Origin of the sequence: Mesorhizobium alhagi CCNWXJ12-2, from assembly GCF_000236565.1 — a bacterium.
Taxonomy (GTDB): Bacteria; Pseudomonadota; Alphaproteobacteria; order Rhizobiales; family Rhizobiaceae; genus Allomesorhizobium; species Allomesorhizobium alhagi.
Genome location: NZ_AHAM01000204.1, coordinates 1 through 57,671, shown reverse-complemented (window position 1 = coordinate 57,671; position 57,671 = coordinate 1). Strand labels below are relative to the sequence as shown.

Below are 57,671 nucleotides of genomic sequence, written 5' to 3'. Positions count from 1 at the left end.
TATCGCGGCGAGCAAAGTCTGCGCGTCTTGCGCCGCGCAGATGGCGATCAGCTTGCCTTCGTTGGCAACATTCAGCGGGTCGAGGCCGAGCAGTTCGCACGCCGCCGCGACCTCCGGCTTCACCGGAACCGCCGCTTCCCGGATCACCATTCCGACGTTGGACTGCTGCGCGATTTCGTTCAGCGCCGCCGACAGTCCGCCGCGCGTGGGGTCACGCAGCACCCGGATACCGGGAATGGCTGCAAGCATGGCCGCCGCCAGATCGTGCAAAGGCTGGCTGTCGGAGGCGATTTCCGTTTCAAAACCAAGGTGTTCTCGCTTCGACAGGATAGCGACCCCGTGGTCGCCGATCGTGCCGGAGACAAGGATTGCATCGCCCGGCCGGGCATTGCCTCCGGAGACGTCAGTGCCGTCCGCCAGCACGCCAACACCGGTCGTGGAGATGAAAACGCCATCGCCCTTGCCCTTCTCCACCACCTTGGTGTCGCCCGTAACCACGGGCACGCCTGCGTCCCGGGCGGCAAGAGCCATTGAAACAACTATTCGTTCCAGTTCGGCCAACGGAAAACCTTCCTCCAGGATGAAGGAAGCCGACAGCCAGAGCGGCCGCGCGCCTATCATGGCGACGTCGTTGATCGTGCCGTGGACCGCCAGCGCGCCGATATCCCCGCCCGGGAAGAACAGTGGCGAGATGACATGCGCGTCCGTTGCCATCACCAGTCGTCCGGAGACGGTGCCGAGCAGGGCCGCGTCGTTGCCCTGGGCCAGGAACTCGTTGGCCAGATGTCTTTGAAAAACATCCCGAATCAGCTCGGCCATCGCGCGGCCGCCGGCGCCATGGGTCATGTCCACTGCGCCGCGGGCGGACGAGGCGGTGGCGGCTAGCCTGGGATCGTTCGCGCTCATTATTCCGCCGCCTCCAATGGCTTCGGCTGGCGGAAACGGCCGTAGGTCCAATAGGCCGCGCAGGCGCCTTCGGAGGAGACCATGCATGAGCCAATCGGGTTCTGCGGCGTGCATACGGTGCCGAAGAGCTTGCATTCGGTCGGCTTCTTCACCCCACGCAGGATCGACGGGCACTCGCAGGACTTCACCTCGCGCGAAGCCTTGACCGAGAGCTCGAAGCGCTTCTCGGCGTCGAAATCAGCATAGGCGTTGCGGATGCGCAGGGCGCTGTAGGGCACGCTGCCGAGGCCGCGCCAGTCAAAGGTCTTGCGCAGTTCGAAGACCTCGCTCACCAGTGCCTGCGCCTTGAGGTTGCCTTCCTCGGTCACGACGCGGGTATATTCGTTCTCGACCTCGTGCCGGCTTTCATTGACCTGCCGGATCAGCATCAGAACGGACTGCATGACGTCCAGCGGCTCGAAGCCGGCGATGACAACCGGCTTTTGGAATTCCTCGGCAAAGAATTCGTATGGCTGCGAGCCGATCACGGAGGAGACGTGCGAAGGTCCCAAGAACCCGTCGATCTTGACGATGCCCAGCTCCCGCACTTGCGGCGATTCAAGAATGTGAGAGATCGCGGCCGGCGTGAGCACATGGTTGCAGAACGCGCTGAAATTCTCGAGCCCCTCGGCTTGCGCCGTCTTGATGGCGACGGCCGTCGGCGGCGTCGTGGTTTCGAAGCCGATGGCGAAGAAGACGACTTGCCGCTCGGGGTTTTCACGCGCGATCTTCAAGCCATCGAGCGTTGAATAGACCACGCGGACATCCGCTCCGTACGCCTTGGCGCGGATCAGACTGCGTTGCTTGGTGCCCGGCACGCGCATCATGTCGCCATAGGTGCACAGGATGACCCCGTGGCGCTCGGCGAGTTCCACCGCATCGTCGAGCCGAGAGACGGGAAGCACGCAAACGGGGCATCCGGGTCCGTGCACGAAATGCACGTTCTGCGGCATCAGGTCCTGCACGCCGTAGCGGAAGATCGCATGCGTGTGCCCGCCGCAGAACTCCATGAAATGATAGCTCACTTCCGGATCAGCCTCGGTCGCGATGGCGCCGGCGATGGTCTTCGCGAGCTCCTGGTCGCGATATTCGTCGACGTATTTCATGCCGAAATCTCCTCCCGCTCCTCCTCCAGCACGCCCGCTTCGGCCATCAGCTGCAGCGTGCGCTCGGCCTCCTCGGGGCTCACCTTGTGGAGCGCATAGCCGACATGGACGAGCACGAAATCGCCAAGCGAAACGTCAGCCACCAAGGCCAATGAGATGCGCTTCCTGATCGTGTCGAACGCGACCACGGCCATGTCGTCATCGAGCAGTTCGACGACACGCGCGGGAATGGCCAGGCACATCAGGCTGCTCCCTTGAGCTCGGCCGCCAGCGGATGGCCGGCTAGCGCCATGGCGCGGGCCGCCCCGATCCAGGCCGTCCAGTCCGACATTCCCTCGCCCGTGCGCGCCGAAACCCTGAGCACCTTGATCCGCCGGTTCACCTTTCGGGCGCTGGCGATGCAGGCCTCCACGTCGAAGTCGAGATGCGGCAACAGGTCGGTCTTGTTGAGGATCATGAGATCGGCGGCGGCGAACATATCGGGATATTTCAATGGTTTGTCCTCGCCCTCGGTGACTGAGAGCACCACCACCTTGTGCGCCTCGCCGAGATCGAAGCCCGCCGGACAGACGAGGTTGCCCACGTTTTCGACGAGGAGCAGGCCTCCTTCGGGAAGGTCGAGGTGATCTGCGGCATGGCCGACCATATGCGCGTCGAGGTGGCAGCCCTTGCCGGTGTTGACCTGGATCGCGGGTGCGCCGGTGGCGCGGATGCGGTCGGCATCGTTGGAAGTCTGCTGGTCGCCCTCGATCACGGCGATCGGCAACTTGCCCTTCAGAGCCTCGATCGTGCGGCAAAGCAGCGTCGTTTTGCCCGAGCCGGGGCTGGAGACGAGGTTGAGCGCCAGCACGCCGCGCTCGGCGAACATTTTTCTGTTCGCATCGGCATACTCGTTGTTCTTGGAAAGGATATCCTTTTCCAGCTTGACCATCCGCGCCTGGCTCATGCCCGGCGCATGGGTGCCAGCCGGGCCCGACCCACAATCGTGCACATGATCGTCGTGATGATGATGGTGGTGGTGATCATGGCCTTCGTGGACGCGACGATGGTGATGGCCATGCGCCTTGCCCTCGAACCGGACCTCGCCCTCGCCGCATCCGCAAACGGTGCACATCAGCTCACCTCCAATTCCCTGATTTTCATTTCCTCGCCGCCGGTCACCTGCAGCTGATGGCTGCCGCAGTCGGGGCATGGATCGAAGCGCGCCGCGATCGGCACACTCCGGCTGCAAGGCATGCACCAGGCCCTGCCTTCCGTCTCGACGATTTCCAGCCTTGCGTCTTGCGCCAGCGAGCCAAGCATGGCGACATCGAAGCCGAACTTCAGCGCCTCGACCTCGACACCGGATAGCCGCCCGATTTCCAGGCAGACGCGGTCCACCTTCCGAAAATCCTGTCTGGCGGCCTCATCCTCAAGGATGCCGCGGATGCTTTCGCATATCGTCATCTCGTGCATCAGCGGACCCTCACATCGTAGCCGACGCAGGGGTCGATGGCCCGGACCAGAAGATCGGCCTGGACCGCCAGAACTTCACGCCTGGATGCAGCGAGCGCCGAAAGCGAGCGCGCGGCAATGCCCCGCTCGCCGAAATGGATGCTGGTCGGAGACGTGATGGCATAGTCGGCTATACGGTCGTCCTTGAAAACAATCCGATGTTCCAGCCGGCCGCGTGCTGCCTCGGCGGAGGCAGTAGCAAAGCGACCCCCGTTCTCGTCGCGAAAGACTTTGGACGTGGGCACATCGGACCCGTCCGCGACATCCCGCAAGGCCGCGAGCCCTCCGGCGATCTGCCCCGGCAGCTTCGATGCCTCGACCACGCGGGCGGCCAGCCGTGCGGCCAGCCCGGCTTCACCGTTTTCGGAAAGGAAAGCGCGAACGAGCGGCGCACCAGCCTGCCTGGCGAGGCAGCTCGTGTCGGCCGACGCTTGCTTCGGCAAATCCCTGTTTCCCCCAGTTGTCTTTTCGGGGCAGCCTATTAGGGCCCAGCCCCTTGCCAGGACCGGAGCGAGGAGGCGGGCCGCAACCGTACTGCCCTCCATAGCCCACTCGGTGAAGGCATCGCGATCCATCTCGCCAAGCGGCTTTTCGCCTGCGTAGACCACGCACTGCGTTAGGGAGCTCGCCTCAGTGGCCGTTTCGGCGGCTTCCGCGCCCGGCATCTCTGCCCATACGCCGGGAACGAACGCATTCCCGCCTCGAAAAAGCGCCTGCTTTAGGCGCAGCGGCAGGTTCATAACCCGGCGCAGGGTTTTACCGTCCGCAGGCTCGCCCGCGAGACTGGCAGTATCCAAGCCAATGCGCAGCAGATGCTCGCGCAGCGTCTCGGCAAGCACAAGAAGCCGCCGCGCTTGTTTCGTCCGCCGGTCCGCCCCGATCTCCAGGGCCGCCTCGACTGCCTCGACGCTCGCCGCCGACTGCGCGATACCACAGACACTGAACAGCAAGCCGATCATCGACACGGCCTGCGTCGCCGGTCGGCCTCGCAAGATCGGGCCAAGCGCAATCGGGCGCGGCGGAACAACGATGGCCTTCACAAGGCGACCGCCATCGCAGACGAGATCGATAGAGACGCGGCCATCGATGCTCATGCGGCGGCCTCCTCCTTGTCGCCCAAGCCGAACAGGGATCGGCGGGGCAATCCCGCCGGCTGAGAGCTCTCAGGTGTTCGGGCTGTCTCAACCCCGTCCAACGCGCTTGCCACTTCCTCAGCTAGCCGGCCTTCCCAGACACGGGCCATGTCGCCGTCCTCGTCTTCTTCCGCCTCACGATTGAACAGTTCCGCAAGCACCTGCCGCCCGGCCTCTTCCGCACTCTCCTGGTCGGCGAATTCGAACATCGGCGAGAACAGAGAGCACATGCGATAGCCGCCGAGCTCCTCGTCATAGGCCTGGATGAACTCGAACTGGCCAGCCGGGAACGAGACATGCTCCTTCGTGCCCGTAGGCATGCGCGGGCGCGCTTGCCCGTCGCCAGCAGGCAGGAGCACGAGGTCCATGAACCATGGCGTGACGAGAACCGCGAGCCATTCGCCCTGCCACTGCTGCACGCCCACCGCGCTGACGCAAAGCGCCGGATTGAGGATCGGAATTCCTGTCATGGCTGTCCGTTCGATCCGCTGAAACACGAACTCTAGACGGGCAGCGACGGTTTGCGAGTGATCCATGTCAATTGCCTACGACCATGAAGCCCTGCTTGGAGCCGTCGCAGGTGGGGCAGCGCCAGTGCGCCGGCAGTTCGGCGAAGGGCGTGCCGGGCGAGATCTGCCAGCAGTCGTCGCCTTCGGCCGGGTCGTAGACATGCCAGCAGATCTTGCATTCGAGCCGCGACATCGGGCCGATCTTGGCATTGTCGCCGCCATAGGAACCGGCAAAGAAGGTGTCGTTCACCGGTAGACCTCCAGGATTTCGAGGAGCCGCTGGCGGCTGTCGGCAATGTCCTCCGGCGCGGCGCGGACCACCTCCGGCAAGGCCGTGACCTCGATCGTGTTGAGGATGAGATCGTCGGTCGAAGTGAAGAAGCGCACCCACCAGACGCCGCGCGTCGCCGTCGTGGTCACGCGGCAATTGCCGTAGCCACGCGACAGCACGACCACGGGCCCGTGGCCGAGCAGGCCGTCGAGGAAGGTCAGGTCCTCTTCAGTGTGCGGCAGCAGCGACAGGTTTATGACGTGCGGCCCGACGCCGGGCCCTACGAGCGGGATGCGGTCATTGAGCTCCGATATCAGCGGCGGCGCGTTGAAGACGCCCATCGGATAGGTCGCGGGCGCAGCGAGCATATTGCGGCAGCCGGCGAAGGCCCTCTCCAGCACGGTCGAGGGAAAGGCGCCGACCTCGACGAAATCGCGCACGAGGGTGCCGTCGGGTCCAGTCTGGCGCACGCGCCAGACACCGGCGAGCACCGACTCCTGCGCCTGCAGGTCCTCGCCGCAGATGATCGAGACCTCGCCCTCGCCCAGCGTCTGGTCGATCAGCGCAAGATTGGCGCGGTCGAGGCCGGAAAGATCATGCACCGCGTTTTCGCAGCCCGGCGAGGACCGGCCGAGGCTTTCGGCCAGCGCGCAGAGCACCGCCAAAGCGGCTTCGAGCCCGGCGACATTTTCCTTCTCGGGCAATACGGGTGCCGCAAAGGTCGCCATGCCCTTCGGCATATACTGCAAATCGGCGCCGTCCTGTTCGCGCGGCTGTGAACCCGGCCCGATGCCGCCGCATAGTGATGCTGCCATGGCGCGCTCCCAGCTGCTTTCGCTCAATCGAACTGATCGTGGCCGTGATGATCGTGCGTTGCGCACGCATGGGGAAACTCGAAGGGCGGCGGTGCGCTCGGCGCGCTTGTCAGTATGCCGGCGATCTGGGTGAGATAGTCTTGCCAGTCGAGCACGCGCTTGATGACGCCGAGATATTCGCCGTTCCTCAGGAAGACAAGCGCCGGGAAGGCGTTGAAGCGATATCGGGTTTGCAGCTTGCGCTCGCTCTCCCGAGATACCACGGCCGGCTTGAACACGCCCTGGAAGGCCTGCACCAACTCCGGCAGGATCACCGCCACATCGTTGCTCTCGGCGAGCCGCAGCCAGTCACCGGGGAAAAACAGCGCGGTGAACTCGTGGGCCTTGGCGAATGCGCCGATGTTCGCCTCGTCAACCACCCGGATCCGGTGGCGCTCCATCATTGTGGCGAGAGCGGGTGAAAACATGGACTCAGGCGTCCTTTGTGCCTTGCGGTGAGAGGGCTTGCGCCGCCAGCAGATGCTCGGGCAGCTGCGGCTCGCGGCCGACCAGGTCGGCGAAGAGGTGGTCGAGGTCGGTGTCGCCGGCGAGCGCGCGCTCCGTCGCTTCGAGGGCGTCGGCGATCAGGCGCGCCGTCTCGGCCGTGACCGTCTCGCGCGCAGTGTCGAGGAAGGCGAGTATCCACGTACCCGCCGGCTGATTGCCCACCAGCGTCATGTCGACCCGCCGCGTGCCGCCGCGACCGGTGCACAGGGCAATGCCGCCGCTGCATTCAACCACCTGGAAGGGAACGCCGACACACATCAGCCCCGCCCTCCGGACGATTGCAAAAGCGCGTCGACCTCGCGCTGGAAATTCGTCGGGCCAGCGAAGGCGCTATTGGCGAGAAGCCGCGCGTCGCCGTGACGACAGGCCTCTTCCGGCCGGGGTCGACCGCTCTCGTAGATGCCGATGCGCATTTCGCGCGAGGCGAGCGTCTCTTCCTCGGCAAGCGGTTCGGTGCGCTTGGCGATCGTCGCTCCGTGCCGGGCGAGCCACTCGACAGCAAGCTCGATTGCTGGCTCGATCTGAGCCTTCACCGCGGGCCGGAGACTGCCGCCATAGTCGTCCAGCTCGACCGGTTGCACCCCGACGAGAAGGAGGTGGGCGGGATAGTCACCCATCATCTCGGCCATGGCGAGGACTTCCTGAAAGCCAGTCTGGTGGAGCGAAATCTTCTTCACGCCGAGGAAGGCCGGCACCTCGCCGCCTTCGACGAGCTTCAGCGTGCCGGGCGCCAGGCCGTAGTCGACCGCGTCGAACACGACGAGGATGTCGGCCTCGCGGATGTGTTGGACGAGGTAGATGCCCTGCGTGCCGCCATCCATGGCCCGCACGTTGTCCGCCGTTTCGCAGAGCCGGTGGAACTCCTCCACCACGCGGACGCCGAAGCCCTCATCGGCCCATAGCAAATTTCCGATGCCGAGCACGAGCACCCGTGGCGCGCCGTTCATTGGGAAAACCTCCTCTTGAGCTTTTTCCTTCCAGCCGCAAGAGGCGGGCCAATTGCCTGGGGGCAGGCAAAAGGTTGCGAAATAAGGGTTGATCCCTGGATAGAGAACGACGCGTGGAAAGCGCGATTACGATTTTACCCGCGCGGACGGAAAGTATCCTTCCATTGACGGGTGCGCCATCGCGGGGCAGTGAGAAGCGAAATTCCAGGCCGATGAAAAGCTTGCGTTCACTCGCCCACGCAACCCGCCTCGCTCCGCACTTTGCCCCTGACCACCGTTGCCGTTGGCACTTCCGCTCCCCGTCGAACGGAAAAGGTGTCGAGGCGAAGCCGAGGCGGAGTGTGGGTCGGTTTGAAGGCAACCCCGCTTGAAGAAAAAAGCCGGCGCGGGCAACCCCCCGCCGGCAGGTGAGGTCACGAAAGTCGTCCTAGCGGGAATCACGCGGGGCACCGTTGCCCCGAAAGGTCCGCCAGCCTGAGATCATCGAGGAAATGATCGACTGTCTCGACATGATGTCCTCGCGCACAGCGGCATAGATGTGGATGATGAGGAAGCAGATGATCACCCACATGCCGAGATGGTGCCACGTGTGGACGTCCTGGCTCTGACCGAACAGCGGGATCACACGGCTCGAGAACAGCGTGTGCTGCCAGGAACCCATTCCGGTCCCTTCGCCGTAGAGTGCGAGACCTGTCACGATCATGAAGATGGTGAACCAGACGAACAGGATGTGCATGGCGATCGTGGCGAGCGGGTTGTGCCCCGAATACTTAACCGGCTCCCTGACCAGCATGGCATACCAGAGCACCTCATGCCAGGCTTCCCGCCAGAAGCGGCCGCGCCAGACGGGCGGCAGGAATATCTGCCGGGCATGCTCGTTGCCGGCGAAGGTCCAGTAGACGCGGAAGGCGAAGCCAGCAATCAGGACATAGCCGGCCGCGAAATGCAGGTATCGTATCCAGCCGAAGGCGAAGCTGGCGCTGGCTTCGCCGCCGACCGATGGCGGCGGCGAACCGATGAGGTAGCCGGTTCCGGCCAGCGCAAGGATCGCGAAGGCGTTGACCCAGTGCCAGAGACGCAGCGGCGCCTCGTAGACATAGACCGCGTCTTCACTGTGAGATGTATGGCTCACGGTCATGGCCGCCTCCTATCCGCCGAAGACGAGCGCGGCACCCGAGCCGGCGACCAGCATGCCGATGCCGGTTCGCAGCCGGGACGATGACGCGATCTTGAGGCCGAGGCTGACGCCGAGGAGGTGGAGTGCTGCGGTCGCCAGCGTGACACCGCCGACATAGGCAAATGTTGCTCCCGCTGCCTCGCTGGCATGCGCATGGCCGTGGAACAGCGCGAACAGCCCGGCAAGGCCTATGCCGGCGATGCGCGGCAAACCTGCACCGAAAACGATCATCAGCCCGAGCGCCAGCACCGACAGCGCGATCATGCCTTCCACCGCTGGCAGGGCGACGCCGACAAAGGCGAGCGCGGCGCCGCCGACCATGGCCGCGACGAAGGCGGCCGGCGCGGTCCAGGCCCGCAACGGCATGGCGAGCGCCGACCAGACCCCGACCGACGTCATGGCGAGCAGGTGGTCGAGACCGAGCAGCGGATGCGCGAGGCCCGCGGCAAGGCCGTCCGCATGGCCTGCGCCGACATGGGCACAGGCAGGGCCGGCAAGGGCGGCAAGCGATGCTGCTGCGCCGAGTTTCACGACAGAGCGTCTCATTGAAAATCCCTTCCTACCGCACTTTGACATCGGCCAGTTCCCGGCCGTCCGGCCCCATCACGTGGGTCGAGCAGGCAAGGCACGGATCGAAGCTGTGTATGATCCGCAGGATTTCGACCGGCTCCTCGGGGCGCTCGACCTTGGTGTCCATCAACGAGGCCTCGAAGGCGCCGAGATTGCCGGCATGGTCGCGCGGAGAGCCGTTCCAGGTGGTCGGCACGACGCACTGGTAGTTCTCGATGCGGCCGTTCTTGATCCGTATCCAGTGACCCAGTGCGCCACGCGGCGCCTCGGTGAAGCCGACGCCCTTGATCTCGGCCGGCCAGGTCTTCGGGTCCCATTTCTTCGTGTTGGCCGTGGAGGAGTCGCCGGCTTTGATGTTGGCGATCAGCTTGTCCAGGAAGTAGGCCTGCTTGCGGGCCGCCCACTGCGCTTCTAGAGCGCGCGCAGCGGTGCGGCCGAGCGTGGAAAAGAGCGCGTTGAACGGCGCGCCGAGAGCGCGCAGCGTGGAATCGACTTGTTCCTTGATTTCCTCGTGGCCCTGGGCATAGCCGACGACATAGCGGGCGAGCGGGCCGACCTCCATGGCGTGGCCGCGCCATCGCGGTGCCTTGATCCAGGAATATTTTGCCGACTCGTCCAGCTCGATGATGTTGGTGCGTGTGCCCTTGGCATTGGGCCCCAATTCGTAATGCGGCTGGGTGACGCCGTCCCAGGGGTGCAGGCCCTTGGCCTCGTCCGGATATTTGTACCAGGAGTGCGGCACGAATTCCTGGATCTGCTCGGGATCGCGCAGGTCGACCGGCAGCACCTCCTTGAGATTGCCGTTGATGATCGCACCCTGCGGCATCATCAGGTTGGCGGCAGAATGGTCGTTGGCCTTGTCGGGGATATCGCCATAGGCGAGCACGCTCTTGCCCGACAGGCCGCCGCCGTAGAGCCAGGCCTTGTAGAGATTGCCGATCGCGATGATGTCGGGGACGTAGACGTTGTCGACGAAGGCGATGGTACGCTCGATGACGCTGCGGACGTAGTTCAGCCGCTCCATGTTGATCGGCGCGCCGGCCGCCATCTCACCGTCGATGTTGATCGCACAGGGTACGCCTCCCACCAGCCAGTTGGGATGGGTGTCCTTGCCGCCGAAGATCGTGCGCGTCGTCATGATCTCCTTCTGGAAGTCAAGCGCTTCCAGATAGTGCGTCACCGCCATCAGGTCGGCTTCCGGCGGCAGCAGATAGGCTGGGTTGGTCCAGTAACCGTTCTTGAACGGCCCGAGCTGGCCGCTCTCCACGAACTTGCGCAGCCGGTTCTGGATGTCGCGGAAATAGCCCGGCGAGGACATCGGGTGGCTCGGCGAAACCGCCTGCTGCAGCTCCGACGTCGCCTTCGGGTCGGCTCTCAATGCGTTGACCGGGTTGACCCAGTCCAGCGCGTGCAGGTGGTAGAAGTGGACCAGATGGTCGTGCACCTGCAGCGAGAGCTGCATGATGTTGCGGATCGAATTGGCGTTCTCCGGGATCATGATGCCCAGCGCGTCCTCGACCGCACGCACGGAGGTGAGCGCGTGCGTGCCGGTGCACACCCCGCAGATGCGCTGCGTGAAGGCCCAGGCGTCGCGCGGGTCGCGGCCCTTGAGGATGACCTCGAGCCCGCGCCACATGGTGCCGGTCGAGACCGCGTTGCGGATGATGCTGTTCTCGTCGATGTTCACCTCGCAGCGCATGTGGCCTTCGATCCGCGTGACCGGATCGACCACGACGCGCTGGCCGGAGGTGTCGAGATTGAAGCCGTTCGGCGTCTGGATGCCCATCAGGTGTTCCCTCCTTTTTCGCGCATCCGCTTGACCACGCTTGCCGCAGCATGCGCGGCCGCGGCGGCGCCGACCACGGTCGCGGCCATCGTTCCGATCCTGTCGGCATCGGCCTCGATGCCGAAGCCGTGGACGCGGGTCAGGCGGCTGTAGAAATCGCCCTTGTCCCAGAAGCCGTCCTCGGAGCAGCCGATGCAGGGATGGCCGGCCTGGATCGGGAAGGAGAGGCCGCCGTTCCAGCGCACCGTCGAGCAGGCGTTGTAGGTGGTCGGTCCCTTGCAGCCGACCTTATAGAGGCAATAGCCCTTGCGCGCGCCCTCGTCATCGAAGGACTCGACGAACTGGCCCGCGTCGAAATGCGGGCGCCGATAGCATTTGTCGTGGATGCGCTGACTGTAGAACATTTTAGGCCGGCCTTGCCGGTCGAGTTCGGGGAATTTCTCGAAGGTCAGGATATAAGTGATGACGGCCGTCATCACTTCTGCGATCGGCGGGCAACCGGGCACCTTGATGATCGGCTTGTCCGGCAGGCCGGGAACCTTATCGACGGGCGTGGCCCGCGTCGGGTTCGGCCGCGCGGCCTGCACGCAGCCCCAGGAGGCGCAGGAGCCCCAGGAGATGATCGCCTTGGCGCTTGAGGCGGCATGCCGGAGCTGGTCGATGAAGGGCCTACCGCCGATGATGCAGAACATGCCGTCCTCGTTGAGCGGCGGATTGCCTTCGACCGCGAGGATGTAGTTGCCTTTGTACTGTTCGACGACCTCGTCGACGATCGCCTCGGCCTGGTGGCCGGCGGCCGCCATGAGCGTGTCGTCATAATCGAGTGAAAGCATCGACAGCACGACGTCCTTGGCGAGCGGGTGCGCCGAGCGGATGAAGCTTTCGGAGCAGCAGGTGCATTCGAGCCCGTGCAGCCACAGTACCGGAATGCGCGGTTTGGACTCCATCGCGTAAGCTATTTTCGGCGCGAAGGCCGGTCCAAGGCCGAGGGAAGCCGCCGTCAGGCTGCAGAATTTGAGGAAACTTCGGCGGGTGATCCCCTGCCGGCGCATGACCTCGTAGAATGTTTCTTGCATAAGGCCGTCCTCCACAGGCGGCGGCATCTCCTGGTGCCGCGAATATGCGAAGGGGCGCAAGTCCGGTGCCAAAGTTGAAAAGCCGAATAAACTCAATACTCAGATGCTGGGGAGGCGTTGCCTTGTTCCAGTCGCCGGCAATGGAGTGGAAACCGGGCTGGCAGATTGCAAAGAAAGCTTCCGCTTTGCGGTTGGCGACGGCCAACCTCGTCGGCGTGAGCTCGCGGTTCACCAGCGCGGTGATGCCGCGATAGCCAAAGGCGGGCCGCTGCTCGACGAAACGCCAATGAACGCCAGCAGCGCTGCATCCGCGGTCGTGGTAAGAAACCACTGGCCTTCGTTCTCCCCTTGCCGTAGCGTGATCAGGATGAGAGTCCCACTTTGACTGTAGTCGCGCATCCCGCCCCCTGAGAGCTTGGCGCAGCAGGAAGCTCCTGAAACGAGCCGGCCTGCCGAGCACCCTGCCCTGCGCCGCCGCTGAGATAGCCGTGCAGGGCCGCCACGCATGCTTCGGCGTTCCTGTTGTTGTTCCTTTTATGGGGCGGAACGACTGTGAGATTGGCTTGGCGGTAATGCGGCGTGCGCTCCTGCACGATTTCCTCGAAACGCTCCTTCTTGATGGCCCTCTTGTCGGAGCTCTGCGGCCCGCTGGTCTCCTCTGCCTCGTCGGTCCGCAGCAACGGGCGGCTGGTGTCATTCGCAAGGCGCTTCCAGATCTCGCCTCGGTCAGTGTCGAGCCAGATCGAGACCGTATTGTCCAGGATCAGGCGCCGGGTTTCCTCACGCTCGAAGGCGCCGCCGCCAGTTGCGAGGACCACCTTCCCTTTCTCGACACACTGCGCGATCAAGCTCGCCTCGCGGTCCCTGAACCACTGCTTGCCTTTGTCTTCGGCATCGAAAATTTCCGTGATCGACATGCCGGTCTCTCTTTCGATTTTTTTATCGGAGTCGACGAAGGCGAGCCCGAGTCGCCGCGCGAGAGCTGGGCCGATGGAGGACTTGCCGGCGCCCGGCAGCCCGACGAGCACAATCGGCCGCGAACCGAGTGACGAGACGACCTCTTTGGCCATCGGTGATTTCTCGGGCAACCGTGGCCGTTCGGCAGTTCGCAGGCCAAAGGTCGCACCGGCAGATGGTCGAGCGTCCAGTTCGATTCCCCAATGAGGAAGCTCCCTGGCGCCTTCTGGAATCGCCACGTCCTTACAGACCTCTCGTGCACTCTGGGCAAGTTCTTGCGTAGCTTGCACCAGAGCATCTCCGCTCAGTTCGAGCCGCAGCTTGTCCCGCTTCTTGTAGGTATCGTGGTTGGTAAGCTTAGCCTGATAGCTCTGTGGCGTATGGAACTCTAGCGCAAAGCGATATCCGTCCGGCGTGGTGAGCACACTGGTGACGCCGATGAAGGTTGGATCTCGCATCCTGAACCAGTTGGTCGTGCTGACCTCAGCGTAGCCCCGCTCGTCAAATGCCAAAATGGCTTTTTTGAAACCACGTGCAAAGACCTTGTCAGGGATTTCGAAGACATGCCGCACGGCGTTGCTGATCAGCTGGGCGTCGCTGTCAGACTTAGCGCTCGTTCCCGTCAGTTGGTCTGTCAGTGATCCTACCGATCTCACGGGGCGATCCAAACGGGGCATGCTGACGTCGATATCCGCTCGCCTTAGGATTTCGGCAACTCTAAGTACCGCTGTGGTAATCTCCTTCTCTTCCGCTGCGGCTCTAGCACGCTCGATCTCTGCGCGATCCGCGGCTTCCTTGGGGGTCATCGTCATAGCGGAATCTTCGGCCGTCAGCTGTCGACCGAAGGGTTCCGGCAGGATATGCTTGTCCGCCGCGAGCTTGATAGCGGCTTCCATCACTGAAGCCGTTAGCGTTGGATTGTCCCTCAGATCCTCCAATGACGCATCGACATCGAACCTGCCGTGCTTGAGCGTGGCTGCTACGCCTTTGACGTAGGGCACGGACCTTAGGCCCGGCGTCTGTTGCAGGAGGCGCTGCAGCGCTTGGCTTTTTTTCAGGAAGAGTTGGGCACTTGTGTCGGATTTATAGGCGTCGGTCCCGACCTTGTTGCCGAGACTCAGGAGATTGCTTGCGCTTTGTATGAGGTCGTCCGGCTCGTAGCCATCGGGTCGAGGATCGATGCGCGCAGGGTAGTGGTCGAGTAAGGCCTGAACGCGGTCGCGTGGGTGAGCGGAGGCCTGATAGGCTTCGGCCAGGTGTGGAAGCAACTCCGAAACCGCCTGGCTCACGCCATCGTTGACGGTGCCGCGTTCGATTGTCTCGGGCGGGACGTCCCCATTCGCACCAGCAGCCCACGCCTCCAAGTCGGCCGCGAGCAATTCGCTGATCTCGCGAGCGACCGGATGCTCTGCGAGCTCGATCTCGCGCATCACCCTTTCGAGTTGGGGGGGGATATCCTGGCCGCTCACCTCTTCCTGGTTCAACAAGTCACGTAGGGCACTTCTGAGCTCGTGGTGAATACCTTCGTAGGTACCGAAGATGGCCCGCTCGGCAAACCAGCGCCGGGCCTGATCTGATTGAGCCAGAAAATTTCGCTGCAAAGTACTATAGATTTCCAAAGTGTTCTGCGTGGCAGCGAGAATCTGGCTGGCACGACTGAAATTGTACCTGCCGTCCTCGATCGCGGCGGTATGCGATTTTGGCGGCTTGAGTGAGCGGACTCCGCGAGCTTGCTCCGCCTCATCGAACTGCCGAACATGCTCATAGAGCTGCGGCCGGTCGCCGAGAATAATGACCGTATCCCCATCGAAGTCGCCGTCGAGTTTCTTTTGTTGATCGGGCGGCACGGCGACCAAGGACCCCGGAGCAAATACCTCTGTCGCCTGGAGGATGCCGACACAATCAAGTGAGGTGTTCGCCGTAACCCGCTCTTTGCGGCGGGTCCAGCCCGAATGGGACTTAACGTCCTCCGCCGACAATACCATCCCACGATCTCGGTAGTTGGCCGGCCACATCGCGTCAGGCACCACGATGAGAATGCCTTTGGCGAAAAAGGTGGGATCGTCGCTCGCCAGTTGCTCCCCCGACTTCTCGGCGACATTGAAGCTGTATTGCATGGCCACGCATTTATCGAGGAATGCCGCAGTTGGGTCGCCATCGGCTGACGACTTGACTTGTTCAGGCCTTAATGGGCGCAAGTTTGGCTTATCGTATGGGGAGCGGCCGATCAGCACGCCAGCCGTACCCGTCAGCCCTTCGCTCTTAAGTTTAGGCACATGCAGACGGCCATCATTGGATGGCACGGCAACCGCGCCGGGACCTTCGATGCGTCCGGCCGTCACGGTGCGAAACAACTCTTCGGACGTCAGCGCATCTCCTTTTTTGGTCTCAAGCCAGCTGTTGGCTTTCTCGCGCGCCTCTTCCGCCACCCGCTCGCTTCGCGAATAATATTGCAGCGCCGTGGCGGGGAGCGACGATTTCCTTCCCTCCGCGAAAGCAGGCACCCGATCAGGCCCATCCTGCCGCCCAGCGCGGCGAACAGCTAGCATACGCTCCGCCAGTGAGGCTCTGATGAAGCCGCAACCGTCATGCGGCCGCAAAGCTATCGAGCCTTCCGGTCCAGTCAGCTTAAAGGGATGCTCCTCGCCGGCAGGGCGGTCCGGCAGCAGCGACAACTTGAAATTGCCCTCCAGCGCGTAGTCATGAGGGCCTAGATCTTTGATGGCAGGAGGTGCAGCAAAGCCTCTGCGCTGCGTGTAGTAATAGGCCTCTTTGAAAGGCGCCCAGGCGCGCGATAGCTGTTCGAATGCCGTACCCGGTGCGGTCTCGGCATACGGGATCGCCAGCAGCTTCCCGCCGGAAGCCTTGGGTCCTTGCTCGCCCGGAGCGACGGCGGCGATCTGCGACAGGGTTGGCTTCGGCGCCTTTAACTTGCTTCCGCCGAACACGTCCATGCGGTAAGGTACATCATCGACACAGAACACGCGCCTTAACATGAAGGGGCTCGGCTTTCCCGGCAGTTGGACCGCTACTAACGGAACGGCTCCCGAGGTCAGGCGATGAAGGATCGAGTATCGCGGCTCAGCGTCCGCGGCCAGCCGGCGCCCCTGCAGGTCAACGACTGGCAACTGCATCAGTCCCGCCTCACCCTTGGGCGGTCGTGGCTCGTGATCCATGGTCAGTAATACTTGATGCATATCAAAGACGGACGGCGGATGTTGACTCCGGATCGCCCCCTCATCCAGCGTCATGAACGAGTCGAGCGCATCAAGCGCATCGTCCCCTTCGATCTGCGCAATCAGATTCCAGCTCATGTTGGAAAGATCGCTTTCTATGAGGTTCCGCGTCTCGGCCAGGATCTTCTTGGTCTCGCGCTCCAGCTGTTGCCGCCGCATAGCCAAGTCGGACTTCTGGCCCTCGACATACGGTCGTCGGTACAAACTCGCCAGGACCTCACGCCCCTTGAGCGCTTGAAAGATCGAGAGCGCGGGACGGCGGCTCGATAACGGGCCACGGCTCCGCCGCTCGCCATTGGTTGCGTTTAGATATGCCGCGATCTTCTGCTCCAAACCTGGTTGGAGATCGTTCAGCAGGTTTAGCGCTTGCCTTCGGTGCCAGAGCATCGATTTCTGCGGGCTTCGGGCGAGCGGGAGCAGAGCGATACAAATGTTTCCCATGGATTCGAGGTTGTTCTCCGCGGCAAACCCAGGGGCATGCACCAATTCTTCGAGCCGACCCAACCCTGTCGGTGCCAGCAAAGCGAGATCGTCAAACAGCCGAGCCTTTCCCAGCGGCTTGAAGATGTTGATAATGCTCAAAACATCGGCTTGCTCGAGCCGATCATTTGCATAGTGCAAGTAATGCACCAGCTGGTGCAGCCGGTCTTTCAGCACAGTGGCGTCAGCAATATCTCCAGCTTCCTCCGCCCTCATGAAACTTAGCCCCACGGCGTTAGCTATCCTGCTGAGCTGGGGCGTTGTGAAAGTAGCGAATCGTTGGCCTCCGCGACCCAGGTCGCATGCGAGATGCACGATTGCCTGGCTGCACGTCGCCTCTCCCCGCCATCTGATGAGGCTGTTCATCAGGTCGGCCTGTTGCTGCGGCGTAAAATCGGACAAGCGGCGGCAGAGGATCTCCCGAGCGATAGCGACTGAGGCTTCGGAACAGTCTTCGTCTGAAGGCCACTTGCTGAAGCCGTTCGCCAGGTTTGTCAGCTCCAGGCTATTAAAATCGGAGAGCCTGTGGCGGGCGCGAACATCGCGGGAGATTGCGGCTGTTGCTTGGCGGCAGCTCTCCTCTTTCGGCCATTTGCTGAAGCCATTCACCAGGTTTGAGGACTCCTGTCGAGTAAAAAACAAGAGCCGATCGGGGCGGCTGAGGAGCTCATTGGCGATGGCGGTTGAGGCTTGAAGAGTCGGCGTGCGGTCAGGCCATTTGCTGAACGCATTCACCAGGCTCGCAAGCGACCTCTCAGTAAAACCAGAGAGCCGGCCATGGCGGCCGGCAAGGTCAAGGATCTCGCTGGCGACTGCGACTGTGGCTTCCCCGCAAGCCAGCTTTTCAGGCCACTTGCTGAAACCGTTCGCCAGATTGGCCAGATCCTGCTGGCTGCAATGAGGGAGCCGGTCGGGGAAGCCGATGATCTCCTCGGCCACCGCGACGACCGTCTTGCGACAGACCCTCTCTTGCGGCCACTTGCTGAAGCCGTTCACCAGGTTCGCCAGGCCCAGCTCGTTGAAAGCGGAAAGACCGTCCGGTCCGCGGGCGAGCTCAAGAATTTCAGGAGCGATGGCGAGCGCGCCTGCGTGACATCTCGGGTCATCCGGCCACTTGCTGAAGCCGTTCACCAGGACGGCCAGGGCCGGCCGAGTGATACCGCGCAGCGCGGTGCGGAGGATCTCCCCAGCAATTGCCGCTGTGCCCGCTCTACAGTCCGCTTCCTCGGTCCACTTGCTGAAACCGTTCACCAGGTTCACCAAAGCCTGTGGAGTGAAATCACGTAATCTCCGCTGCAGGATTTGCCCGGCGATTGCCACGGTGGCCTCTCGACAGTCCTCTTTTTTCGGCCATTTGCTGAAACCGTTCACAAGGAGGGCCAGGTTCTGCGGATCGAAGTCAGAGAGCTGGCGACGACAGACTGCAGCGGCAATTGCGACCCCCGCGCGGCGAGCAGGCCGCTGGTCCGGCCACTTGCCGAAACCGTTCACCAAGTTTGCCAGGCCCTGTGGTTCAAAGTCAGCTAGCGGGCGTCGTGTCACCTCGGTGGCGATTGGGAGTGTCGCGCGCTCAAACCTTGCCTCTTCCGGCCATTTGCTGAAACCGTTCACTAGGTTCGTAAGCGCCTGAGAATTGTATCGTGAAAGTTGCGCGCGACGAACGACATCATCGGCAATCGCGGCAGTCGCCTTGCGACAGATCGCCTCCTTCGGCCACTTGCAGAGAGCGTTCACCAAACCGGGCAGTTGCAGCTGACCGATGTCGGAAAGCCCCTTGTTTTTGGCGCGCCGAAGGAGCTCGCTTGCAATCGCGACCATGCCATCGCGACACTCCGTCCTTTCCGGCCACTTGCTGAACCCATTCGCCAGCGATGAAAGACTCAGATCATTCAGATGCTGAAGCGCCAGGTTCTCCTCGCAAAAGAACTTCGCGATCCTAATTGTCCCATTACGGCATGTCGTCGATTGTGGATGCCGCCCGAATGAAACCGCAAATAGGGAAAGCGCCCTCAGGTCCACTTTCTTCATGAGCGCGTCATTAAGCTGCGAGACGTGAGTTGCCATCGCCTTGCACGCATCTATGCCCGCCTGACCTCCGGCCTCGCGGCTCACCGCATTGCAGGCGAGGGCGTAACCCCAGCTTTGGTTAGCGCGTACATTGTCCTCCCATCGCGGGATAAAGTCGCTTTCAAACAGAGCCGCAGCCCTCTCCAGGAAAGTTGCGAGGCTCGGCATCCTCAGCTGTTTGGCATAGTCCACTACGGCAGTTGAGAATGCATAGAAGTCATGAGCGCGGCCAGCGCGGTCAAGAGTCTCCATCCCCTCACGAAGCCTCGAGCGCTCGAGGTCCGCGCGTCCATGCGCTTCCTTACCATGCGCCCTTTGCGGCACCACCTCGTTGATGCGCCGCTTGACTGGCCTGCCCCGCAGGTCAGGCCCGGACCGTTCAGGTTCTTGGAGAGTGTCTCTTTGCAAGCTCCCAGACGTTCGACTGCGTTGCAACGCTTCGCCGCCCAGACGAGCGGAGCTCGGGTCGCGATTTAGCTCAGCAGGATCTGGTCTAAACCGGCGGTCGTCGCTCCCGGTGGCGACGTCGCCGATGCGACGTCTCTTTGGTTCAGACCCCACGTCGGGCATGACTCGTTTGTGACGCGCTGTCGCCTCTGTTTGCGAAGTCTCAGTTTCCTGATCGGGATGCCAGCGTCCATCTCCAAAATGCGACGATTCTGGCTCCTGAGCGAGGGCGTCACGGTAAGATCGATAAATGCGCTCCTGAGCGTTGTGCCCGGACGCCTCGTCTAGACGTCGCCTTCTCGACTGAGCGCGCAGGGCAGGCACGTATGCTTCCTTCGCGCCGAGAGCGCTAGCGTGCAAACCCAGACGCGCTCGATCACCCCGATGGTGTTCGTCGTCAGAGCGCTCCGAGTTTTGTTCTCGACAGGGTGCGCCGGACTGCTCAGGCTTGGAGCGAACATCCTCCAGCACAGAGCTGAATGATTGGTCTCGAGCGACTCCGGGTCGTTCATTGCGCTCACTATCGACTCGCAGGCTAGCGTCGGCTTCAGAATTCGACATGTTTGACCGCCAACGGCGGTGAATGCGCGTCAAGATTCATCTCCCATGCAGTTGAGGATGTGTAAGTACGAACTGGCGGGATCGATCGCCCATCAGATCCAGAGCAGCTTCTCGGATGTGGTGTCCACCGATGCTGCAGCTGGGGCGCCACAATCGTCGAGGCAAACGCAATGCCCACCGCATCAATGACAAGCTCGAATTTCAAGGAAGTGAGCTTGGGCGGCGACCGAGCGACCCAGCTTGCCTAGACCCAAGGTTCGATAGGCAGCGATCAGCACAGCCGTCCTCACCTGTTGGCGGCACTCGCCTCACGTTTGTCTGTGCGACGCCTAGTGTCCGCAACTATCAATAATGGCCCAATGCTTTAGCTGTACGAGCTGACAACCAGCTGACGAAGTTCGCCAGTGGTGCCACCAAAGATTACGTATTATGAACTGGGCTGCCGAACAGCTGATCCATCGGGGATTGATCTTCTACAGCCATCTCGATGTATAGCAAAGCTTAGCCATTGAGAAGCTGACGAGTATAGCGGACGATCAGGGCAATACGAGTTTCACCTTGATTGGGTCCTTCCGCATATTTGAACCCGAGCACCGGCGACCACCCTCGCGCTCCGTCCTCATGGATCCTTTTCGAGACTATCTCGAAAATCGCTGGGAGGATGGCCAGCGCAACGGGCTGCAGCTGTGGACCGAAATCAAGAATCGCGGCTTTGAAGGCAGCAGGGGCGACCATCTACAGGTGGACAGCCGCCCGAAGGAGCGGTCATCGACCGCTCCACCAAATTCGCGGTGGCGGCCGCCATCGCCCCGGAATTGTGCATGGCTACTGAGCGAAGACCCGACATCTCTCGATGAGCGGACCAAGCGGCTCTCCATGAAAATGCGCCGGAGCTTTCGATCGCGGGCGAACTCGCCCGCCGCTTTGCTGCAGTGATACGCGGCGACGATGATGCCGGCCTCGAGCAATGGATCGCCGATGCCACGGCCAGTGAGCTGGCCGTGGCATCGGCCGTGACATTGAGGCTGTCGGAGCGGCAATCACCCAGCCCTGGAGTACGAGCCCGGTCGAAGGCCAGATCAACCGCCTCAAGACGATCAAGCGGCAGATGTATGGGCGCGCTGCCTATCCACTGCTGGCAGCCGCTTGACCCAACCGGACAAGGGGACACCCGAAAACAAGTAGTTCCTGCACCAAATATGCGGAAGAACCCCTGTTTGCCGTGCGGCAGTCATCTGTTCAGGCTCGGTAGACTTGAATGTCATCTTGCCTGCCTGATCGCCCCAACGCGGCCGTGTAGGGCACGCCATTAACGGTGAAATTTGTCTGCGGCTGGGACGCGCTGGGCAGTACGTTCTGCCAGTGCATTCCGCGCATGAGGTCCACAGACGCCCGTTGGTCGCCGTGTTGCCAGTCCGGGACGTACACTGCTAGATCCGGCGCCGGAGGCGGCGCGTAAGGCACGTATGTTGGCCCAAAAAACGATGCCCAGGCGCTTTGCTCCATGGATGGCGGGCTTGGTTGATTGACGCTTGGCGCTGGCGAATGAGCGGGTGAATCTAGGCCCCGCCAAAAGTTCGTCGTATTCCAACTATCGGTTGGCAACTGGCCCCTTTGATCCACGCCCGCCCAAAACTCCGTCGAGTTGACACTGTGCGGCGAAGGGGCGGGTTGTTCCGCCGCATCATGCAATCGCCAAATCTCGTCTTGATCGAAACTCGATACCGGCGATGGGGCCGGCTGATGCACTGGCTGGCCAGAGTAGCCCTCCGCGGCTCGCGAAGAACCCTCCCCTTGGGTCTGACGGTACCGCTTAAGCATGCTCAACCCCTTCGTGATCCCCCTGTTGCCCGGGAAGTACTCCCGAGCAAAGTCGCGGAGCGAATCGTCACTGAGTCCAGCGATACCCACCCCACGAATCTCTTGGAGCTTCTGAGACAACTTCCGCAGACCGGTACGTCTGGTGACGAGAGACTCCGACGTAATCCCGCGACCCATCTCATAATCAGCCGCCTGCTGGATGAGGCGCTCGTCTCCAGGAGCGGCAAAATACCGCTGCCGGGACGACGGGCCAGCCGTGGCCGCATCGCTCAGATGCTGCTGAAAGTCCTCTCGCCCAGCCTCCCCCGCCTGCTGCGCCTGTCCTGCCCGCTGCTGTGTCAGCGCGGCGTAGTATTGCTGCCAATCCGGACTGAATGGATTGAAGCGGTTCGGGTCCATGTTAATCTCCTACGTTCACAGATTAGATATGCACGACGCTTTCATGCTACTCTGGCGAGCTGTCGAGACGCTGACGAACAGCCTGCGGTAGAGGGAGCCCAGAAACGGCGCGGCATAGTATCGCGCGCGGAGCGTGGTGTGGCCTCTTGAACCCGCACCCCGGCGCTCTGACCCGCCTCGGCAGCATCCTTGCCCGCAGCCGCAGCAGCCAATCCTCGAGTTGCAATTCCAGTTGACCGAGCAGGCGCTGGCTGCGCTCCGAGCGCGGGCCAGACTTCTCGCGCATCATCTTGGCGATAACCGACTGGAGATGCTCGATCATGCCTCGGTGCCGGCCAGCATTTGTCGATGTTCCAATGGCGATTGCCGGTTCCAGTTCACGGTGACGACCCATCCCCCTCGGCACTCTTCAAAGCTGGCCGTGCGTGTTTGGCTGAAAGCCATGTGGCTGATGCTCCAGTCGGACAAGGCTTGTCCCCGGTACGGCTCGCCGAGATCATTTGGAGTGAGCCCCGACGGCCCTGGCGGATGGGTCACGCACAGCGGCTGATAGTGGCGCGGAAAAACATGCTCGACGGCCCGGTTGATATCGACCATTTCCATCTCGGGGGAAGCCCCCGAAAACGGCCGGATGACCCACCCCAGGACGGGGTCGGAAAGGTCAGGCGAATACGGAGAAAGCACCGGTCATGGCGATGGTGCGGCGGCCGTCCGACGTCACGCCCGGCACACGGGCCGGCGACGAGCGTGCCGCGGTCGTGACCGGTCTTTCATTGCGCGTGGCCGAACGTGCGATGGAAACACAGATCGAGCCTCACGCGCATTGAGGAGTGATGAAGCGAAGGCCTTCATCGTCACTGGTGAGGGCTTTGCCAAGCATGAAACCGTGAGGCATTCCAGCCACGAATATGTTCGCGACACCGTCCACTTCAATTCGGTCGAGGGTTTCAATTCCCGCGTCCGGCGCACGGTCGCGGGGAGTCTCTTCCACCATGTCAGCCCGCAACATGCCGACCTGTATTTCCATGAAATCGGCTTCCGCTGGTCTCAGGCGTCCTGTCTGGAAGCGCCGTTCGGAAAACTCGGCACGGCCGGGAAATCATGCGGACTCTCTGGTCACGGGTGCCGCCAGCGCTGCAACTGCCGACTGTCCTTTCGTGCCGCCACGGGACGTCAGATGCGCCGAAGCCCCGCATGGCGGCATCACTATCAAATCAGCCGTAGCTGTCTTTGGTTGAAAAGGCCGCGTACGATTCGACCAGCTCTTGTTCCGACCCCGTCAGGCGGCCTTCAAGCCCGACTCAGCACATTTTTTGCGCGGTGATTGTCGATAAATGCAGCCCGTTGGGGTTCCTGTAGCGATTGGCGAGGCTATTGAACAAGCTACCCGTCTGGTCTGATTGAACAGTAAATTCTCCATAGTTGGGATCGAAGAGCGTGGTCCTTCCATCCAACGCCGACGTTGCAACCGAGTGTCTTTCACCTTCGTTGAAACGCAAGCTGAGCAAATACTTCGATCCATCGGCGGTGATTTTGCCCAGCATGCGCGAGAAGCTCGCAGGTTCGTCGAACGTGTACACCTTCTCTTTGTTAGATGGCTGCAAGCCAGCTGCATGCAACGTGCTGGTTTTTGCCTCAAGGTTTGCCTGAGAAGATCCTGCTCCCTGGCTTCGCGCCTCACTCCTGAGCTCCATATACTGCTGCTGCCACCCAGCCGCTGAGCCGTGCCCGTCCGATCCGGGTAATAGCGCAGTCATTCGCGATCCCGGGCTGTTGTGGAGATTGCTGAGCCACTCCGCAGCCAGCCCAACGCAGATGCCGCCTACATTCGCCTGAGGCAATTCGGCCGTCCTGTATTGGAACAGGGAGGTGCTCTCTGGAGAGGCTGTACTGAGGTTGTTTGGATCCGAGGCCTGTGGCTTGCTGGCGCAGCACCCCATTTTGTCGGGCAACTCCCCAGGTGGCAGGTTCCTCCGCAGTGCGAGATCCGCAAGCGTTTTCGTAAAGCCGTCGCTGTTCACCGACTGACTCGGTTCGTCAGCTTGGCTAGCGCGTGTGGATGAGACACTGATTCGATTGTACATGGCGTTCCCCTTAGGCGTAGGTCTCTTCCCAGTAAGTTCCAGAAGCTTGGGCCCCGTTGCGATTGATACTCAGACAAGCTGACGACGAACTGACCGGCAGGTTTACCGAGCTTAGAGAGCAACCTTTGCGCGCCTCAAGCCAGCCTCCACCTGAGTCAAGCTATGTTCGGTACCAGCGCAAACCGGAATTCACCGCCGGCGACGCTCGCGGCCTACAAAGTCACGCTTGCCGAGTCGCAGACCTCTCAAAAGGTTTCGATCCGCATATTTGGGACAGCGACGGGAAGGAACGGGACTGTCCTTGGCGCCATATCGCCCGTATCGACAGAGGGGTGCCGCCGCCCTGGAAGCTCGCCGATCAAGCGGGTGGATCTCAATCTGACTGCGTCCAGTGCCGCCACGACCTTCCGAAAGAGCGGCATCATAGACCGACTCTTGGTTGCCGATTTCAAAGCGTTCGCGCCAAATAATCCGGCTTTGCCACATGATGAAATGGCTCTCGCAGCCATCCCGCCAAGGCGAGAGGCTGATCGCATTACTCTTGCGGCAAATTAGTCCTTGCATCCGGCCCTGAGAAAACTGTCACCACAACTCCTAGAAATTTAAGCGCGTCCCGAGTTGAGCTCCGCATGTGTGTTGACTGTGCGCGCCAGAAGCTCATTCGCCGCGATGATTTGGGGCGTGTAAATGGATGCGCGCGCATGGCCCAAGGTATGATACGGAGTGGTGGATCCTGAAAGGGGTTGAGCAGCCGCTCGCCGCGTCCCACGAAATCCTTGGTGTTGCGAGTGACAAGGACAAGCGCGTGAACCCGCGCGGTGGCCGCTAGTGCCAAGTCCCAGCGATTCTTATTCTTGGCGCCGAGCATGCGTGTCCATTCTTCGACAACGTCAGCGTCGACGGGTATGATCCGGTCGGCGTAGGCTTTTTCGAGGGTCGCGATCCCATTGAGCAAGGAAGCGGCCCGTGCGAAGTCACGCCGTTTCAGCATCTCGGCACCACGGCGCTTTTCGAAGAGCGTCGCAACACTCAGCTGGAGGTCCGCGTCGAATGGCCGGACACGCCGCAGCCGGGGCGCGCGGCCGCAAAGTAGGCAGGAATTCGCGCTCACCAAGATTCGCGCCGCGCAGTCCGCGATGGCTCAATGCGACATTTCCGACTCTGATGTCTGCTAAGAACTCGGGATTGAGCGCGTCATTCTAGACCGATATGTCGGCGCCAACGATGAACTTGGAGCATACGGAAGCGGTTGCTGGTTCATGCCCTGGAAGTACTGACCGATTACACAACATCGCAGAGACAAAAAGGCAGTAGTGGCAGCCGTGAATTAAATAACCGGCTCGTCGAAGGTAAAAAGTGCAGCACGAAGTTTCGCATCCATCCGTTCCAACGACGCTTGCCCCGCTTCGCAACCCGGCATTTCGTTCGATCTGGACTGCCACACAAATATCCAGCCTCGGCTGGCTCGTGCAAACGGTTGCCATCAGTTGGCTGATGGCCACCATTTCGGCTTCCGACCTGATGGTCGCACTCGTTCAGGCCGCATCCACATTGCCGGTGTTCCTCCTCTCGATTCTCGCCGGCGCCATCGCGGATAACTTCAGCCGCCGATGGGTGATGTTTGCGGGGCACTCTTTGATAGCATTGGCATCAACGACACTGATGATTTCGGTGGGGCTGGGTTTTGTCCATCCTTGGCTGATACTCGGACTGGGTTTCCTGGCTGGCTGCGGCTTCGCTTTGAATGATCCCGCCTGGCATGCTTCCGTTGGCGATATCCTTCACAAGCGCGACATTCCGGCTGCGGTGACGCTTATGTCTGTCGGATACAACATTGTGCGCAGCGTTGGTCCGGCTTTGGGCGGCGTGATCCTGGCATTCTTTGGACCCCTGGCCGCTTTCGCCTTGGCCGCGCTGAGTGATCTGGCGCCTCTAAGCGCAATATGGCGCACCAAATGGAAAGTTCGCTCTTCGCCTCTCCCTCGTGAGGCGATGACTACAGCTATTCACGACGGGGTGCGCTTCACGGTGATGTCCTTGGAGATCAGGGCTGCGATCGCCCGTGCGACCCTTTTCGGCTTGGCAAGCATCTCTATCCTCGCGCTGCTGCCTCTCGTGGTCCGGGATCAGTTAAAGAGCGGGCCGATCGCCTACGGCATTCTGCTGGCCGGCTTCGGCGCCGGAGCCTTCATCGCAGGCATGAGCAACGGCTTCCTAAGGCAGATCATGTCTCAAAACAGGCTGGTGGCATTCGCCTCTATCGCTTGTGCAGCATGTTGCCTTTCCCTTGCACTTACATCGTCGGTCCCTGTGGCGGCCATTTCGCTAGCACTCGGTGGCGCGGGTTGGCTTGTCACCTGGACGGGCATTGACGTGTCGGTGCAGCTGGCAAGCCCAAGGTGGGTAGTCGGCCGAACGCTCTCGATCTACTACGCCTTGAGCGCTGGCGGTATGGCTGCTGGCAGCTGGATTTGGGGTTCTGTCGCGCAGAACTACTCCTTGACCTCCGCTTTGGAGGGCGCCGCCGGGGGTCTGTTGCTGGTTGCAGCAGCGGGAATGGTGTTGCCGATACGTCCATGGGAAGAAACGGACCAGGAAAGTTCGGATTTTCGCGCACCGGAGCTGGCACTCGATCTGAAGCCAAGGAGTGGCCCGATCGTTGCCAAAATCGACTATTCCATATCAGAGAAGAATATCGACGCCTTTCTCGGCTGCATGCGCGCAAAGCGTCACGCTCTTAGCCGTGCCGGTGCACGAAACTGGACGCTCCAGCGCAACCTCCTAACGCCTTCACTTTGGACAGAGACATTCCGCACGCCAACCTGGATGGACTTTCTTCGCCTGAATCATCGGCTCACGGCAGCCGATCAGGAAACAGACGAACATCTTGTCGCGCTGCATGATGGCGAACTTCCTCCCCGCACGGTGCTTTCGATCGAGCGAACAACCGAGGCTGCTCGTACCCGTGCCTCAACAATCTTTTCTCGTCCGCCGAGGTGACGTTATGACGAAGTTGTGAGCCGATGAACAGGCGCGATCCCCGTGGGCTTTCCAGAGCACAAGGTTCGCACGGTGCCCCTCTGCCCGAACCGATCTGTAGACTGACGTTCCACACCGCAATGTTTGCAACACGAGCGAGTTGGTGGACGGGATCCGGATTTCCCGCATCGAGCAGGCGAAGGTGCGTACGCGTCATGCCGCCCGAAGATCGGCTCGCCGTGCGCCAAGAACATTCGGTGCTGATCATAGCCGCGCGAAATCGCCGATCGCCGAGCCTCGCCATTGTGCCGGGCCAGCGCGCTGATGCTGGTGACCGAGAACCGGATTCCGCACGCGTCCACCAGGAGAACGGAGCTGGTAGACGCGTTAGCGAAAATCAGGGAGAAGAGCGTGGATGGCCCGCCGACATCTGCAGTCCGATTAGCCCCGTCGCTAATGCGTTGCGTCAGAAACGGGAAGGTCTGATCTTGGCCACATCGTGCGTACGTGGCATCGCCACGTGATGTTTGCGGCGCGGCCAGATCATCGCCTGACTTCCCCGAAACCGGTCGTCGTGCCGTCTTCGCCCGCCGTGCGGACGATCTTGCCGATTGTTGCACGGCTCTCAGCCCCACAAAGAGGACAATGGCGCCGCGGCCAACCTGTCGCCGAAGGGCACGAGATCGGTGCTGTCATAGAGCACAACGCCTTGCGCGAACCGCTCCTTGCACGCCTCGGCCAAGGTCCGCAGGCCCGCAAAGTCGCCGGACTTCGCCGTCGCGGCGGCCTTCACCTCGATCCCCACGATCATGCCATCGTCGCGTTCCAGCACGATGTCCACCTCATGCATCTGCTGGTCGCGGAAATGGCAAGGCGCCAGTCGCAGGTCCGACGCCGTCATGAGCTTTAGGACTTCGGAGAACACGAAGCTTTCCAGAAGCGCGCCAAACACCTCGCGGTCCGCCTTCACCCGATCGAAAGCTCAATCCGCGCGCCGTGGCGAGCAGGCCGGAATCGAGGAAATGCAGCTTCGCCGTCTTGGCGATCCGCTTCAGCGCATTCGTGTGCCAGGGCTGCAATGTCGAAACGAGGAACACCTGCTCCAACAACGCGACATAGGGCTGTCCCGTCTTGTGGCTGACATTGATGCTGGAGCCGAACTGCGAATAGTTGACCGAGTGCCCCGAATGCTCCGCGAGGAGCCGAACGAACTTCGGCAGCTCCGTTAGCTTCTCGATCTCGGCAATGTCTCTGAGGTGCGGGTCAGAACCGACGTCAGGTAGGACCGCGCCCAATCCTGCCGCCGCCGTTCGCTCTCACGGCTGATCGCCTCGGGAAGCCCCCGAGCAGCGCGAGCTGGACGAGATCGTCGCCGACAATCGCCTCCCGCTCCCCCCGAAGCTTCCCGCGAACAGGCGTTCCAGCCATCTTCTAGAGAATTCAAAGTATTTTCCCGTTCCAGTTGGGTACGGTGGTCTACCAGCCGTCTGGCCGAGGCCCTACAAGGAACCCGGACGTGCGGAATACACATCCTCACCCTTGCCGACATACATACTCCGCTGCGTTGAGGAGGAATCCGGTATTGCCCCTGTGCCTGCCGATGATCCGCCACCTGAAATCCGCTGACCTGTTTGGCACCATTGACGGCGTGCCGGCCCTTGGCACGCCGGTTGGTGACCGGACATTCGAGATCTTCAACCCGTCGACCGGCGACGTGCTGGCGCAGCTCCCCGACATGGGCGCGCAGGAGACACGCGCTGCGATCGACAAGGCCTATATCGCGCAGCCTGGATGGGCGGCCTTGACCGCCCGAGAGCGCAGCGAGGTTCTGTGGCGATGGCATCAGTTGATTGTCGACCACGCCGGCGATCTCGCTGCGATTCTCACAGCGGAGATGGGCAAGCCGATTGCCGAAGCCAGGTCGGAGGTGTCGCATGCGGCGGCGTATCTGCAATGGTACGCCGAAGAGGCCAATCGCATCTATGGCGAGACGATCTCCGCACCATCGACGGACCGTCGGATGCTGGTGATCAAGCAACCGATCGGCGTCGTCGGGACGATAACACCATGGAATTTCCCGGCCTCAATGGTTGCGCGCAAGATCTCGCCGGCTCTGGCTGCCGGCTGCACGATCGTCCTCAAGCCCGCTGAACAGACGCCGCTCGTGGCTGGCGCAATGTTCTCCCTTGCCCATCAGGCTGGCTTTCCCGAAGGCGTCGTCAACCTGATCTATGCGTCCGAAGGTGATGCGGTCGGTCGTGAACTCTGCGCCAATCCCAAGGTCCGCAAGATCAGCTTCACCGGCTCGACTGAGGTCGGGCGGCTGCTCTTGCGCCAATGCTCCGACCAGATCAAGAAGGTCAGCCTCGAGCTAGGCGGCAATGCGCCTTTCATCGTCTTCGACGATGCCGACGTCGATGCTGCGGTTGACGGTGCGATCCAGGCGAAGTTCCGCAATGCCGGCCAGACTTGCGTTTCAGCGAACCGCCTTTACGTCCAATCGAGCGTTCACGATGAGTTCGTCGAGAAATTCGTGGAGAAGGTCCGCCACTTATCAGTTGGTGACGGCTTCGATCCAGGAGTGGATATCGGACCACTGATCGACAGGCATTCCCTGGCCAAGATCGAATCCCATATCGCCGATGCCGTCGCAAAAGGCGGGACAATTCGATGCGGGGGCATACGCATCGGCAAGGAAGGCACGTTTTTCCAACCAACCGTCCTGACCGGTATATCCAAGGAGATGACCGTCGCCCAAGAAGAGACTTTCGGGCCGTTGGCTCCGATCATTCGCTTCGACGATGCCGATCAGGTCGTGCGTGAGGCCAACGACACGATCTACGGCCTTGCCGCCTATTTCTATGCCTCAAACCTGAAGCGTGTCTGGCGTGTGGCCGAGGCCCTGGAATATGGCATGGTGGGCATCAACACGGGACGCATGTCCTCGGAAGCCGCGCCTTTTGGCGGGATGAAACAGTCCGGTATCGGGCGGGAGGGTTCCCGCCATGGCCTCGAGGACTACCTCGAAATGAAATATCTTTGCATGGGCGGCATCTGAAGCATCTGCTTGCGCGGTTCGCAGACGATAACCCAGCGAACAAACTTCGAATGTTTTCAATTGTAGGATCGCTCCTCGACGGGAGCCTACGGGCGCTCGGCAACCCGAGCAGCTTGGCAAATCCTTTCAATACGACCGCGCGATATCCGGGCCGAGAACGCTTCACGTTGGCACACGAGTTGGGGCACTACGTCTTGCATCGTCGGCCGTTGACGGCCTCCGATTACGCGAACGGCGCGAGCCCGAGGTCTGGACTTCGAATGCTCGCCTTGCAAAGCAACAAATGGCAGGAGTCAGACAGAGAGCGTCAAGAGCAAGCAGATACATTTGCGTCGTTTCTGCTGATGCCGATCGACGATTACCGCAAGCATATGAGGGCAACATCAGTGACAGCATGATCGGCGTCAGCCTGATCGGCAACGTCAGCGCTGACAGCGTCGGCATGATTGTCGTGCTCGTCACGTTGATCACGATAGTCGGCGCCGCCGATTCCTGATTGTCTGCCGCTCTTTGTCAATTTCCACGTCGACTCTCGCCACTAAGGGGTGGTCCGCGACCTCCTATGCACTGTCGTCGACATGGACACGGCCGAGATCTGCGGGGTTTGGTGGCGCATGGCACAGAGCGCGTCTGACAACCTTTGATAGCCTGTTGCACAATACCTTAAAAATGGTGCACCATAATAACCTAATAAGAGATCAACTCAATCCCCTAATAGGAGTGCGGCGCAATACCCTAATAAGTGCGCAACACAAAAACCTAAGGACCGTGAAAGATGGCACCGCCACATGAGAAATTGGCCGAGTCGCTCGCTGTGCTAAAAGAACTGCAGGATCAGCGGATCGTCGCCATCCGTTCGAGCAATCTCTCCCGCACCCATCGCGAACGGCTCCTCAAAAGCGGCTTTCTGCAAGAAGTCATGAAGGGCTGGTACATTGCGGCCAATCCCCATCAGCGCCAGGGCGAGACGACGGGCTGGTACGCCTCGTTTTGGGACTTTTGCGCCAGCTATTTGAGTGATCGCTTCGGCAAAGACTGGTGCATCGCCCCCGAACCCTCGATCGCCCTTCATACCGGCAATCGCACGGTTCCGGGGCAATTGCTGGTGCGATCTCCCGGTGGCGGCAACAAGCCCACTTCCCTTTTGCACGGCACCTCGATTTTCGACATGCGGGCTAGCATGCCGGCTGCTGGCGATATTGCCGAAACAGACGGCCTTCGTCTCTACGCCTTACCGGTGGCGCTCATCGAAGCCTCACCCGCTTTCTTCACGCAAAAGCCGACCGACGCGAGGACGGCATTGGCGATGTTCTCGGATGCATCTGAAATTCTCGCGCGCCTCCTAGAAGGAGGTCACAGCACAATTGCCGGCCGCCTCGCCGGTGCTTTTCGCAACATCGGCCGCGAGCGGATAGCCGATGACATTGTCCGCAGTATGCAGGCTGCCGACTACACGGTTCGGGAGACCGACCCGTTCGATACACGGCTCGAGTTGTCTCTGCCGCGCCGCGAGACGTCACCCTATGCCGGACGTATCAGGCTGATGTGGCAGGAGATGCGCGGCGCCGTCATCGAGAATTTTCCCGACGCGCCCGGCCGCCCGAATGATATCGACGCCTATCTCCGACGCGTGGATGATGTCTATATCACCGATGCCTATCACTCGCTTTCCATCGAAGGCTATCGGGTCAGCCCCGAGTTGATCGACCGGGTGCGCAGGGGCACCTGGAATCCGGATATGGATCCGCAAGACGGCGAGCATCGCGACGCCCTTGCAGCGCGCGGTTACTATCAGGCCTTCGAAGCGGTAAAACGCAGCGTGGCGTCTGTGCTCGCCAATGAAAACCCTGGCCGGGTCGTCGACGACGATCATGGAGGGTGGTACCGCGGGCTATTCGCCCCCAGCGTTACCGCCGGTATCGTAAAGCCCGGCGATCTGGCTGGCTACCGCAGCGAGCGCGTGTTCATCCGCAACTCCATGCATGTGCCGCTGCCGCCCAACGCAGTGCGGAACGCGCTGCCGGTCTTCTTCGAAATGCTCGAAAAAGAGGATCATCCGGCGGTGCGCGTCGTCCTCGGCCATTTCATTTTTGTCTATATCCACCCCTATATGGACGGGAACGGCCGCATGGGACGGTTCTTAATGAATGTCATGATGGCGGCCGGCGGCTACCCCTGGACCGTCATTCCCGTGCAGCGCCGCGCCGGATACATGGCCGCCCTGGAGCAGGCCAGCGTTCACCAAGACATCGTCCCATTCAGCCGCTTTCTCCGGGAATTGACAGATCAAGGCATGTCGGGGGAGACAACCGCGACGCTCCCGGCAATTTAGGCGATCATTGCCAAGCAAACGCCAGGTAAGATCGTCTGCCGGTTTGATAGTTTGCCGTCCCGCCGCGATGGGTAGGCTGTGGATGAAGCGAACAGGACTGACGCTGGGTTACCTTAAGTGCACTTAGGGATCGGCGCGGAAACATATGAGGCAGCCCGTGATGTATTCTGGAGCCTGTTCTTGCGGCGGAGACACGCCGCAGACACGGCTTCAAACACTAGGCTTTGTAAGGCGTGCATGGTTGTAGACAATCAATTCTGCCGGCTTTGCTTAAACAGTTCTAGCACCCAAGGCGAATGGTGGCGCTCCTGACAGCATAGGCTGAGGTGCATTTTCGGGCGCGTCACGCCGACCTAGAACAAGCGCCTTGCCTCGCGAAGGCTCCCGGGACTGCCCTTGGCGCGTGTGCTCGGCATGTCGGAAGCGTTTACTCCGTACATGATAACGGCGTCGAACTCCCGCCCCTTGGCGCTGCGCAGGGTGCTGAGGTTGACACGTTCAGATCCCTCCGTCCGTCCGGCGAAATGCGCCAACGGAATATCCAGATCGCGCGCCGGATCGGTGTTGGAAATCATCTCGTCGCAAATGTCCCATTCCTTTTCGGAGTTGCGAGCAATCGTGCGTCACGGCGTGACGAGGTCTCGCCACAAGCGCTGCAGCCAGGCATGGGTCGTTTCGCTGCTTCCAAGCGATGTGCTGAGAAATCCCATGAGTTCAGCGGCAAGGTCCTGTTCTTCGCGCTCATTGGCGTGGCGCCCGTAGACGGGCGTCGTCGCTTGTGACAGAAGCCGCGCAGACGGGCCGATCGGCATCGCGCCGGCCGCCTGTCACCCAGCGAGCACATCCCTCGGTGACCGGCACCGAGCGGCGCTGTTATGGCGCCGCCCCATGAGGTCACGAACTTGGGCCTGCCTGCCCCTCACCGCAAAGGTGGGCGTGCAGCGCGGTCAGGCAAGCGTTCGCGCTCTTGAGATCCCGCTGGTGCTGCGGGGCAATCGTAAGATCGGCAAGCGTATAGATTGGATTGCGCACGCGCATCAGATCTGTGATGGTCTGGTCTTGGTCGGCGGTTTGCACCTTCGGACCCTTGGTGTTGTGTCTCATGTTCCGCCTGATCACGTCCTCGTTGGTATTGAGCCAGATCGAGACCGCTTTCTCGCCAACATGATGCCGGATTTCCTCGATCATGAACGCTTCACCACCGGTTGCGAGCACCGCCGGCCCTTGTTCGAGCGACTGCCTGATCTCATTTACCTCGAGGTTCCTGAAATGCGCCTCGCCATCCTCAGCGACAATCTTAGCTATGGACTTGCCGGTCTTCGCCTCGATTTCTCTATCGGAATCGACGAACTTGATCCCTAGTCGCTTGGCGAGCGCACGGCCCAAACTGGATTTCCCGGCGCCCGTCATGCCGACGAGCACGACCGATCGCGCACCCAGGGCGCCAAGAATCTCTGTCGCGATCGGGGAGCGCTCCGTGCGTCTCGGCGGGGCCACTTGCAACCGACGAGCCAGGCTGGCGCCAACTGTGCTATCGGCTTGGGCTTCCCAGTGGGGGATTCCTATGGCCTCGTCGGGGATGACAACCTTGTTGCAGGCCTGGCGCACGCGCTCCAAGAGTTGCTCGGCTATGGACTGATCCAGGGGCTCTTGGCTCCCTCGTTGCAGCTCCTGCAGCTTCTGCAGCTCCTTGTACGTGTCGTGATTGTCGATCTTGGCCCTGTAGCTGTCTGCCGTGTGGAACTCCACCTCGAAGCGGTAGCCGCCCGGCGTGGCGAGCACAGTCTTGATGCCGACGAAGGTCGGCGATCGCGTCCTGAACCAGTTGGTCGTGCTGATCTCGGCACAGCCGTTCTCGTCGAAGGCTAGAATGGCTTTCTTGAAGGCACGTGTAAAATCCCTATCAGGGAGTTCGAAGACGTGGCGTACAGCGTTGCTGATCAGCTGGGCGCCGGGCTCACCCGGGGCCTGCATGCCGATGAGCTGGTCTGTCATCGAGCTTTCCGATCTCAAACGCTGAGCGAGATGGGGCATCTCCACATTGATGTCGGCTCTCCTGAGGGCTTCGGCAACCGAGATTGCCGTCGCGGTGATGTCCTTCTCTTCGGCTTGGGCGCGGGAAACCTCCATTTGGGCGCGCTGTACGGCCTCCTCGCGAGTCAATGTGATTGACGTGGCGGAATCCTCGGCAGCAAGCCCTCGGGCGGAGGGTTCAGGCAGAATGCCTCGCTCGGCAGCGAGTTTGATCGAGGCTTGCATGACTGAAGCCGCCAGCGTCGGATTGTCCTGGAGATCGTGCAATGTGGCATCGACATCGAACCGACCCTGGTTGAGGGTAGCGGCAATGCTCTTGGTGTAAGGCACCGATTTCAAGCCTGGTGTATGTTGCAGCAGGCGCCGAAGTTGCTTGCTCTTGAACATAAAGATGTGGGCGCCAGTGTCGGATTTATAGGCGTCGGTTCCGACCTTGATACCGAGGCTCAGGAGATTGTTTGCACTTTGCACGAGGTCGTGCGGATTGTAACCATCCGGTCGCGGGTCGATGCGCGTAGGGTAACGGTCGACGAGAAGCTGGACGCGGTCGCGTGGCTGAGCCGTTGCCGAATAGGTCTCCGCCAGCTCCGGGAACAGCTCGCAGAGCGGTTGGCTCACTGCGAGCGGTGGCTCGCTCGCGCTGGCGACTGTTTCGGGCAGGTCTTGGTCATCCAGCCTCGCGGCCCACGCCTCGAGCTCGCTGAGGAGCAACCCCGCCATCTCGCGCGCGACCGGATGGTCTGCCAGCTCGATCTCGTGCCGGGCCTTCTCGAGCGTGTCCTGGACGCTGTGAGCACTGACCTGTTCCTGCTCCAGCAGGCCTCGGATGTCTCGCTTGACCTCCTGGTGAATGCCTTCGTACGTGCCGAAGATGGCACGCTCGGCAAACCACAGTCGGGCTTCACGGGATTGAGCCAGAAAGCCCCGCTGCAGGCCGGTATAGATTTCCAGAACATTGCGCGTGGCGGCGAGGATCTGGCTGGCGCGACCGAACTTGTAGCGGCCGTCTTCAACCGCCGGGGTATGCGACTTTGGCGGCTTGAGCGAGCGCAATCCGCGAGCTTGCTCCTCTTGATCGAATTGCCAGACATGCTCGTAAAGCTGCGGCCGGTCGCCGACGATGATGAGGCTGTCTCCGTCGAAGTCGCCGTCAAGTTTCTTCTGTTCACCGGTCGGGACGGCAACCAGCGAGCCCGGGGCAAACACCTCGGTCGCCTGCAGGATGCCGAGGCAGTCGAGCGGCGTGTCCACCTTGACGCGGTCCTTGCTCGTGGTCCAGCTCGCATGGCACTTGATGTCCTCGGCAGACATGATCAGCCCGCGGTCGGCGTAGTCGGCCGGCCACATCTTATCCGGCACAACGATCAGAATGCCTTTGGCAAAGAAGGTCGGATCGTCGGCCGCCAGTTCCCTCCCCGACTTCTGCGCGACATTGAAGCTGTATTGGATGGCCGTGCAGTTATCGAGAAATACAGCGGTCGGGTCCCCCTCGACGGCCGACTTGACCCGCTCGGCGGCAAACGGGCGCAGGTTCGGCTTGTCATAGGGCGAGCGCCCGACCAGCACGCCGCTCGTCCCCGTCAACATCTCGCTCTTGAGCGTCGGCACATGGAGACACCCATCACTGGAGGGTACGGCAACCGCGCCGGGACCATCGATGTGTCCGGCCGTCACCGTTCGAAACAGCTCTTCGGACGTCAACGTCGGCTCTTGTTTGCTCTCGAGCCAGGCCGTGGCCTTTTCTCGGGCCTCATCGGCCACTTGCTCGCCGCGCGGATAATGTTGCAGCGCCGAGACTGGCAGGCATGATTTCCTTCCCTCACCAAAGGCAGGCACCCGGTCAGGACCTTCCTGCTCGCCGGCGCGACGAACAGCTGGCATACGGTTGGCCAGCGAGGCCCTGATGAAGCCGCAGCCGTCATGCGGTCGCAAGGCAATGGGGCCGTCCGGCCCAATCAGCTTGAAGGGATGCTCCTGGTTGGCGGGACGGTCCGGCAGCAGCGAGAGTTTGAAGGCGCCTTCCAGCGCATAGTCGTGAACCCCCAGGCCCTTGACCGCCGGAGGCGCCGCAAAACCCCTGCGCTGGGTGTAATAATAGGCCTCCTTGAAAGGGGCCCAGGCGCGCGACAGCTGCTCGAAGGCCGTGCCCGGGGCGGTATCGGCATACGGGATCGCCAGCAGCTTTCCCCCGGAAGGCTTTGCTGCCTCGCCTGGAGCACGGGCCGCAATTTGAGACACGGTCAATCGCGGCGGCTTTAACTTGCTGCCGCCGAACAGGTCCATGCGGTATGGCACACCGTTGACGTTCACCGTACGCGCCAGCATGAAGGCGCTCGGGGTTCCTGGCAGTTGCACCGCAACGACTGGCAAGGCTCCCGCGGTCAGGCGATGAAAGATCGAATACCGTCTCTCCGGCTCCGTGGCCACCGGCCGCCCCTGCATATCCACCACCGGCAACTGCATCAATCCTGCATCACCCTGCGGCGGTCTGGGCTCGTGATCCATGGTTCGCAAGACCTGATGCACATCGAAGACCGACGCAGGGTGTTGTGCCTGGATCGCCGCCGCATCCTGCTCCATGAACAAGTCCAGCGCATCCACTGGACTGTCCGCCTCGATCTGCGCGATCAGGTTCCAGCTCATGCTGGAAAGGTCGCTTTCAATGAGGCCGCGCGTGCTGTCCAGGATCTCCTTGGTCTTGCACTCCAGCTCTTGCTGCCTCACCCGCAAGTCGGACCTTTTGCCCTCGACATACGGTGGCCTGAACAATCTCTCCAGGACCGCACGGGCCTTGAGTGTCTGATAGATGGATAAAGCGGGGCAGCGGCTCGCAAGCGGCCCACGGGTCCGCTCGGCATCGCTTGCGTTCAGATGCGCCTCGATCTTCTGCTCGACGACGGGTTGGAGGTCGTTGAGCAGGGTGAGGGCCTGCGTGCGGTGCCAGCGCAGCGGCTTCTGTGGGCTGCGCGCCAGCGGCAGCAGAGCAGCACACAGATTGCCCATGGTTTCCAGATCGTTCTGGGTCGTAAAATCAGGGGTTTGACGCAATTCCGAGAGACGATTCAAGCCTGTCGGTGCGAGCAGACCGAGATCATCAGACAGCCGAGCCTTGCCCAGTGCCTTGAAAACGGTTGTGATGTGCAGAACGTCAGCCTGCCCCAGGCGATCACTATCATAGTGCAGGTAGTGGGCGAGCTTGTGCAACCGATCCTTCGGCAGAGCGGCGTCCGTGATGTCTCCACTGTCCTCTGCCCTCATGATCATTCGCGATAGAGCATTGGCGAGGATACTCAGCTCAGGCGTGGTGAACACACCGAATCGTTGCCCTCGAGCACCCAATCCGCGCGCGATGTCCATCGTGGACTGCCGGCACGCCGCCTCTTCCGGCCACTTGGTGAAGCCGTTCATCAAGGTCGCCACGACCTGCGGAGCGAAATCGGAGAGCTGGCGCTGACGGGCTTCCCCGGCGATTGCCATCGCGGCATTGCGACAGTCCTCCCCGTCCGGCCACTTGCTGAAGCCGTTCAACAGGTTCGCCAGTCCCTGCGGGGCAAAACTAGAGAGTTCGGCGCGGCGAAAGACGTCACCCGCGATCGCAAACGTGGCGTCGCGACAGTACGGCGCTTCCGGCCATTTGCTGAAACCATTCACCAGATTAGCCAAGTGCTGGTGGGTGAATTCAGAGAGCGGGGCGCCGCGGCGAAGGACCTCACCCGCGATCGCAAACGTGGCGTCGCGACAGTCCGGCGCTTCCGGCCACTTGCTGAAACCGTTAACCAGATTTGCCAGCTCCTGCGGATCAACTCCAGAGAGCCGGGAGGCGCGGCGAAGGACCTCATGCGCGATCGCCACTGAGGCTTGCTGAGACTCCGCCTGATCTGGCCACTTGCTGAAACCGTTCACCAAGTTAGCCAGCTCCTGCGAAGTAAAAGCAGGGAGCCGGATAACACGGCCAAGAACCTCCCGTCCGATTGCGACCGTGGCGTCGCGACAGTCCGGCGCTTCCGGCCATTTGCTGAAACCATTCACCAGATTGGCCAAGTGCTGGTGGGTAAAATCAGAGAGCCGGGCGCCCTGGCGACGGACCTCGTTGGCGATTGCGACCGTGGCGTTGCGACAGTCCGGCGCTTCCGGCCATTTGCTGAAACCGTTCACCATGTTCGCCAGCCCCTGCGGGCCAAAGTCAAAGAGCTGGCGGCGACGGACCTCGTTGGCGATTGCGACTGTCGCCTCGCGACAATCCGCCCCGTTCGGCCACTTGCTGAAACCGTTCACCATGTTCGCCAGCCCCTGCGGGCCAAAGTCAAAGAGCTGGCGGCGACGGACCGCGTTGGCGATTGCGACTGTCGCCTCGCGACAATCCGCCCCGTTCGGCCACTTGCTGAAACCGTTCACCAAATTAGCCAGGTGCTGGTGTTTAAAGTTGGAGAGCCGGGCGCCGCGGCGAAGGACCTCGCTGGCGATCGCGCCGGTGGCGTGGCGAGATGCCGCCGCTTGCGGCCACTTGCTGAAACCGTTCACCAGATTAGCCAGGTGCTGGTGTTTAAAGTTGGAGAGCCGGGCGCCGCGGCGAAGGACCTCGCTGGCGATCGCGCCGGTGGCGTGGCGAGATGCCGCCGCTTGCGGCCACTTGCTGAAACCGTTGACCAAGTTCGCCAATTCGTGCGGAGCGAAACCGGAGAGCTGGCGCCGACAGATTTCGTCCGCGATTGCGACTGTCGCCTCGCGACAATCCGCCCCGTTCGGCCATTTGCTGAAACCGTTCACCAGATTAGCCAGGTGCTGGTGAGTAAAGGTACCGAGCCGGGCGCCGTGGCGAAGGACCTCATGCGCGATCGCGCCGGTGGCTTGGCGAGATGCCGCCTCTTGGGGCCACTTGCTGAAACCGTTCACCAGGTGCACCAAGTCCTGGTGATTAAAATCAGAGAGCCCGACCTCGTCGCGCGCGGCGCGGCCAGTGACCTCACCGGCGATCGCGACTGTGGCTTGGCGAGACGCCGCCTCTTGCGGCCACTTGCTGAACCCGTTCACCAATGTCGCCAGCGCCTGCTGAGTGAGGTCAGAGAACTGGTCGGCGCGGCGAAAGACCTCGCCGGCGATGGCAACCGCGGCGCCGCGACAGTCCGCCCCGTCCGGCCACTTGCTGAAACCATTCACCAGATTGGCCAGGTGCTGGTGAGTGAAGTTACCGAGTCGGGCGCCGCGGCGAAGGACCTCGCTGGCGATCGCGCCGGTGGCTTGGCGAGACGCCGCCGCTTCCGGCCACTTGCTGAAGCCGTTCACCAGGTTTGCCAATTCGTGCGGAGCAACCCCAGAGAGCCGGTCAGCGCGGCGAAGGGCCTCGCTGGCTATCGCGACTGCGGCTTGCTGAGACGCCGCCTCTTGCGGCCACTTGCTGAAACCGTTCACCAGGTTCCCCAAATCCTGGTGATTAAAATCAGAGAGCCCGACCTCGTCGCGCGCGGCGCGGCGAGTGACCTCACCGGCGATCGCGATTGTGGCTTGGCGAGACGCCGCCTCTTGCGGCCACTTGCTGAAACCGTTCACCAATATCGCCAGCGCCGGCTGAGTAAGATCAGAGAACTGGTCGGCGCGGCGAAAGACCTCGCCGGCGATCGCGAGGGTCGCATCGCGACAGTTCGCCTGTTGTGGCCACTTGCTGAAACCGTTCACCAGGTTCACCAAGTCCTGGTGATTGAAATCCGAGAGTTGGGCGCGGCGGCGAGTGACCTCACTGGCGATCGCGACTGTGGCGTCATGATAGTCCGCATCTTCCGGGCATTTGCCGAACCCGTTCACCAGGTTCGCCAGCTCCTGCGGAGTAAAATGAGAGAGCCCTTGCCCGCCGGCGCGGCGAGAGAGTTCTGCGGCGATATCGACTGTGGCTTGGCGATAGACCGCCCCTTCCGGCCATTTGCTGAAACCGTTCACCAAGTTCGCCAGGTCCTGGTGATTGAAAGCAGAGAGCCCGAACCCGCCGCGGGCAGCGCGGCGACCGACCTCATCGGCAATCGCCCCGGTGGCTTGGCGAGACCACTCCTCTTCCGGCCACTTGCTGAAACCGTTCACAAGGTTCGCCAGCTCCTGCGGAGTGGGATCAGAGAGCCGGGCACGGCGGTCACGACGGAGGACCTCGCCGGCCATCGCGCCTGCTGCTTCGCGAGACGCCGCCTCTTCCGGCCATTTGCTGAAACCGTGCACCAGGTTCGCCAGTTCCTGGTGAGTGAATTCAGACAGCCGGGCACGGCGGTCGCGGCGCAGGACCTCGCCCGCGATCACAACTGTGGCTTGGCAACAGACCTCCTCTTGCGGGCATTTGCCGAAACCGTTCACCAGGTTCGCCAAGTCCTGGTGATTGAAAGCAGAGAGCCCGGGGGCACGGCGGGTGCGGCGAAGGACCTCACCGGCAATCGCTCCGGTGGCTTGGCGAGACCACTCCTCTTCAGGCCACTTGCTGAAGCCGTTCACAAGGTTCGCCAGCTCCTGCTGCTTAAAATCAGAGAGCCGCAAACGGCGGTCGGCCCGACGACGGACCTCACTGGCGACGGCTTGCGTGCCCTCACGCGTTTCCGGCCGCTGCGTCCACTTGCTGAAACCGTTCACCAGCAACGACAGACTTTGACTATTCAGCGCCCCAAGCGCCCTGCCTTCATCGCGGCAAAATTCGGCGATTCTGATCGTTCCGTTGCGGCATGTCCTCGACTGCGGATGCCGACCAAATGATGCCGCAAAGAGCGAAAGGGCTTTGGGATCGACTTCGCGCATTAACGCACCAGGAAGCTGCGACACCCGAGCAGCGATCGCCTTGCAAGCTTCGACACCTTCCTGACCTCCGGCCTCGCGACTCACCGCGTTGCATGCGGTGGCGTAGCCCCATGATTTCCCGCGGCGGATATCGTCCTCGAAGCGTGTGACAAATTGACTTTTGAACTGGGCGGCGGCCTTTTGCAGAAAGGCTGCATGGACCTCGTCGCCCGCCCCCTGCAGCCGTCTGTCATGCTCCACCACTGCACGTGAGAACCCCACGATGTCACGGGCGAAACAAATCGCGTGTAGAGCGTCGTTAGATTGTTCTTCTGAGATTGCACTTTGCACGTTCTGCGTGGCGACATCATCCAGGCGCCGCCTCTTTGGTCTGCGATCCAGGCCGGATGCGGATTGCCTGCGCAAGGAAGGAGCAATTTGTTGTGAACTTCTGGACTGATCGGCACTGCGGCCCTCGGCACCGGAACGCGACGAACTTTCTTCCCGATTCGTCGCGCCCCGATGCGGCAAGTCGCGAAAACCGGGCTGGCCCTCACGCGTATTAACGGAGGGATCGGCTGACGTGCGGCGCCGGACATCGCCGGCCGAAGGTGGCCTTTGAGCGGAGGACGCCCCCAACTCTCGATTTTCAGAGCGCAAGCCCTGCACGAGAGAACTGAACCTCGAGCCTTCTTGTCCACCGCGATGATCTGATTCAGCACGGGACCAGTGCGTGCCTGATCCGCTGGGCGCATTCAAACGCCGGTCAACTCCCGTCAAAATCCGTCTCCCATAGGCGAGAATGCGCCGATTACAACGCTTGGCACACACGGCGCCGCCGCGGCCGCCTCGACCGCGTTGTTTCGACACCGCAGAGCGGAGTTCCTTGCGCTGCACCGACCACCCGTGACCGCCACAACCGGCAGCGCGGATCGTCATTTTTCGCACAATTGTGCGCGCTCTGGCATCGAACATATCCCCTGCATCTGACGTAAACCTGACCTGGATCAATCTGGAGTTGCGTTGCGTTTACCCTGTTTTCGCCAGTCGTGCGGGAATTGCGAAGCCTCTATCATGTCGGGGCCAGTTGCGGCAGCGAGAGAGATACCTATGGACAAGCTCGGCGAAGCCACGCTGATGACGCTGCTTGGAATTTGTCGCTGAATGTGAGAACCAGGCTCTCACCGGAGCATCCCTCCAGCGCAACCCATCGCGGATGACGAACAGGATCCCGCTGAGCACCCGCCGATCATCTAGCCGAGGCACGCCGTGCGACAGCGGGAAGTACGGCTCGATCCGCCGCATCTGCTCCGGGCGATAACATGAACAAATCATCCATCGTGGCACCTCTGCCGACAATGAATCAGCCACTCACCATCAACTCAAGCGAATTAATAGGTCCTAACCCTGGCTGTGTGATTTTGCGAGGCGAGCAATGAAGCGCTCGAGAATAGTAGACATTGCACGAGAGGCCGGCGTTAGCAAAGCGACAGTTGATCGCGTGATTCACTCCCGCGGAGCAGTGCGCGCGGACACGGCCTTGAAAGTTGCGGAAGCCGCGCATCGGGTGGACTATTACGGCAGCAATCTGATCGACCAACAGCTGGCGATCAAACTCCCCAGGATTCGGTTCGGTTTTCTCCTCACCAAAGGGAAGCAGGAATTCTATCAATCCTTCAGCCGAGAACTCGAATTTGCGGTCGGCACGCGCGATGACGTCAGGGGATCCACTGTTGTTCGATTCTCGCCCTCCCAATCACCTGCCGATGTTGCCGAAGCAATGCTGGCACTTGGGGAGCAGACCGATGTCATCGCTTGCACCGCGGTCAACCATCACGCTGTCGGTGAGGCGACGCTGGAACTGCGGCAGAAGGGAAAGCCTACTTTTGCATTGCTCACCGATTTCGCACAAGGGACACGCGAACATTACATCGGCCTCGACAATCTCAAGGCGGGTCGGATCGCCGCGTGGATGATCAGCCTGGCGGCTCAGACACCAGGCAAGATCGCCCTATTTCTCGGCAGCAACCGTTGGCAGGGACACGAGCTTCGGGAAACCGGCTTCAGGTCCAATCTCCGAGAAGCGGACCGCGATCTCACCCTGCTTGAATCCGTGATCAACCTTGAAACGCGCCAGCTGACTTACGAGACCACACTTGCTCTTCTCGAGCGCCACGATGACCTGGCTGGCATCTGCGTGGCAGGCGGAGGTATGGAGGGCGCTATCTCCGCGCTTCGGGAAGCGCGGGCACCGGGCGAGGTCGCGCTTGTGGTGAACGAACTGACTTCGATTAGCCGAAAGGCATTGTCCGATAGATATGCGACGATGGTCATCAGCACGCCCCTTGCAGAATTGTGCCGCGAGACGGTTGAACTGATGGTTCGAGCCGTTCGGAACGGACCTGCGCAAGCGCCCGGGCGGCGTTTCCTGGAGCCACAAATATTTTTGCCGCCTTCAGTTTGAAGTTATGAGGTGAACACCTCATGACGTTCGATCAGGAACCTCAGTCGTGAGGCAATCCATCTGGCTCCTGATTGTCGATCACGTGCGGATTTGGCATGACAACCAGGATTTTTATGCCAAGGCCGGTTGCGCCTAACCGTTCACGCCGGGGATCCGGGAGACAAAGATGTTTTGGGCACTCAATCATATGACGGCGCCGACCCTCGGCTACGACGCGTTTCTAGATCTGGCAAAATCGCTCGGCTGAGTCGGCGTTGGGTGTTGGTCGGCTGCGGCCAATACGCTGCCTTGCGCAGTGACGGGTTTTTTCAAAAGACGTCGCCTTAAAAGTTGAAACGAAACCTTCAAATCGAAAGAAATTGAGACGTCAGAGCGATGTCGCGTCGCCTAAAGTCTCTTGCTTGAGGAGACGAAAGTGAACATTTCCAAACCCCTACCAGTAAACGTGGGCATGGACAAAGACGTGCCCCCTCCTCTCGCCCTGCCCTCTAACCCTGTCCTGCTCGGCGGCGAGAATCGCTCCGGCACCACTCTGCTCAGTGTCCTGCTCGACTCGCACCCCGACCTGGTCGTCGGCCCGGAGATCGATTTCACCGAACCCATTAACCTGGGCCCGCACATCCTCGCGGTATGCGACCTGATGGACCTCCGCGACTCGCGGCTCGCCGGTATGACGAAGGACACCGTTGACCCTGAGTGGTACGACGGCGGGCACTTCGTTGTGCAGTGCGAGCGTTTCGGCCTCGACCGCGACAATGTGAGGAGCCTGGTGACCAGCCTGATGGCCGAGCGCGGTACCGATCTGTCCACCTTGGAGGACCGCTGCCTGCTCATCAACTCCTTCGGCGAATTCCGGCGTGAACAGACGGGAGCCCGACGATGGGGCCTGAAGCTTCAGCGGAGGATCCAGGACATCGGCACGTACGCCGCGATCTGGTCACAAGCGCACTTCATCCACATCATCCGCGACGGCCGCGACCTGACTGCCTCCCACTTCAAGACCGTCCCCGACTGGGGTTACCGGACTGTCGCGGAAGCCGCGCGCGGCTGGCTGGAGGTCGTCACCAGACCCCGCCGGGCTGCGCCCGACGACCGTTATCTAGAAGTGCGGTATGAGGATTTGGTCACCCGCCCCCGCGACACTGTCGAGCGGATGCTGGACCACCTCGGCCTGCCATGGGACGAGGCGGTCCTGCACCACGCGGAGCACAAGCACGCGTTGTTCGACAACCCCTGGGGTCATCCCGCAGCGGAGGCCGCGGGTAAGCCGCTGTATACCGGGCGTAACGGACGGTACCTGCAGGACCTCACGCCCGCGGAGATCGAGGAATTCGAGCGGATCGCCGGGAAGGAACTGGAACACCTAGGCTACGACCTGTCGATGCCGGATCCGGGGAGCGCGGGGTGACGCCGTAGGCACACGAAGCGCTCCGACGACGCTTGCCCCGCAGCTCCGGCCTTCTTCTCGCGTGCCAGACGGCCCTCCTCGTCCGCTCCCATCGTTTTCCTTCTCGCAGATAAGGCGCGCCACATCATGAAGTTCACTGACATACCATCACTCGGTCTGTCTCCGGGCGGTCTCACCGTCTGGCGGGCTTGCGCCACGCACATGTCCGACACCACCTGGGCAGCCGGCCTAGGGCGGGCGTCTCACGTGCAGGAAGCACACATCACATACGCACTCGAGGCGGCCCGTGAGGGTCCCCTGCCACCGTCCTGGCTGGGCTGCGCCTTCGATCTGCCCGCCGAACTCGATGCGGGCGCCTTCGCCACTGCGCTGCGCGGCCGGACAAACCGCCACGAAACCCTGCGCAGCCAACTCACTCTCTCCCCACGCCCCACACCGGGCGGCCGTCTGCAACGCATGACGCTGCCAGCCGGAGCCGTGAGCATCCACCCAAGTGCGGTGGGGGACTTCACCGACGGCCGCAAGCTGGCGCGGTATCTGGAGGAACTGTTCGACAGCGAAGCCGGGCCCCTCGGCTGGCCCGGATATATCCTTGCCACCATCAGCCGCCCAGAAGCGACCACCGTCTGTGTCGCCGCCGACCACGCCCTGACGGACGGTTACTCCGTTCTCCTAACGGCTTATGAGATTCACACTCTGTACGCCGCTGGACTCGCCGCCGCCAACGGCAAGCCCGCCCCAGTTCTCCTCCCGCCCACGGCCAGTTACCTCGATTTCGCGGAGGCCGAACGGACCGCCGCCGAAGCGCTGACAGCGGACCACGAATCCATCGTCCACTGGCGGCAGTTCCTCACTGAAGCCGGGGGCCGCCTGCCGGAGTTCCCTGTACCGGTCAGCGACGTGAGCGGCAGCCCCGCCGCCCAGCCAGGCGGATACACCGAGCTTCTCGACGCATCCACCGCGCACGCCTTCGATCGCGTCTGCCGCGCGGCCGGGGGCGACGCCTTCTGCGGACTGCTCGCCTGCCTGGCCAAGGTCGGCCACGAAATCACCGGCTCGGGCGAATTCCGTACCTTGGCCCCTTCCACACCCGGACGGGTCCCTCGCAGTCCTCCATCGGCTGGTACGTAGGTATGGGCCCGATCACCTTCCTCATAGGCGCAACCGACTCCTTCGCTGAGGCGGTGCGCTCCGCGGTCTCCGGCCTCGACGGAGTGAAGGACCTGGCCCAGATACCCATACCCCGAGTTGAGGAGCTCCTCGGCCGCCCCCTCCGCGACCCCTTCATGGTTTCGTACGGTGACCTTCGTCGCACCCCCGGTGCCCGCGACTGGAACACTTGGCGGATTGTCATCCTCCGCAGCCGCAGCACCGACCCGGACGACGTGCGTGCGCACCTACGACGGCCTCTTCGTCAACTACCGCCACCCAGCCACCGGCCCGGCAGGCATCGCGGTCCCCCACTACGTGGCCCGTATAAAGCACCTCCTGGTCTCCATCGCGAGCACCGCCCGCTGGCCGCTACCACAAACCCTACAGGAGACTATTGCCCGTGACGGACATCAGACACATTGCAGCGGACTCGTATAATTACAAAACCTTCGATGCGGTTATCGTCGGCTCCGGGCCATCTGGATCGATCGTCGCCCGAACACTTGCGGAAAAGGGCTGCCATGTGGCCGTCCTGGAATATGGAGGCCTGGTTTCCCCTGGTGCCATGCTCGGGCCTCATCAAGCGGCCTACGGCAAGGCGCTCACTTCCAACGGCCCCGCCGATGGCAACCCTTGGACAGCGTGCTGCGTCGGCGGCGGGATGCGGTTCTACAACGCGATAACGTTCAGATACCGACAAGCAGATTTGTCAGCTTCCCAATATCTTACAACTGACATGGAGATTGATTGGCCCATTACCCTCCAGGATCTTGAACCCTACTATTTGGAGATCGAGCATCTCCTGGAGATCAGTGGCGCGGATGGGTTTCCATCGTTTCCAGCCAGTCCGCGTGGGTTGATGTTATCCGATGCGATGCAGGAACTTGGCATAAGATCAAAGAGCATCCCCCTGGCAATCAGGCCGCCGGGGACCAACAAGGGATGCATCAAGTGTTCGGCTTGCGATGAACTGGCGTGCCCTACGGATGCCAGAGCATCAGTGCTTGCAAGAAGCATTCTGGATGACTCCGCCCTGCCAGGAACGATCTCTGTTATATACGGCTGTTTCGTCAACCGGATCGAAATGCGGAACGACGGTCGGGCTGAAACCCTTGAGTGCTATGTGCCGCTCTCATCGGAACTGATCCGGATCCCAGTTGAAAGGGTCATCGTCTGCGCAAACGCGATACAATCAGCGGCATTAATGCTTCGCTCGAAGAGTGGGCATGCGCCGAAGGGAATAGGAAACGAATCGGGCCTCGTTGGGCGGGGCCTCTCGTTCAAAATTAGCGGCTACTCCGTCGGCTACATGGAGCCGGCCGATCCCAGCTCCGGTGCATTTGCTCCGCACTGGGGACCGCATGCGAGCGTTTATACCGATGAGTTCTACGAGCACAACGACGTGCCATGCAGATTTGGCGGGCTCATATATGAAGCGAATTTTCCCTCGCCGGCTGCGAACGTCGGCCGTGTGCGCCTGCACTACATAGCCGGAGAAGAGCCATGGTCGCACAATCGCGTCGTGCTTGACGAGGCTGTTGACCAGCACGGTATCCCTTGCATCCGTTTCGAATACCGAAACTCGGAAAATGACCGAGCGCGAATGAATTTTCTCGCCGACCGCGCGGATGACATTCTGCGCCACCTTGGCGCAAGCCGTGTAGAGCGAGAGCCATCTTTCCAGGGAAAGGGCGGCTCCCACCTGCACGGCACGATGCGCGCCGGAAGTGATCCGAGGACCTCGGTCGTAGACAGCCGTGGCAGGGTCCATGGGTTCACCAACATCCATGTCATGGATGGCTCCGTTATGAACTTTGCGGGGAACAGCAATCCGGCGCACACACTCCTGGCCAACGCCAGGCGAATGGCCATGTCACTCAAGTAAGGGGTAGTTTAGATGCTCGATCCTGGAGCTACTGGACATTTGGCTGAATGGGAGCGTGACACCCGGTCATTCATCATATTCCGCTCCGCCAATGGCGCGATGGCGGAGGATATCAACGGCAAGATCTATCTGGATATGACGTCCTGCAGTGGGGCTTCGCCCTTGGGCAGCAATGACCCAGTGTTCAAGGCAAGGCTGGCGCAGGCGATGGAGCAAGAAGCTGATATTCTGCCCTCGCCGGTGAGTGAGCAACGCCAGATACTCGCCGGGAAAATCTCGGAAATGTTCCCAAGCAATTCCAGAGTGTTCTTTCTGAGGACCGGATCTTGTGCAACGGAAGCGGCGGTTCGGATCGCCCGGCACCGAACTGGCCGGCCGGTCATCCTGACGGCTGGCTTCCACGGATGGCACGACATCTTTCAACAGCACCCCTGGTCGGACAATCCGCCGGCCAAGGATCAACACATCCAGGATTTCCAATATGACCTCGATATCCTGGAGCAGCAGCTGGTCGGGAATGAGGGGAGAGTCGCGGGCATTTTCGTCACGCCTGAGCCTTCGGTCTTTCCTCCGGAATTGCTCCAGGAAATCTCCAGGATGGCAAGCGCGCATGGAGTATTGCTGATCGTTGATGAGGTTCTATGCGGACTTCGTTACGCCAAGGGTGGCTACTGCCGAAAACACGGTGTGAAAGCCGACCTAATCACGTTGGCCAAGGGGATCGCCCAAGGCATTGGCCTTTCCGCGGTCGTCGGCACAGCCGATGCCATGGTGGGAGCCGACAAGGCCTATCTGGGCAATACCTATCTGCGCGAGAATCGGGCCTTTGTGGCCGGCAACCTGACACAGGAAATCCTTGAAGAAGCAGAAATTGCGGCTCGCATCGCCGAGAGCGGCTTAGCGCTCAAGAGGCAGTTCCAGACCTCGTTCGAGCGTAGCAAAATAGCTGCGCGCGTGCTCGGAAGCGATACCATGTTCAGAATCGTTCTGCCCTCGCAAAAGCATGGAAGGGTCTTCGCTCAGAGGTGTCTGCAGCACGGTATCTACACCGGATACCCAGGGACATACATGAGCAATGCGTCCATGGACGATGCATTTTTCGCCACTTTGCAGCCGGCACTGGAGCGAGCACTCGCAGACTACCGCAAGGACGAGGACATGACTGCACACGTCACTGACGCAGCCATGGTCGAATACTGCGCGGAGGCGTTCCACGCTACAGAAAGAGCATGTCTCTCCAACATGCATCATTGGGCCTGATGCGGGGAGGAGATCAAACGAAAACTGCAACCGTCAACGTTCAGCTCGAAGATTATGATCACGTAGCCTTCGATCTGGACGGAACCCTTGTAGATTCGGAGGCTGTGGTCGAAAGCGCACTCCGTCGATGGGCACGGGAGGAACGGATCTCTCCGGATCACGCACTGCGGATGTCGGCCGCCCGCCGGGACGTCGACCTGGTGGCGGCGATTACGCCCGGTCTCTTGCCAGAACGCGAAGCAGCTCGCATTGCTGATTATGAGATCCAAGCGATGAGACTGTTGCAGCCGATCCAGGGCGCCGCAGAATTTTATAACTCGATCCCCGCTGAACGGAGATCCATTGTCACCTCTTCGGCAAGGGTTTCGGCTCTTGCCCGCCTCCAGGCGGCTGGACTCTCCTGCCCGAGGATTTTGATTGCAGCCGAGGACGTCAGTCAGGGAAAGCCGCACCCGCAACCCTATCAAACGCTGTTGCGAATGCTGCGCATCACTCCCAAAAGATGCTTGGTTTTTGAAGATTCCCGCACCGGAATTGAAGCGGCGATCGCCGCGGGCTGCGACTGTGTAGGTATCGGCCCCAATGCCAGGGGTCACCCTGACACCAGGGGCTGGATAGAGAACTTTTGCGAGGCTTCCTTTCTAGCCGACCGCGCTGATCCTGCTTCCCAGAATGAAAGGAGGGCCGCGAAGTGAAAGTATCAACGAAACCCCGCACACCACTATTTGATGAGGTGCTGGTAGAAGGCTCGGTACTCGAGCATTACGTAGCGGAGCGAAACGACTATGACGAACTTCTCAATGAACTATTTCGTTCGTCCAGCGCAATCCGTGACAAGATTGGCCGCCGTTGTATTTGGCACATAAATTCCACCGCGTTCGGCGGTGGGGTGGCCGAAATGCTTCCACACCACATATGCCTCCTTCGGGATCTTGGTTTTGATGTGCGTTGGCTCATCTTTAAACCGAAGGAAGAGCAATTTTTTCAGTTCACCAAAGGACTTCACAATTCTCTTCACGACGCCACCGTGGCAGGCTTGAATGATCTGCTGCCGCATTATCTTGAGGCATCGAAGCAAGGCGCCGCGCAGTTGGAAAGGATCATCAGACCTGATAGCTTTCTGGTTATTCATGATCCGCAGCCACTTGGTGCAGCTGCGAAGTTCCTGGAATCTCACCCGCACCCGGCTATCTGGCGATGCCACATCGGCTATCCAAAGCGCACCCCGACAGTCGACGAAATCTGGGGGTTTCTGGGGGAATACCTTCGTCAATTCCAGCGCATTGTCCTGAGCGCCAAGGAGTATGCCTTTGATACCGGTCTCCCAATAGATATCATCCAGCCATCGATCAGCCCATTCTCAAGCAAGAACCGTAACCATGAAGGGCCAGCAGGCCCAACGCTGGAGAATTCGGTTTCGTTCAATAGCCAAGAATTCGAGCCCACCCCATCCCTTCAGGACATTCTCGGATCGCGGTATTTCCTGCATGTATCCAGGTGGGATGGACTGAAAGGTATTGACCGGATAATCGCCGCTTTCGATCGCTTTGTGAAAATGGCGCTCGCCGAGGCATATGATATACGCCTGGTGATCGCGGGACCGGATCCTTTGGATGTTGCCGACGATCCTGAAGGACGCGAGTATTTCGAGAAATGCGTAGCATTATGCTCTCAATTACCCGAGGAAGTGCGGCGGCGCCTGTATCTGGTCTGTGTCTCGATGAAGGACCACTACGCAAATGCCGAACTTATCGGCCGCCTGCAACAGAACGCCTATGGAGTATTTGCGCTCTCTCGCGAAGAGGGCTTCGGCCTGACAGCAACAGAGGCTCTGTTCCGAGGCAAACCCGTCATAGTGTCGTCCGCCTTTGGTCTGAAAAGGCAGGTCGTAAATGGGCTGAATGGCGTTGTCCTCGACGAGCCGGACATCGAGGACAAAGCTGCAGAAATGATGCATCGCCTTGCGACCGGTTATAGCGATTTCGAGGAGATGGCCAGAACCGCGCGCGAAAACTGCCTGCGCTCGAGTACGCAAATCTCGCAAATTCCAAAGTGGTATGACTCGATTCAATCGGCTCTATCCAGTTTTGAGGTGCAATACCGGGAACCGTTCAAGCCAAGGGTCATCTGAGCCAGGCGGCGGACGTCTCCGCGCCGGAGGTAGCGTAGAGAGTACGAATGATCGTGGCGGCGTTGCGCAGCCGCAACGGGGGGAGGTCGGCGGTCGTGCAGAAGATCGGTGCGGCGGAGACGGCCAGCGAAGTTCTCAAGGGGCGTGCCGGTACGGCAAAGCGGGGCGATCTGACACGGATTCTGGACAGGGCGCCGGATGCGCCGCCGCTGCCGAAGGACTCCTTCTGCTTTGCCAAACTGCCTCGCCTCACCTTTCAGGTGGGGCGGGCCGACAAAGACTGACCGCTAGTTAAGTTGATAATGCCGATGCAAAACTATCAGCGCCGGCGCGACCGTTTGACCGTCAATCTCACAAAGGCGGCAGGGTTGTAGGAAGTCCCCTCCCCTGCCGCGAACAAGCTTCGGATAAAAACCAGCTTTTTCAGTAATGTGATCCGGAGGCCGGGGCGACGTGGTGCTCAGGGGATGTGACGCGCGAGATCTGCGATCCTACCCATCAGCGCTTCCATCGGTCCTCGCTGGAAGACGCGCAGCCAAAGCACCGCGAAAGTGCTTACAACCACGATGAAGCCAAAGAGCATGGACAGGCGCGAGCCTCCCACAAACAAATCTATTCCCCCAATGTGCAGGAGATAGGCTATTCCCACAATGTGCAGGAGATAGGCCGTCAAAGGCATCGAGCCGACCGCGATTATTGGCCAGACCAGCTTTCGCAGATGCGGGAGCGCATCCATAGCGAGCCAGCAAGCCGCCAAGACAATCATTGCGCAACCGGTGCTGCCCAGGATCGAGAACGTCGTCTCGGTATGAGGTGCGGCAATCCATGGCGACCAGGGAAGGTCGCCAACGTCCGACCACCAGGCGGATTCCTGCAAAGCGGCGGGTACGCCAGGCAGCAAACGCAGCGCGAGCCAGGATCCCCCATGGCCCAACACGGCCAGCGCGCCCCCGGCTAAACCAAGGCGCCAATGCATTGCTTGCGTACTAAGGTCAAGGCGCGCAATGGCCATGCCTGCGATCACGAAAGGAACCCAGGCTATCGCGGGATAACTGCCGCTGACCATGAGCTGGAACACCGGGTCGAAGTACGAGCTCTCGGAGCCAAACATTGACAAAAGGTGGGAGCGCACTTGCGGGAGAACTAATGCGGTCGCCGCAGCGAGCAAGCCGAGCTGCTGTGCGCTGAGCCGATAGAGCGGCAGGACCAACAAGAAGCAGATTCCGTAGTATGCCAGGATGACCTGGACCGGCGTATCGAGGTAGGTCAGGATTGGGCCAAGCGCCAGCAAAACAAGGGCACGAATTGCGACTCTGGCAATGGCCTGTCTACCGGCTACCCCCGACTTCGGCGCCTTACGACCGGTAATCAGGAGGATCGAAAACCCGGCCAAAACGGCAAACAGGGCGGACGACCGCCCATGGGTTAGTTCCATCAGATTCCCGACTAGTCCTCCTTCGCCGGGGTCGGGACCGACATGGGCGGCATACATGCCGAAGACAGCCAGGCCGCGAGCAAGGTCGATGGCGACCAGCCGATCTACGGCCGATCCATCGCTCGCGCCCGTAATCGGGGCGTTCTTCGCCATGGTGGGTTCCTTGCTTGGTTGTGTCGATCGCGGGGACCCGCGACAGGAGAGCCGGTTGGCTGCTGCAGTCGTCTCACCCTGAAGGGTTCAAAGATCGTGCCAATCTGGCGGATCGAGCCGGCGACAGAAGTTTATGCTTGCTGTTCAGCTCTTTAGCCTGCGGCAAACAACAGATCGGCTCACCAAGCCTGTGGCGCGGACCTGACAAACCCGACAAAAGGTGTCGCGGGTCCGCAATTTTTGAAGGGATGGCGGACCCGGGAGATCCACTGAACCGTCGGCGAGAGGCTCAGCGACAACGGATGATCCGATCAGCACGCCGCGGCACCGCCGGTGACGGTCGCCCCAGGTGTCAAGGCCAGGGCTCTGCGATAATCTGTGGTGGTGCGCCTAACGGGATGTCGGCGGCGGCACGGTTCGGGATCGGGATTTCGACGGCGATTGCCTGGATCGCGAGCGGCAAACGCGCGCGTCAGTCAGCGACACGGTGCGATGTTCTGCGCCGGCTCGACCGGGTTACCATAGGTCTGCTGTAACCGGCCGATTGTTACCGCAGTGATTTTGCTTTTATGCGCGCGATGAGCTCTTCGTCGTCGACAAAGCTGTCGAGGAAGTCGTTCCACTCGTCGGTCGAACGACGAGCATGGGCGAGCATTTGCCTCAGCTCGTCAATCCCATCGTCAGTGAGAGCGGTGATTGCCTCGTCCGTGCCATAGTAGACGCTGATGATACTGCCGTAGGAGAGGTTGTCGTCGTTGCTGACGATCGCCTGAAGGAGCTCAGGATCCTCTCCAAGCTCTTTCGCGACGTGGTCGATGGTGAAGACGTAGGTGATCGTAGCCATCGTATCCCCACGGTCACGGCCGTCTTGCTGAGGTAGGCTGCAGGCTGCAAGTCCTAGTGCAAGCACTAGAAGTAGCCCTGTGACGAAGCATCAGATTGAAGTGATCACGTTGATCGAGCGGCGCCGGCGCTGGTCTCGGGAGGAGCAGGAGTGGCTGGTCGCGGCGACGTTTGAGCCTGGGGCCAGTGTTTCCGACATCGCGCGATCGGCTGGCATTCATGTGAGCCAGCTTTTCCGGTGGCGCAAGGAACTCTGTCAGATCTCCGCGCCGTCCGTGCCGCAACTCATTCCGGTGCAAGTCGTCGAGGCGCTGCCAGCGCCGCAATCGCCAGCGCAGCCACCGCCGATCTCCGGACGCGCAAGAAGAGCAGCATTTTGACCATCGGGCTTGGCGGCGCCCGCCGCCTGCGGGAGAGTGATATCGATAGCGAGGCGCTCGGCCGGATCCTGCAGGCGGAGGCTGCAGTGACCTTCGTCTGACAAGGTGGGGATGGGATCCTTCAGCCAATCTGGTCGCTGTCGAGGAGAGCGCGACGGTTCTCGGCGGCCAGCGCCGGCGCGGAGCCGGTCGGATCAAGATGGCGTGCGATGTCATCGAGCGCATGCTGGCCTGATTCTGCCCCATCGGTACAGACCAAGGGCTGCAGTGCGGCGAAACGTGCACGGCATCAGGCGAACCCTTGCCCATGCTTCGACCGGGTGGGAAGGCAAGATGCTGGACGCCATCATGATCGGCGGACAGCCGCTTTCATGTTCGGCGAGCGCGCCGGGATCATGGAAGTGCGCATCGACGGCCGCGACTGGTACGCAGCCCTCGACCTCACCGCGGATCGCGAGGGCGCCGATGCGGCGCTGATCGCACGTGATGCGGTGTTTGCCGAATGGCGCAAGACGGTGTCGCTGAACGTTACGCTGTTCATCCTGACCGCCGGCGTGCTGATCATTATCTCTACGGCTATTTCACGCGGGCCGCGCGCACCCAGGCCGCCGACCGCATCTATCTCGAGGCACATCAGCGCATCGACCTTGCGCTTGTGCGCGGCCGCTGCGGCCTGTGGGACTGGGACATGGTGCGGGGCAAGATGTACTGGTCGCGCTCCATGTATGACATGCTCGGCTACAAGCCCCTGCGACACCATGCTGTCGTTCGGCGAGGTCGACGATATCATCCATGGAGCGCGAGGAGATCGACCTCTGCCCGCTGATCCGCGAGACCGTGCGTGTCGCTGCAGGCGGCGGAAAAGTCCACTACCGTCGAGACCCAGATCGCCGAATCGATGACGAACGTCGCCGACCGGCGCGATCAAGCAGATCGTCATCAACCTTCTGTCGAATGCGGTGAAGTTCACCGCCTAGGCGGCCACATCTCGGTGCGGGCGCGCAACGTCTCGGGCGCGCTGATGCTGACGATCGAGGACACCGGTTGCGGCATTCCCAAGACGCGCTGGGCAAGCTTGGCCGGCCGTTCGAACAGGTGGAGAACCAATTCTCCAAAAGCCACCCCGGCTCCGGCCTCGGCCTTGCGATTTCCAGGTCGCTCGCCGAGTGGCACGGCGGCGCGCTGAAGATCCGCTCGACCGAAGGCGTCGGCACCATCGTCTCGGTGCGCATTCCGTCCGCAAGCGATCGGCGGCGGTCCAAGCCGCCGCGTAGAGTGTCTTTTGCTTTGACTGCACTGCCCCTCACCACTGAGAGCGAAGTCGAATGGGCGACATCCTCCCCCGTAAGGACCAGGCTTGCCGAGCAGCGATCCTCCGCCTCTCACACACCCGATTGAGAAGAGCGTTCACTTCCGGGCCGGTCGCGGCTCTGCCCCTGCCGCGGAGAGGCGCATACGCGCGGCGACTGGGTGCCCCCGTCGACGCTGACCGGAACGTCACCGTCAACCGTGGCGCGGCGCACGACCCGGTGCTGGTCGCCATAGTCGTGACCGCATAATGCTGGGTGCGATCGCGGCAATTCGGATCGGCACGGGGCGCCATGTGCTCCGACCCTCAGGGGCTGTCCCGGTCGGCGCAAGACCCACGCTCAGCGGCGCTCAAGCCATCGGCTTTCGGAATGACCGGCGACGCTTCGTCTCAACGACTATGCCGCTCCGGCTGTCGGCCGTATTCTTCGCCTTGAACACGGCCGTTTGCTTCGGTTTCGGTTTGGGTGGCGCTTCAGGCTCTGCCCTTGGCTTGGTCTCTTGCTTGTCCTTGCGGGCGCAAAGCAAAGCCTTGGCGGTCGCCGCGTCCGCATCCGAGACCTCGCCGGCCGGCTTGCCGTCGAGATCGACCCGCGCGGCGCCGGCATTCAGTTTCGCCAAGTATTTGGCCATCCTGGTATAGGCGAGCAGGGCTCTCCTCACTTCATCATCAGACAGTTCGCCGTCAAGCACCCGGATGTCATGATGGATGCCGATCTTGAGCGGCCTGGGCGCTTTCGGATTGAATGCCGCAGGCCACTTTGCCGATAGATGTCTGAAAAGCTGCGCGGGCGATTTCCCTTGGCTAGCGGTCGACATGGTCAAGCCTCGCCCGATTTGTTAACGTTTCCCAATTCGGACCTTCGTAGCACGCATATATGCAATGATTATGGAAAATGGGTATTCGTCCCACAGGGTCAAGCAGTGCGTGCTCACGTCTCCCCATTCGGGCACACGGAGCGCCTGCTGCAGCGAGCAGTATCCGGTAGCAATCACGCCGAGCCGTCCCCGTCGGGTTCATAGTCAAGACAGTATGGTCAGTGGAAAACGCTCTTGCCCCATCTCTCCGCCAGCCCGCAACCGTTGGCAGCGTATCTGAACGCCGGTAGCGAAAAAGCCGACCCCTCAGAAGCGGCGCCCAATCGGAAACATTAGCACCTCCGCGTTTTGGCGTGGCTGCTTGAACTCTTCGACGGCAACCGCCTCAAGTAGCAGGTCCAAGGCTTCGCGCCCCCTCCGACTCATCGGGTCATCGCCACGCAGGTAGTGATACGCTCGATCTAAATGCACCCGCGCGGCGGAAAAATCGCTTGTCATATGACCCTCTCAGTTACCGCCCGCATTAGCCGTCTAGGAGGCGAGGGTCACGCAATCGTCAATATCAACAGGCGGATTTGATTTAAATCGCGGAGGATCCGGGAGAAACCAGGACGCCGGCTTGTCTTTATGCGAGAGCCTCGTGATTACGTGGCCGAGTGGGTACGCCATGGAAGGTCGAGCTCCTCGCCGCGCGCGGTCGAAGCCATGTCCTCGCTTACCTGCTCGGCAACGACCCCGGTCAATTCCGGCAGTTCAGTCAATTTTTCGAAGACGGTCATTCATCTGATCCTTTCGGCAAGGTTGCCCCGTCTGTCTGACGCAAAAGCTGGTCCAGCGTGAGCAGCGGCGAGCGCATCGT

General features: G+C 61.3%; 42 protein-coding genes and 3 pseudogenes (1 of these 45 running past the window's edge). 17 read left to right on the top strand and 28 right to left on the bottom strand.

The genetic code is table 11. The features are described from left to right. From hypE to xopAD (MAXJ12_RS22755), 17 genes are all read right to left on the bottom strand, one after another. Positions 1–906, bottom strand: partial view of a hydrogenase expression/formation protein HypE gene (gene hypE, locus MAXJ12_RS22835; protein ID WP_008838384.1) — the 5' portion only. It extends 144 nt beyond the left edge of the window; only the first 906 of its 1,050 coding nucleotides appear in the window; it begins with the start codon at positions 904–906; the stop codon falls past the left edge of the window. Continuing rightward, positions 906–2,051: a hydrogenase formation protein HypD gene (hypD, locus tag MAXJ12_RS22830; protein WP_008838383.1), complete on the bottom strand. Its 1,146-nt coding sequence runs from the start codon at positions 2,049–2,051 to the stop codon at positions 906–908. The genes hypE and hypD overlap by 1 nt, the downstream gene beginning before the upstream one ends. Beyond that, the gene (locus tag MAXJ12_RS22825; RefSeq protein WP_008838382.1) at positions 2,048–2,293 is read right to left on the bottom strand and encodes a HypC/HybG/HupF family hydrogenase formation chaperone; all 246 of its coding nucleotides are present in this window, start codon (positions 2,291–2,293) and stop codon (positions 2,048–2,050) included. Before MAXJ12_RS22825 ends, hypD begins: the two co-directional genes overlap by 4 nt. Continuing rightward, entirely contained in the window at positions 2,293–3,165 is an 873-nt protein-coding gene (gene hypB / locus MAXJ12_RS22820; RefSeq protein ID WP_008838381.1) for a hydrogenase nickel incorporation protein HypB, read from the bottom strand. The genes MAXJ12_RS22825 and hypB overlap by 1 nt, the downstream gene beginning before the upstream one ends. After that, positions 3,165–3,506, bottom strand: a complete 342-nt coding sequence (hypA, locus tag MAXJ12_RS22815; RefSeq protein WP_008838380.1) for a hydrogenase maturation nickel metallochaperone HypA — start codon at positions 3,504–3,506, stop codon at positions 3,165–3,167. Before hypA ends, hypB begins: the two co-directional genes overlap by 1 nt. Then, entirely contained in the window at positions 3,506–4,639 is a 1,134-nt protein-coding gene (locus MAXJ12_RS22810; RefSeq protein WP_008838379.1) for a Ni,Fe-hydrogenase I large subunit, read from the bottom strand. The genes hypA and MAXJ12_RS22810 overlap by 1 nt, the downstream gene beginning before the upstream one ends. After that, on the bottom strand, positions 4,636–5,214 hold the full coding sequence (gene hybE / locus MAXJ12_RS34575; RefSeq protein WP_008838378.1) for a [NiFe]-hydrogenase assembly chaperone HybE: 579 nt from the start codon (positions 5,212–5,214) through the stop codon (positions 4,636–4,638). The genes MAXJ12_RS22810 and hybE overlap by 4 nt, the downstream gene beginning before the upstream one ends. A gap of 1 nt (position 5,215) precedes the next feature. Then, positions 5,216–5,437 carry a rubredoxin gene (locus MAXJ12_RS22800; RefSeq protein ID WP_008838377.1) on the bottom strand — a complete coding sequence of 74 codons (222 nt, stop codon included), beginning with the start codon at positions 5,435–5,437 and terminating at the stop codon, positions 5,216–5,218. Further along, the gene (locus MAXJ12_RS22795) at positions 5,434–6,273 is read right to left on the bottom strand and encodes a hydrogenase expression/formation protein (protein WP_008838376.1); all 840 of its coding nucleotides are present in this window, start codon (positions 6,271–6,273) and stop codon (positions 5,434–5,436) included. Before MAXJ12_RS22795 ends, MAXJ12_RS22800 begins: the two co-directional genes overlap by 4 nt. Positions 6,274–6,296: 23 nt before the next feature. Beyond that, positions 6,297–6,740, bottom strand: coding sequence for a thioredoxin domain-containing protein (locus MAXJ12_RS22790; protein ID WP_008838375.1), 444 nt, complete (start codon positions 6,738–6,740; stop codon positions 6,297–6,299). A gap of 4 nt (positions 6,741–6,744) precedes the next feature. Further along, entirely contained in the window at positions 6,745–7,077 is a 333-nt protein-coding gene (locus MAXJ12_RS22785; RefSeq protein WP_008838374.1) for a HypC/HybG/HupF family hydrogenase formation chaperone, read from the bottom strand. Beyond that, on the bottom strand, positions 7,077–7,766 hold the full coding sequence (locus tag MAXJ12_RS22780; RefSeq protein WP_008838373.1) for a HyaD/HybD family hydrogenase maturation endopeptidase: 690 nt from the start codon (positions 7,764–7,766) through the stop codon (positions 7,077–7,079). Before MAXJ12_RS22780 ends, MAXJ12_RS22785 begins: the two co-directional genes overlap by 1 nt. A 427-nt stretch (positions 7,767–8,193) precedes the next feature. Further along, positions 8,194–8,904: a Ni/Fe-hydrogenase, b-type cytochrome subunit gene (gene cybH / locus MAXJ12_RS22775; protein WP_008838372.1), complete on the bottom strand. Its 711-nt coding sequence runs from the start codon at positions 8,902–8,904 to the stop codon at positions 8,194–8,196. 9 nt (positions 8,905–8,913) lie between these two features. Then, positions 8,914–9,489, bottom strand: a complete 576-nt coding sequence (locus MAXJ12_RS22770; RefSeq protein WP_008838371.1) for a HupE/UreJ family protein — start codon at positions 9,487–9,489, stop codon at positions 8,914–8,916. Positions 9,490–9,502: 13 nt separating this feature from the next. Then, positions 9,503–11,299: a nickel-dependent hydrogenase large subunit gene (locus MAXJ12_RS22765; RefSeq protein ID WP_008838370.1), complete on the bottom strand. Its 1,797-nt coding sequence runs from the start codon at positions 11,297–11,299 to the stop codon at positions 9,503–9,505. Further along, positions 11,299–12,375 carry a hydrogenase small subunit gene (locus MAXJ12_RS22760; RefSeq protein WP_008838369.1) on the bottom strand — a complete coding sequence of 359 codons (1,077 nt, stop codon included), beginning with the start codon at positions 12,373–12,375 and terminating at the stop codon, positions 11,299–11,301. The genes MAXJ12_RS22765 and MAXJ12_RS22760 overlap by 1 nt, the downstream gene beginning before the upstream one ends. 362 nt (positions 12,376–12,737) lie before the next feature. Continuing rightward, positions 12,738–19,367 carry a XopAD/skwp family type III secretion system effector gene (gene xopAD, locus MAXJ12_RS22755; RefSeq protein WP_244421564.1) on the bottom strand — a complete coding sequence of 2,210 codons (6,630 nt, stop codon included), beginning with the start codon at positions 19,365–19,367 and terminating at the stop codon, positions 12,738–12,740. Positions 19,368–22,689: 3,322 nt separating this feature from the next. Here xopAD (MAXJ12_RS22755) and MAXJ12_RS22735 point away from each other — a divergent pair. Next, positions 22,690–23,581, top strand: a pseudogene (locus tag MAXJ12_RS22735) (IS1595 family transposase); the annotation flags it as partial. Positions 23,582–23,644: 63 nt separating this feature from the next. On the opposite strand, the gene MAXJ12_RS22730 reads toward MAXJ12_RS22735, so the two are convergent. Then, a complete protein-coding gene (locus MAXJ12_RS22730) occupies positions 23,645–24,364 on the bottom strand; it encodes a YopT-type cysteine protease domain-containing protein (protein ID WP_244421563.1) in 720 nt (239 codons plus the stop codon). A gap of 1,419 nt (positions 24,365–25,783) precedes the next feature. Between MAXJ12_RS22730 and MAXJ12_RS22720 the strand changes: the two genes are divergently transcribed. After that, a complete protein-coding gene (locus MAXJ12_RS22720) occupies positions 25,784–27,427 on the top strand; it encodes an MFS transporter (protein ID WP_008838360.1) in 1,644 nt (547 codons plus the stop codon). 604 nt (positions 27,428–28,031) lie between these two features. On the opposite strand, the pseudogene MAXJ12_RS36955 reads toward MAXJ12_RS22720, so the two are convergent. Beyond that, positions 28,032–28,813, bottom strand: a pseudogene (locus MAXJ12_RS36955) (ATP-binding protein); the annotation flags it as partial. A gap of 193 nt (positions 28,814–29,006) precedes the next feature. Here MAXJ12_RS36955 and MAXJ12_RS22710 point away from each other — a divergent pair. From MAXJ12_RS22710 to MAXJ12_RS22705, 3 genes are all read left to right on the top strand, one after another. Further along, positions 29,007–30,464: an NAD-dependent succinate-semialdehyde dehydrogenase gene (locus tag MAXJ12_RS22710; RefSeq protein WP_420492387.1), complete on the top strand. Its 1,458-nt coding sequence runs from the start codon at positions 29,007–29,009 to the stop codon at positions 30,462–30,464. Between the two features lie 50 nt (positions 30,465–30,514). After that, the gene (locus tag MAXJ12_RS40100) at positions 30,515–30,862 is read left to right on the top strand and encodes an ImmA/IrrE family metallo-endopeptidase (RefSeq protein ID WP_008838356.1); all 348 of its coding nucleotides are present in this window, start codon (positions 30,515–30,517) and stop codon (positions 30,860–30,862) included. A gap of 398 nt (positions 30,863–31,260) precedes the next feature. Continuing rightward, positions 31,261–32,796, top strand: coding sequence for a Fic family protein (locus MAXJ12_RS22705; protein WP_244421562.1), 1,536 nt, complete (start codon positions 31,261–31,263; stop codon positions 32,794–32,796). Positions 32,797–33,149: 353 nt separating this feature from the next. Here MAXJ12_RS22705 and MAXJ12_RS22700 read toward each other — a convergent pair whose 3' ends face one another. From MAXJ12_RS22700 to MAXJ12_RS40095, 4 genes are all read right to left on the bottom strand, one after another. Then, positions 33,150–33,371 carry a 3'-5' exonuclease gene (locus MAXJ12_RS22700; RefSeq protein ID WP_008838353.1) on the bottom strand — a complete coding sequence of 74 codons (222 nt, stop codon included), beginning with the start codon at positions 33,369–33,371 and terminating at the stop codon, positions 33,150–33,152. 48 nt (positions 33,372–33,419) lie between these two features. Next, entirely contained in the window at positions 33,420–33,608 is a 189-nt protein-coding gene (locus MAXJ12_RS22695) for a hypothetical protein (protein ID WP_008838352.1), read from the bottom strand. A gap of 82 nt (positions 33,609–33,690) precedes the next feature. Continuing rightward, positions 33,691–42,549: a XopAD/skwp family type III secretion system effector gene (gene xopAD, locus MAXJ12_RS34570; protein WP_202946696.1), complete on the bottom strand. Its 8,859-nt coding sequence runs from the start codon at positions 42,547–42,549 to the stop codon at positions 33,691–33,693. Positions 42,550–42,603: 54 nt separating this feature from the next. Then, entirely contained in the window at positions 42,604–42,909 is a 306-nt protein-coding gene (locus tag MAXJ12_RS40095; protein WP_008838350.1) for a transposase, read from the bottom strand. Positions 42,910–43,009: 100 nt separating this feature from the next. Here MAXJ12_RS40095 and MAXJ12_RS22685 point away from each other — a divergent pair, with 100 nt between their 5' ends. The 8 genes from MAXJ12_RS22685 to MAXJ12_RS22650 all read left to right on the top strand — a co-directional run bounded on the left by MAXJ12_RS22685 (position 43,010) and on the right by MAXJ12_RS22650 (position 52,158). Beyond that, positions 43,010–44,038, top strand: a complete 1,029-nt coding sequence (locus MAXJ12_RS22685; RefSeq protein ID WP_040587473.1) for a LacI family DNA-binding transcriptional regulator — start codon at positions 43,010–43,012, stop codon at positions 44,036–44,038. A 415-nt stretch (positions 44,039–44,453) separates the two neighbouring features. Further along, on the top strand, positions 44,454–45,446 hold the full coding sequence (locus MAXJ12_RS22680) for a sulfotransferase (protein ID WP_244421561.1): 993 nt from the start codon (positions 44,454–44,456) through the stop codon (positions 45,444–45,446). A 246-nt stretch (positions 45,447–45,692) separates the two neighbouring features. Continuing rightward, on the top strand, positions 45,693–46,577 hold the full coding sequence (locus MAXJ12_RS22675; protein WP_193364370.1) for a hypothetical protein: 885 nt from the start codon (positions 45,693–45,695) through the stop codon (positions 46,575–46,577). A gap of 421 nt (positions 46,578–46,998) precedes the next feature. After that, positions 46,999–48,483 (top strand): GMC oxidoreductase, encoded by a 1,485-nt coding sequence (locus MAXJ12_RS22670; protein WP_008838346.1) that lies wholly within the window; start codon positions 46,999–47,001, stop codon positions 48,481–48,483. A 12-nt stretch (positions 48,484–48,495) separates the two neighbouring features. Further along, on the top strand, positions 48,496–49,743 hold the full coding sequence (locus MAXJ12_RS22665; RefSeq protein WP_040587470.1) for an aminotransferase class III-fold pyridoxal phosphate-dependent enzyme: 1,248 nt from the start codon (positions 48,496–48,498) through the stop codon (positions 49,741–49,743). Next, entirely contained in the window at positions 49,713–50,438 is a 726-nt protein-coding gene (locus MAXJ12_RS22660) for an HAD-IA family hydrolase (RefSeq protein ID WP_244421560.1), read from the top strand. The genes MAXJ12_RS22665 and MAXJ12_RS22660 overlap by 31 nt, the downstream gene beginning before the upstream one ends. Next, positions 50,435–51,874, top strand: coding sequence for a glycosyltransferase (locus tag MAXJ12_RS22655; RefSeq protein WP_008838343.1), 1,440 nt, complete (start codon positions 50,435–50,437; stop codon positions 51,872–51,874). Before MAXJ12_RS22660 ends, MAXJ12_RS22655 begins: the two co-directional genes overlap by 4 nt. A gap of 47 nt (positions 51,875–51,921) precedes the next feature. Further along, positions 51,922–52,158 carry a hypothetical protein gene (locus MAXJ12_RS22650; protein WP_008838342.1) on the top strand — a complete coding sequence of 79 codons (237 nt, stop codon included), beginning with the start codon at positions 51,922–51,924 and terminating at the stop codon, positions 52,156–52,158. 176 nt (positions 52,159–52,334) lie between these two features. Here MAXJ12_RS22650 and MAXJ12_RS22645 read toward each other — a convergent pair whose 3' ends face one another. After that, positions 52,335–53,462, bottom strand: a complete 1,128-nt coding sequence (locus MAXJ12_RS22645; RefSeq protein ID WP_008838341.1) for a DUF418 domain-containing protein — start codon at positions 53,460–53,462, stop codon at positions 52,335–52,337. A gap of 547 nt (positions 53,463–54,009) precedes the next feature. Continuing rightward, the gene (locus MAXJ12_RS22640; protein WP_008838340.1) at positions 54,010–54,306 is read right to left on the bottom strand and encodes a hypothetical protein; all 297 of its coding nucleotides are present in this window, start codon (positions 54,304–54,306) and stop codon (positions 54,010–54,012) included. Positions 54,307–54,385: 79 nt separating this feature from the next. On the opposite strand from MAXJ12_RS22640, the gene tnpA reads away from it, so the two are divergent. The 4 genes from tnpA to MAXJ12_RS40080 all read left to right on the top strand — a co-directional run bounded on the left by tnpA (position 54,386) and on the right by MAXJ12_RS40080 (position 56,083). Continuing rightward, the gene (gene tnpA, locus MAXJ12_RS22635; RefSeq protein ID WP_008838339.1) at positions 54,386–54,685 is read left to right on the top strand and encodes an IS66-like element accessory protein TnpA; all 300 of its coding nucleotides are present in this window, start codon (positions 54,386–54,388) and stop codon (positions 54,683–54,685) included. Positions 54,686–55,187: 502 nt separating this feature from the next. Beyond that, positions 55,188–55,511 (top strand): hypothetical protein, encoded by a 324-nt coding sequence (locus MAXJ12_RS40090; protein WP_244421559.1) that lies wholly within the window; start codon positions 55,188–55,190, stop codon positions 55,509–55,511. Between the two features lie 15 nt (positions 55,512–55,526). Then, positions 55,527–55,871 carry an ATP-binding protein gene (locus MAXJ12_RS40085; RefSeq protein ID WP_050898878.1) on the top strand — a complete coding sequence of 115 codons (345 nt, stop codon included), beginning with the start codon at positions 55,527–55,529 and terminating at the stop codon, positions 55,869–55,871. Beyond that, positions 55,781–56,083, top strand: a complete 303-nt coding sequence (locus tag MAXJ12_RS40080; protein ID WP_244421566.1) for an ATP-binding protein — start codon at positions 55,781–55,783, stop codon at positions 56,081–56,083. The genes MAXJ12_RS40085 and MAXJ12_RS40080 overlap by 91 nt, the downstream gene beginning before the upstream one ends. On the opposite strand, the pseudogene MAXJ12_RS39035 reads toward MAXJ12_RS40080, so the two are convergent. From MAXJ12_RS39035 to MAXJ12_RS39710, 3 genes and pseudogenes are all read right to left on the bottom strand, one after another. After that, positions 56,068–56,252: pseudogene (locus tag MAXJ12_RS39035) on the bottom strand (hypothetical protein); the annotation flags it as partial. The gene MAXJ12_RS40080 and the pseudogene MAXJ12_RS39035 sit on opposite strands and share 16 nt — an antisense overlap. A 92-nt stretch (positions 56,253–56,344) precedes the next feature. Then, positions 56,345–56,812: a ProQ/FINO family protein gene (locus MAXJ12_RS22625; protein ID WP_008838335.1), complete on the bottom strand. Its 468-nt coding sequence runs from the start codon at positions 56,810–56,812 to the stop codon at positions 56,345–56,347. A 644-nt stretch (positions 56,813–57,456) separates the two neighbouring features. After that, positions 57,457–57,591 (bottom strand): hypothetical protein, encoded by a 135-nt coding sequence (locus MAXJ12_RS39710; protein ID WP_008838333.1) that lies wholly within the window; start codon positions 57,589–57,591, stop codon positions 57,457–57,459. Positions 57,592–57,671 lie beyond the last annotated feature (80 nt).

What these genes read in the sequence shown, in the direction of transcription:
- hypD (WP_008838383.1), bottom strand. Translation starts at nt 2,051, where the DNA reads ATGAAATACGTCGACGAATATCGCGACCAGGAGCTCGCGAAGACCATC.
- MAXJ12_RS22825 (WP_008838382.1), bottom strand. Translation starts at nt 2,293, where the DNA reads ATGTGCCTGGCCATTCCCGCGCGTGTCGTCGAACTGCTCGATGACGAC.
- hypB (WP_008838381.1), bottom strand. Translation starts at nt 3,165, where the DNA reads ATGTGCACCGTTTGCGGATGCGGCGAGGGCGAGGTCCGGTTCGAGGGC.
- hypA (WP_008838380.1), bottom strand. Translation starts at nt 3,506, where the DNA reads ATGCACGAGATGACGATATGCGAAAGCATCCGCGGCATCCTTGAGGAT.
- MAXJ12_RS22810 (WP_008838379.1), bottom strand. Translation starts at nt 4,639, where the DNA reads ATGAGCATCGATGGCCGCGTCTCTATCGATCTCGTCTGCGATGGCGGT.
- hybE (WP_008838378.1), bottom strand. Translation starts at nt 5,214, where the DNA reads ATGGATCACTCGCAAACCGTCGCTGCCCGTCTAGAGTTCGTGTTTCAG.
- MAXJ12_RS22795 (WP_008838376.1), bottom strand. Translation starts at nt 6,273, where the DNA reads ATGGCAGCATCACTATGCGGCGGCATCGGGCCGGGTTCACAGCCGCGC.
- MAXJ12_RS22790 (WP_008838375.1), bottom strand. Translation starts at nt 6,740, where the DNA reads ATGTTTTCACCCGCTCTCGCCACAATGATGGAGCGCCACCGGATCCGG.
- MAXJ12_RS22785 (WP_008838374.1), bottom strand. Translation starts at nt 7,077, where the DNA reads ATGTGTGTCGGCGTTCCCTTCCAGGTGGTTGAATGCAGCGGCGGCATT.
- MAXJ12_RS22780 (WP_008838373.1), bottom strand. Translation starts at nt 7,766, where the DNA reads ATGAACGGCGCGCCACGGGTGCTCGTGCTCGGCATCGGAAATTTGCTA.
- cybH (WP_008838372.1), bottom strand. Translation starts at nt 8,904, where the DNA reads ATGACCGTGAGCCATACATCTCACAGTGAAGACGCGGTCTATGTCTAC.
- MAXJ12_RS22770 (WP_008838371.1), bottom strand. Translation starts at nt 9,489, where the DNA reads ATGAGACGCTCTGTCGTGAAACTCGGCGCAGCAGCATCGCTTGCCGCC.
- MAXJ12_RS22765 (WP_008838370.1), bottom strand. Translation starts at nt 11,299, where the DNA reads ATGGGCATCCAGACGCCGAACGGCTTCAATCTCGACACCTCCGGCCAG.
- MAXJ12_RS22760 (WP_008838369.1), bottom strand. Translation starts at nt 12,375, where the DNA reads ATGCAAGAAACATTCTACGAGGTCATGCGCCGGCAGGGGATCACCCGC.
- xopAD (WP_244421564.1), bottom strand. Translation starts at nt 19,367, where the DNA reads ATGGAGACTCTTGACCGCGCTGGCCGCGCTCATGACTTCTATGCATTC.
- MAXJ12_RS22710 (WP_420492387.1), top strand. Translation starts at nt 29,007, where the DNA reads ATGATCCGCCACCTGAAATCCGCTGACCTGTTTGGCACCATTGACGGC.
- MAXJ12_RS40100 (WP_008838356.1), top strand. Translation starts at nt 30,515, where the DNA reads ATGTTTTCAATTGTAGGATCGCTCCTCGACGGGAGCCTACGGGCGCTC.
- MAXJ12_RS22700 (WP_008838353.1), bottom strand. Translation starts at nt 33,371, where the DNA reads ATGATTTCCAACACCGATCCGGCGCGCGATCTGGATATTCCGTTGGCG.
- MAXJ12_RS22695 (WP_008838352.1), bottom strand. Translation starts at nt 33,608, where the DNA reads ATGCCGATCGGCCCGTCTGCGCGGCTTCTGTCACAAGCGACGACGCCC.
- xopAD (WP_202946696.1), bottom strand. Translation starts at nt 42,549, where the DNA reads ATGTTCGATGCCAGAGCGCGCACAATTGTGCGAAAAATGACGATCCGC.
- MAXJ12_RS40095 (WP_008838350.1), bottom strand. Translation starts at nt 42,909, where the DNA reads ATGATTTGTTCATGTTATCGCCCGGAGCAGATGCGGCGGATCGAGCCG.
- MAXJ12_RS22685 (WP_040587473.1), top strand. Translation starts at nt 43,010, where the DNA reads ATGAAGCGCTCGAGAATAGTAGACATTGCACGAGAGGCCGGCGTTAGC.
- MAXJ12_RS22665 (WP_040587470.1), top strand. Translation starts at nt 48,496, where the DNA reads ATGCTCGATCCTGGAGCTACTGGACATTTGGCTGAATGGGAGCGTGAC.
- MAXJ12_RS22660 (WP_244421560.1), top strand. Translation starts at nt 49,713, where the DNA reads ATGTCTCTCCAACATGCATCATTGGGCCTGATGCGGGGAGGAGATCAA.
- MAXJ12_RS22650 (WP_008838342.1), top strand. Translation starts at nt 51,922, where the DNA reads ATGATCGTGGCGGCGTTGCGCAGCCGCAACGGGGGGAGGTCGGCGGTC.
- MAXJ12_RS22645 (WP_008838341.1), bottom strand. Translation starts at nt 53,462, where the DNA reads ATGGCGAAGAACGCCCCGATTACGGGCGCGAGCGATGGATCGGCCGTA.
- MAXJ12_RS22640 (WP_008838340.1), bottom strand. Translation starts at nt 54,306, where the DNA reads ATGGCTACGATCACCTACGTCTTCACCATCGACCACGTCGCGAAAGAG.
- MAXJ12_RS40090 (WP_244421559.1), top strand. Translation starts at nt 55,188, where the DNA reads ATGGCGCAAGACGGTGTCGCTGAACGTTACGCTGTTCATCCTGACCGC.
- MAXJ12_RS22625 (WP_008838335.1), bottom strand. Translation starts at nt 56,812, where the DNA reads ATGTCGACCGCTAGCCAAGGGAAATCGCCCGCGCAGCTTTTCAGACAT.
- MAXJ12_RS39710 (WP_008838333.1), bottom strand. Translation starts at nt 57,591, where the DNA reads ATGACCGTCTTCGAAAAATTGACTGAACTGCCGGAATTGACCGGGGTC.